General features: G+C 58.4%; 58 protein-coding genes and 1 tRNA gene (1 of these 59 cut by a window edge). 23 read left to right on the plus strand and 36 right to left on the minus strand.

Annotated features, from left to right (window positions below; translation table 11 throughout):
- Nucleotides 1-23 precede the first annotated feature (23 nt).
- From CKK19_RS11325 to mltB, 10 genes are all read right to left on the minus strand, one after another.
- A tRNA-Ser gene (locus CKK19_RS11325) sits at nt 24-116 on the minus strand.
- A gap of 342 nt (nt 117-458) precedes the next feature.
- Complete coding sequence (gene csrA / locus CKK19_RS11330) at nt 459-644, minus strand: carbon storage regulator CsrA (RefSeq protein ID WP_000906486.1); 186 nt, start codon at nt 642-644, stop codon at nt 459-461.
- A gap of 241 nt (nt 645-885) precedes the next feature.
- Nucleotides 886-3,513, minus strand: a complete 2,628-nt coding sequence (alaS, locus tag CKK19_RS11335) for an alanine--tRNA ligase (protein WP_022649139.1) — start codon at nt 3,511-3,513, stop codon at nt 886-888.
- A gap of 131 nt (nt 3,514-3,644) precedes the next feature.
- Entirely contained in the window at nt 3,645-4,145 is a 501-nt protein-coding gene (recX, locus tag CKK19_RS11340; protein ID WP_017382782.1) for a recombination regulator RecX, read from the minus strand.
- A 68-nt stretch (nt 4,146-4,213) separates the two neighbouring features.
- A complete protein-coding gene (recA, locus tag CKK19_RS11345; RefSeq protein ID WP_022649140.1) occupies nt 4,214-5,272 on the minus strand; it encodes a recombinase RecA in 1,059 nt (352 codons plus the stop codon).
- Nucleotides 5,273-5,361: 89 nt separating this feature from the next.
- Nucleotides 5,362-5,859 carry a nicotinamide-nucleotide amidase gene (gene pncC / locus CKK19_RS11350; RefSeq protein ID WP_003862172.1) on the minus strand — a complete coding sequence of 166 codons (498 nt, stop codon included), beginning with the start codon at nt 5,857-5,859 and terminating at the stop codon, nt 5,362-5,364.
- A gap of 130 nt (nt 5,860-5,989) precedes the next feature.
- On the minus strand, nt 5,990-6,868 hold the full coding sequence (locus CKK19_RS11355; protein ID WP_022649141.1) for a metal ABC transporter substrate-binding protein: 879 nt from the start codon (nt 6,866-6,868) through the stop codon (nt 5,990-5,992).
- 14 nt (nt 6,869-6,882) lie between these two features.
- Nucleotides 6,883-7,743, minus strand: a complete 861-nt coding sequence (locus tag CKK19_RS11360; RefSeq protein WP_022649142.1) for a metal ABC transporter permease — start codon at nt 7,741-7,743, stop codon at nt 6,883-6,885.
- Nucleotides 7,740-8,393 (minus strand): metal ABC transporter ATP-binding protein, encoded by a 654-nt coding sequence (locus CKK19_RS11365; RefSeq protein ID WP_063853170.1) that lies wholly within the window; start codon nt 8,391-8,393, stop codon nt 7,740-7,742. The genes CKK19_RS11360 and CKK19_RS11365 overlap by 4 nt, the downstream gene beginning before the upstream one ends.
- A gap of 310 nt (nt 8,394-8,703) precedes the next feature.
- Complete coding sequence (mltB, locus tag CKK19_RS11370) at nt 8,704-9,804, minus strand: lytic murein transglycosylase B (RefSeq protein ID WP_022649145.1); 1,101 nt, start codon at nt 9,802-9,804, stop codon at nt 8,704-8,706.
- A 251-nt stretch (nt 9,805-10,055) separates the two neighbouring features.
- On the opposite strand from mltB, the gene srlA reads away from it, so the two are divergent.
- The 7 genes from srlA to gutQ all read left to right on the plus strand — a co-directional run bounded on the left by srlA (nt 10,056) and on the right by gutQ (nt 14,966).
- Entirely contained in the window at nt 10,056-10,619 is a 564-nt protein-coding gene (srlA, locus tag CKK19_RS11375) for a PTS glucitol/sorbitol transporter subunit IIC (RefSeq protein ID WP_003862164.1), read from the plus strand.
- The gene (locus CKK19_RS11380; RefSeq protein ID WP_225455141.1) at nt 10,616-11,575 is read left to right on the plus strand and encodes a PTS glucitol/sorbitol transporter subunit IIB; all 960 of its coding nucleotides are present in this window, start codon (nt 10,616-10,618) and stop codon (nt 11,573-11,575) included. Before srlA ends, CKK19_RS11380 begins: the two co-directional genes overlap by 4 nt.
- Nucleotides 11,576-11,587: 12 nt before the next feature.
- On the plus strand, nt 11,588-11,950 hold the full coding sequence (srlB, locus tag CKK19_RS11385) for a PTS glucitol/sorbitol transporter subunit IIA (RefSeq protein ID WP_063147464.1): 363 nt from the start codon (nt 11,588-11,590) through the stop codon (nt 11,948-11,950).
- A 14-nt stretch (nt 11,951-11,964) separates the two neighbouring features.
- Nucleotides 11,965-12,744: a sorbitol-6-phosphate dehydrogenase gene (gene srlD / locus CKK19_RS11390; protein ID WP_023298456.1), complete on the plus strand. Its 780-nt coding sequence runs from the start codon at nt 11,965-11,967 to the stop codon at nt 12,742-12,744.
- Nucleotides 12,745-12,811: 67 nt separating this feature from the next.
- On the plus strand, nt 12,812-13,171 hold the full coding sequence (gene gutM / locus CKK19_RS11395; RefSeq protein ID WP_063853171.1) for a transcriptional regulator GutM: 360 nt from the start codon (nt 12,812-12,814) through the stop codon (nt 13,169-13,171).
- 63 nt (nt 13,172-13,234) lie between these two features.
- Entirely contained in the window at nt 13,235-14,008 is a 774-nt protein-coding gene (srlR, locus tag CKK19_RS11400; protein WP_015571676.1) for a glucitol operon DNA-binding transcriptional repressor SrlR, read from the plus strand.
- The gene (gene gutQ / locus CKK19_RS11405) at nt 14,001-14,966 is read left to right on the plus strand and encodes an arabinose-5-phosphate isomerase GutQ (protein WP_023298458.1); all 966 of its coding nucleotides are present in this window, start codon (nt 14,001-14,003) and stop codon (nt 14,964-14,966) included. The genes srlR and gutQ overlap by 8 nt, the downstream gene beginning before the upstream one ends.
- Here gutQ and norR read toward each other — a convergent pair.
- Entirely contained in the window at nt 14,963-16,477 is a 1,515-nt protein-coding gene (gene norR, locus CKK19_RS11410) for a nitric oxide reductase transcriptional regulator NorR (RefSeq protein ID WP_023298459.1), read from the minus strand. The genes gutQ and norR overlap by 4 nt on opposite strands.
- 187 nt (nt 16,478-16,664) lie before the next feature.
- On the opposite strand from norR, the gene norV reads away from it, so the two are divergent.
- Both norV and norW read left to right on the plus strand, forming a co-directional pair.
- Nucleotides 16,665-18,113, plus strand: coding sequence for an anaerobic nitric oxide reductase flavorubredoxin (norV, locus tag CKK19_RS11415; protein ID WP_022649152.1), 1,449 nt, complete (start codon nt 16,665-16,667; stop codon nt 18,111-18,113).
- Nucleotides 18,110-19,243, plus strand: coding sequence for an NADH:flavorubredoxin reductase NorW (gene norW, locus CKK19_RS11420; protein ID WP_063853172.1), 1,134 nt, complete (start codon nt 18,110-18,112; stop codon nt 19,241-19,243). Before norV ends, norW begins: the two co-directional genes overlap by 4 nt.
- A 113-nt stretch (nt 19,244-19,356) precedes the next feature.
- Here norW and CKK19_RS11425 read toward each other — a convergent pair whose 3' ends face one another.
- From CKK19_RS11425 to CKK19_RS11440, 4 genes are all read right to left on the minus strand, one after another.
- Nucleotides 19,357-20,379 (minus strand): HoxN/HupN/NixA family nickel/cobalt transporter, encoded by a 1,023-nt coding sequence (locus CKK19_RS11425; RefSeq protein WP_022649154.1) that lies wholly within the window; start codon nt 20,377-20,379, stop codon nt 19,357-19,359.
- A gap of 1 nt (nt 20,380) precedes the next feature.
- Nucleotides 20,381-22,597 carry a carbamoyltransferase HypF gene (gene hypF, locus CKK19_RS11430; protein WP_063853173.1) on the minus strand — a complete coding sequence of 739 codons (2,217 nt, stop codon included), beginning with the start codon at nt 22,595-22,597 and terminating at the stop codon, nt 20,381-20,383.
- A gap of 6 nt (nt 22,598-22,603) precedes the next feature.
- Nucleotides 22,604-23,149, minus strand: a complete 546-nt coding sequence (hydN, locus tag CKK19_RS11435) for an electron transport protein HydN (RefSeq protein ID WP_017382793.1) — start codon at nt 23,147-23,149, stop codon at nt 22,604-22,606.
- 133 nt (nt 23,150-23,282) lie between these two features.
- Nucleotides 23,283-24,296 (minus strand): LacI family DNA-binding transcriptional regulator, encoded by a 1,014-nt coding sequence (locus CKK19_RS11440; RefSeq protein ID WP_032625950.1) that lies wholly within the window; start codon nt 24,294-24,296, stop codon nt 23,283-23,285.
- Between the two features lie 214 nt (nt 24,297-24,510).
- Between CKK19_RS11440 and ascF the strand changes: the two genes are divergently transcribed.
- Nucleotides 24,511-25,962: a PTS cellobiose/arbutin/salicin transporter subunit IIBC gene (gene ascF / locus CKK19_RS11445; protein ID WP_063841237.1), complete on the plus strand. Its 1,452-nt coding sequence runs from the start codon at nt 24,511-24,513 to the stop codon at nt 25,960-25,962.
- An 18-nt stretch (nt 25,963-25,980) separates the two neighbouring features.
- Complete coding sequence (locus CKK19_RS11450; RefSeq protein WP_023298466.1) at nt 25,981-27,405, plus strand: 6-phospho-beta-glucosidase; 1,425 nt, start codon at nt 25,981-25,983, stop codon at nt 27,403-27,405.
- A 59-nt stretch (nt 27,406-27,464) separates the two neighbouring features.
- On the opposite strand, the gene hycI is transcribed toward CKK19_RS11450, so the two are convergent.
- From hycI to hycA, 9 genes are all read right to left on the minus strand, one after another.
- Nucleotides 27,465-27,950, minus strand: coding sequence for a hydrogenase maturation peptidase HycI (hycI, locus tag CKK19_RS11455; RefSeq protein ID WP_063853174.1), 486 nt, complete (start codon nt 27,948-27,950; stop codon nt 27,465-27,467).
- The gene (locus tag CKK19_RS11460; RefSeq protein WP_063853175.1) at nt 27,943-28,353 is read right to left on the minus strand and encodes a formate hydrogenlyase maturation HycH family protein; all 411 of its coding nucleotides are present in this window, start codon (nt 28,351-28,353) and stop codon (nt 27,943-27,945) included. Before CKK19_RS11460 ends, hycI begins: the two co-directional genes overlap by 8 nt.
- The gene (locus CKK19_RS11465) at nt 28,350-29,117 is read right to left on the minus strand and encodes an NADH-quinone oxidoreductase subunit B family protein (protein WP_022649161.1); all 768 of its coding nucleotides are present in this window, start codon (nt 29,115-29,117) and stop codon (nt 28,350-28,352) included. Before CKK19_RS11465 ends, CKK19_RS11460 begins: the two co-directional genes overlap by 4 nt.
- A complete protein-coding gene (locus CKK19_RS11470) occupies nt 29,117-29,659 on the minus strand; it encodes a formate hydrogenlyase complex iron-sulfur subunit (RefSeq protein ID WP_003862138.1) in 543 nt (180 codons plus the stop codon). The genes CKK19_RS11465 and CKK19_RS11470 overlap by 1 nt, the downstream gene beginning before the upstream one ends.
- Nucleotides 29,660-29,668: 9 nt before the next feature.
- Nucleotides 29,669-31,378 carry a formate hydrogenlyase subunit HycE gene (gene hycE / locus CKK19_RS11475; protein WP_022649163.1) on the minus strand — a complete coding sequence of 570 codons (1,710 nt, stop codon included), beginning with the start codon at nt 31,376-31,378 and terminating at the stop codon, nt 29,669-29,671.
- Nucleotides 31,379-31,393: 15 nt separating this feature from the next.
- On the minus strand, nt 31,394-32,317 hold the full coding sequence (locus CKK19_RS11480; protein WP_032625965.1) for a respiratory chain complex I subunit 1 family protein: 924 nt from the start codon (nt 32,315-32,317) through the stop codon (nt 31,394-31,396).
- 1 nt (nt 32,318) lies between these two features.
- A complete protein-coding gene (gene hycC, locus CKK19_RS11485; protein WP_063853176.1) occupies nt 32,319-34,133 on the minus strand; it encodes a formate hydrogenlyase subunit 3 in 1,815 nt (604 codons plus the stop codon).
- Nucleotides 34,130-34,738, minus strand: coding sequence for a 4Fe-4S dicluster domain-containing protein (locus CKK19_RS11490; protein WP_022649166.1), 609 nt, complete (start codon nt 34,736-34,738; stop codon nt 34,130-34,132). The genes hycC and CKK19_RS11490 overlap by 4 nt, the downstream gene beginning before the upstream one ends.
- A gap of 73 nt (nt 34,739-34,811) precedes the next feature.
- Nucleotides 34,812-35,276 (minus strand): formate hydrogenlyase regulator HycA, encoded by a 465-nt coding sequence (gene hycA, locus CKK19_RS11495; protein ID WP_022649167.1) that lies wholly within the window; start codon nt 35,274-35,276, stop codon nt 34,812-34,814.
- A gap of 210 nt (nt 35,277-35,486) precedes the next feature.
- On the opposite strand from hycA, the gene hypA reads away from it, so the two are divergent.
- The 6 genes from hypA to flhA all read left to right on the plus strand — a co-directional run bounded on the left by hypA (nt 35,487) and on the right by flhA (nt 41,235).
- Entirely contained in the window at nt 35,487-35,837 is a 351-nt protein-coding gene (hypA, locus tag CKK19_RS11500; RefSeq protein WP_022649168.1) for a hydrogenase maturation nickel metallochaperone HypA, read from the plus strand.
- 3 nt (nt 35,838-35,840) lie between these two features.
- On the plus strand, nt 35,841-36,704 hold the full coding sequence (gene hypB / locus CKK19_RS11505) for a hydrogenase nickel incorporation protein HypB (protein ID WP_023298470.1): 864 nt from the start codon (nt 35,841-35,843) through the stop codon (nt 36,702-36,704).
- Nucleotides 36,695-36,967, plus strand: coding sequence for a HypC/HybG/HupF family hydrogenase formation chaperone (locus CKK19_RS11510; protein WP_003862132.1), 273 nt, complete (start codon nt 36,695-36,697; stop codon nt 36,965-36,967). Before hypB ends, CKK19_RS11510 begins: the two co-directional genes overlap by 10 nt.
- 3 nt (nt 36,968-36,970) lie before the next feature.
- On the plus strand, nt 36,971-38,092 hold the full coding sequence (gene hypD, locus CKK19_RS11515) for a hydrogenase formation protein HypD (RefSeq protein WP_045308749.1): 1,122 nt from the start codon (nt 36,971-36,973) through the stop codon (nt 38,090-38,092).
- A complete protein-coding gene (hypE, locus tag CKK19_RS11520) occupies nt 38,089-39,099 on the plus strand; it encodes a hydrogenase expression/formation protein HypE (RefSeq protein ID WP_063853177.1) in 1,011 nt (336 codons plus the stop codon). The genes hypD and hypE overlap by 4 nt, the downstream gene beginning before the upstream one ends.
- A gap of 63 nt (nt 39,100-39,162) precedes the next feature.
- A complete protein-coding gene (gene flhA / locus CKK19_RS11525) occupies nt 39,163-41,235 on the plus strand; it encodes a formate hydrogenlyase transcriptional activator FlhA (protein WP_023330179.1) in 2,073 nt (690 codons plus the stop codon).
- 140 nt (nt 41,236-41,375) lie between these two features.
- Here flhA and CKK19_RS11530 read toward each other — a convergent pair whose 3' ends face one another.
- Nucleotides 41,376-41,720 carry a nitrous oxide-stimulated promoter family protein gene (locus CKK19_RS11530; RefSeq protein ID WP_022649174.1) on the minus strand — a complete coding sequence of 115 codons (345 nt, stop codon included), beginning with the start codon at nt 41,718-41,720 and terminating at the stop codon, nt 41,376-41,378.
- A gap of 165 nt (nt 41,721-41,885) precedes the next feature.
- Here CKK19_RS11530 and CKK19_RS11535 point away from each other — a divergent pair, with 165 nt between their 5' ends.
- Complete coding sequence (locus CKK19_RS11535) at nt 41,886-42,116, plus strand: SymE family type I addiction module toxin (RefSeq protein ID WP_022649175.1); 231 nt, start codon at nt 41,886-41,888, stop codon at nt 42,114-42,116.
- A gap of 113 nt (nt 42,117-42,229) precedes the next feature.
- Nucleotides 42,230-44,791, plus strand: a complete 2,562-nt coding sequence (mutS, locus tag CKK19_RS11540; protein WP_063853179.1) for a DNA mismatch repair protein MutS — start codon at nt 42,230-42,232, stop codon at nt 44,789-44,791.
- 140 nt (nt 44,792-44,931) lie between these two features.
- Here mutS and CKK19_RS11545 read toward each other — a convergent pair whose 3' ends face one another.
- The 3 genes from CKK19_RS11545 to CKK19_RS11555 are packed head-to-tail and all read right to left on the minus strand — an operon-like array spanning nt 44,932 to nt 47,183.
- Nucleotides 44,932-45,153 carry a non-oxidative hydroxyarylic acid decarboxylases subunit D gene (locus CKK19_RS11545; protein ID WP_003862116.1) on the minus strand — a complete coding sequence of 74 codons (222 nt, stop codon included), beginning with the start codon at nt 45,151-45,153 and terminating at the stop codon, nt 44,932-44,934.
- Nucleotides 45,154-45,163: 10 nt separating this feature from the next.
- Nucleotides 45,164-46,591: a non-oxidative hydroxyarylic acid decarboxylases subunit C gene (locus tag CKK19_RS11550; protein ID WP_023298476.1), complete on the minus strand. Its 1,428-nt coding sequence runs from the start codon at nt 46,589-46,591 to the stop codon at nt 45,164-45,166.
- Nucleotides 46,581-47,183, minus strand: a complete 603-nt coding sequence (locus tag CKK19_RS11555) for a non-oxidative hydroxyarylic acid decarboxylases subunit B (RefSeq protein WP_003862111.1) — start codon at nt 47,181-47,183, stop codon at nt 46,581-46,583. Before CKK19_RS11555 ends, CKK19_RS11550 begins: the two co-directional genes overlap by 11 nt.
- Nucleotides 47,184-47,355: 172 nt before the next feature.
- Between CKK19_RS11555 and CKK19_RS11560 the strand changes: the two genes are divergently transcribed.
- Complete coding sequence (locus tag CKK19_RS11560) at nt 47,356-47,763, plus strand: MarR family winged helix-turn-helix transcriptional regulator (RefSeq protein WP_022651767.1); 408 nt, start codon at nt 47,356-47,358, stop codon at nt 47,761-47,763.
- On the opposite strand, the gene CKK19_RS11565 is transcribed toward CKK19_RS11560, so the two are convergent.
- Nucleotides 47,760-48,647, minus strand: a complete 888-nt coding sequence (locus CKK19_RS11565) for a LysR family transcriptional regulator (RefSeq protein ID WP_023298477.1) — start codon at nt 48,645-48,647, stop codon at nt 47,760-47,762. The genes CKK19_RS11560 and CKK19_RS11565 overlap by 4 nt on opposite strands.
- Before the next feature lie 109 nt (nt 48,648-48,756).
- Here CKK19_RS11565 and CKK19_RS11570 point away from each other — a divergent pair, with 109 nt between their 5' ends.
- Both CKK19_RS11570 and CKK19_RS11575 read left to right on the plus strand, forming a co-directional pair.
- Nucleotides 48,757-49,959: an MFS transporter gene (locus CKK19_RS11570; RefSeq protein WP_063853180.1), complete on the plus strand. Its 1,203-nt coding sequence runs from the start codon at nt 48,757-48,759 to the stop codon at nt 49,957-49,959.
- Nucleotides 49,956-50,333, plus strand: a complete 378-nt coding sequence (locus CKK19_RS11575) for a DUF4440 domain-containing protein (protein WP_063853181.1) — start codon at nt 49,956-49,958, stop codon at nt 50,331-50,333. The genes CKK19_RS11570 and CKK19_RS11575 overlap by 4 nt, the downstream gene beginning before the upstream one ends.
- 50 nt (nt 50,334-50,383) lie before the next feature.
- Here the strand turns inward: CKK19_RS11575 and rpoS are convergent, their stop codons facing one another.
- A complete protein-coding gene (gene rpoS, locus CKK19_RS11580; protein ID WP_022649182.1) occupies nt 50,384-51,376 on the minus strand; it encodes an RNA polymerase sigma factor RpoS in 993 nt (330 codons plus the stop codon).
- A 60-nt stretch (nt 51,377-51,436) separates the two neighbouring features.
- Nucleotides 51,437-52,510 carry a murein hydrolase activator NlpD gene (gene nlpD / locus CKK19_RS11585; protein WP_318654001.1) on the minus strand — a complete coding sequence of 358 codons (1,074 nt, stop codon included), beginning with the start codon at nt 52,508-52,510 and terminating at the stop codon, nt 51,437-51,439.
- On the opposite strand from nlpD, the gene CKK19_RS25380 reads away from it, so the two are divergent.
- Nucleotides 52,452-52,583 carry a peptidase gene (locus CKK19_RS25380; RefSeq protein WP_306173474.1) on the plus strand — a complete coding sequence of 44 codons (132 nt, stop codon included), beginning with the start codon at nt 52,452-52,454 and terminating at the stop codon, nt 52,581-52,583. The two genes, nlpD and CKK19_RS25380, sit on opposite strands and share 59 nt — an antisense overlap.
- A 94-nt stretch (nt 52,584-52,677) precedes the next feature.
- On the opposite strand, the gene CKK19_RS11590 is transcribed toward CKK19_RS25380, so the two are convergent.
- The 5 genes in view from CKK19_RS11590 to ispD are tightly spaced (each overlapping or abutting the next) and all read right to left on the minus strand, a layout consistent with a single transcriptional unit that may run on beyond the window.
- The gene (locus CKK19_RS11590) at nt 52,678-53,304 is read right to left on the minus strand and encodes a protein-L-isoaspartate(D-aspartate) O-methyltransferase (RefSeq protein WP_022649184.1); all 627 of its coding nucleotides are present in this window, start codon (nt 53,302-53,304) and stop codon (nt 52,678-52,680) included.
- Nucleotides 53,298-54,059 carry a 5'/3'-nucleotidase SurE gene (gene surE / locus CKK19_RS11595; RefSeq protein ID WP_063853183.1) on the minus strand — a complete coding sequence of 254 codons (762 nt, stop codon included), beginning with the start codon at nt 54,057-54,059 and terminating at the stop codon, nt 53,298-53,300. Before surE ends, CKK19_RS11590 begins: the two co-directional genes overlap by 7 nt.
- Complete coding sequence (gene truD / locus CKK19_RS11600) at nt 54,040-55,089, minus strand: tRNA pseudouridine(13) synthase TruD (RefSeq protein WP_023298481.1); 1,050 nt, start codon at nt 55,087-55,089, stop codon at nt 54,040-54,042. The genes surE and truD overlap by 20 nt, the downstream gene beginning before the upstream one ends.
- Nucleotides 55,086-55,565, minus strand: a complete 480-nt coding sequence (gene ispF / locus CKK19_RS11605) for a 2-C-methyl-D-erythritol 2,4-cyclodiphosphate synthase (RefSeq protein WP_003862097.1) — start codon at nt 55,563-55,565, stop codon at nt 55,086-55,088. Before ispF ends, truD begins: the two co-directional genes overlap by 4 nt.
- Nucleotides 55,565-55,879: the final stretch of a 2-C-methyl-D-erythritol 4-phosphate cytidylyltransferase gene (gene ispD, locus CKK19_RS11610; protein WP_000741569.1), read on the minus strand. The gene runs 396 nt beyond the window's last position; only the last 315 of its 711 coding nucleotides appear in the window; its start codon lies beyond the right edge, outside the window — the gene reads right to left on this strand; it ends in the stop codon at nt 55,565-55,567. Before ispD ends, ispF begins: the two co-directional genes overlap by 1 nt.

Genomic DNA, 55,879 nt, shown 5'->3' on the forward strand with positions numbered 1-55,879 from the left:
CCAGCTGAGCTACGGATGCAAAATGGCGGTGAGGCGGGGATTCGAACCCCGGATGCAGCTTTTGACCGCATACTCCCTTAGCAGGGGAGCGCCTTCAGCCTCTCGGCCACCTCACCACACAACGCCTCTTTCGAGTGCTTCGAGCAACTCGTTAAGAGCTTCTCGTCGCTGCGTGGCGCATATATTACTTTCTGGGACTTATAAGTCAAACAATTTTCCACATGCTTTTTTCGTTTGCACAATTCGCACGCAATTCGCATGTAAAAGCCGCAAAGAGAGTGTTTTATAAGCGGATTTTGCAGGCATCTTCACAGAATTGTGTTGAGAGAAGCGCGTCATTTGGATGAGATAAGATTATGAGAGTGGTCAAAAACGAAGCGTTTGAAATAGAACGGTAACTTTATGCAGTAAAAATAGCGGGAGGGTTGCGTCTCGCCCGACAGCGAGACGCGACAATATCAGTAACTGGACTGCTGGGATTTTTCAGCCTGGATACGCTGGTAGATCTCTTCACGGTGGACAGATACTTCTTTAGGAGCGTTAACACCAATACGTACCTGGTTACCCTTTACCCCTAAAACTGTCACGGTGACCTCATCCCCAATCATGAGGGTCTCACCAACTCGACGAGTCAGAATCAGCATTCTTTGCTCCTTGAAAGATTAAAAGAGTCGGGTCTCTTGTATCCCGGCATTATCCATCATATAACGCCAAAAAGTAAGCGATGACAAACACGTAAAGTGTAAGCAGTCACGGCATCACATTCTGTTAAACGTAAGTTTAGCCGATATACACAAACTCAACCTGACTTTATCGTTATCGATAGCGCAGTGAGCAAGACGCCATAACGTTACCGCTATGGCGTCTGCTTGTGCTTTGTAGTTATTACAGTTTCGCGCTTACCCAGCTTTCAACGCTGGCTAATGCCGCGGGAAGTGCCGCCGCATCCGTACCACCGGCTTGCGCCATGTCCGGACGACCGCCACCTTTGCCACCCACCTGCTGGGCGACCATGCCAATCAGTTCCCCTGCTTTGACACGATCCGTCACATCCTTAGAGACGCCCGCAATCAGAGAAACCTTACCCTCTGCGACCGTTGCCAGCACGATAACCGTCGAACCAAGCTGGTTCTTCAGATCGTCGACCATGGTACGCAGCATCTTAGGCTCAACGCCCGCCAGGTCGCTGACCAGCAGTTTGACGCCCTTAATGTCTACCGCTTTGCTGGAGAGGTTTGCGCTCTCCTGCGCCGCAGCCTGTTCTTTCAGCTGCTGGAGTTCTTTTTCCAGCTGACGGGTACGATCCAGCGCGACACGCACTTTCTCGCCCAGGTTCTGGCTATCGCCTTTCAGCAGCTGCGCGATCTCGTGCAGCTGGTCGCTCTGCGCATGCAGGCTGGCAATTGCACCTTCCCCGGTCACCGCCTCAATACGACGCACGCCTGCCGCCGTACCCGACTCGGAAACGATGCGGAACAAGCCGATGTCACCGGTGCGGGATGCGTGAGTACCGCCACACAGTTCGGTAGAGAAGTCGCCCATGCTCAGCACGCGAACGCGGTCGTCATATTTCTCGCCAAACAGCGCCATCGCACCTTTCTTCTTCGCTGCCTCAAGATCCATGATGTGGGTTTCGATTGGCAGGTTACGGCGGATCTGGGCATTCACCAGGTCTTCCACCGCACGAATTTCAGACGGCTTCATCGCTTCAAAATGCGAGAAGTCGAAACGCAGCACTTTGTCGTTAACCAGAGAACCTTTCTGTGCAACGTGCGTACCCAGCACTTCGCGCAGGGCTGCGTGCATCAGGTGGGTTGCCGAGTGGTTCAGACGAATGCGCGCGCGGCGAGCTTCGTCAACGTTGGCCTGAACGCCCTCGCCCACTTTCAGAGAACCGGAAACCAGTTTGCCCTGGTGACCAATTGCCTGACCGTATTTCTGGGTATCGCTTACGCTGAAGCTGAAGCCATTGCCTTTCAGTTCGCCTTTATCGCCAACCTGGCCGCCGGATTCCGCATAGAACGGTGTTTTATCCAGGATAACAACCGCGTCCTGACCTGCGCTAATGCTGTCTACGGCTTTACCGTCAACAAACAGCGCGGTCACGTTGCTGGTCAGAGCCAGCTCTTCGTAGCCTTTAAATTCAGACGCGCTATCAACGCGGATCATCGCGTTGTAGTCCGCGCCAAAACCGCTGGATTCACGCGCACGACGACGCTGCTCTTCCATTGCGGCTTCAAAGCCTGCTTCGTCAACTTTGATGTTGCGCTCGCGGCAAACGTCCGCCGTCAGGTCAACCGGGAAGCCGTAGGTGTCGTACAGGCGGAAAGCGGTTTCGCCATCCAGCGTGTCGCCCTTGAGTTTCGCCAGCTCGTCGTCCAGCAGCGCCAGTCCGCGCTCCAGCGTACGGGCAAACTGCTCTTCTTCGGTTTTCAGAACCTGTTCAACCTGCGCCTGCTGGCGTTTCAGCTCGTCACCGGCAGAGCCCATCACGCCAATCAGTGGCCCAACGAGTTTATAGAAGAAGGTGTCCTTCGCGCCCAGCATGTTGCCATGACGGATCGCACGACGAATGATACGACGCAGCACATAGCCACGGTTTTCATTCGACGGGATAACGCCGTCAGCAATCAGGAACGCACAGGAACGAATATGGTCTGCGATAACGCGCAGTGATTTGTTGTTCAGATCGGTTGCGCCCGTCACTTCGGCAACGGCTTTGATCAGGGTGCTGAACAGGTCAATCTCATAGTTGGAGTTAACGTGTTGCAGAACGGCCGCGATACGCTCAAGACCCATACCGGTATCTACGGACGGTTTTGGCAGCGGCTCCATGGTGCCGTCGGCCTGACGGTTGAACTGCATGAAGACGATGTTCCAGATCTCAATGTAGCGATCGCCATCTTCTTCCGCGCTTCCCGGAGGGCCGCCCCAGATGTGGTCACCATGATCGTAGAAGATCTCGGTGCACGGACCGCAAGGGCCGGTGTCACCCATCTGCCAGAAGTTATCAGACGCGTAAGGCGCGCCTTTGTTGTCACCGATACGGATGATACGTTCACGAGGGATACCCACTTCTTTTTCCCAGATGTCGAACGCTTCGTCATCGGTCTCATACACGGTCACCCACAGACGCTCTTTCGGCAGATTAAACCAGTTTTCACCGGTCAGCAGTTCCCACGCATATTGAATGGCGTCGTGTTTGAAGTAGTCGCCGAAGCTGAAGTTACCCAGCATTTCGAAGAAAGTGTGGTGGCGCGCGGTGTAACCGACGTTTTCCAGATCGTTGTGTTTACCGCCCGCACGCACGCAACGCTGTGAGGTTGTGGCGCGGGAATAATTACGCTTGTCGAGACCAAGGAACACATCCTTGAACTGGTTCATCCCGGCGTTGGTAAACAGCAGAGTCGGGTCATTGTTCGGTACCAGGGAGCTGCTGGCAACAACCTGGTGTCCCTTACTATGGAAAAAATCGAGAAACGCCTGACGGATCTCAGCGGTGCTCTTGCTCATAATTATCCTGAAATCAAGCTAACGAAATGTCGCAGCAGATCTGTATCTGTAAACAGTTGGACGGACCAGCTACTGGAAAAAGTGGGAATAAGATAAGTTTTCTTTAGTGGGAAGTAAAATCCCGCATGCGTTCAATCGGTAAAATTACGCCAGATATCCTGAATATCTTCCATCAGGAAGCCGCGGTAGAGCAAAAAGCGCTGGATTTTAACTTTTTCTGAAAATTCACGCGGCAGCGGCTCACCGTACTTTCGTACCGCCTGCTCACGCGCCAGTTCGCACCAGTCGATTTCACTTTCGCGCATGGCTTTTTCAATCGATTCACGGGCTACACCTTTCTGGTTCAGCTCCTGGCGGATACGCGCTGGCCCATAGCCTTTACGACCACGGCTGGCAAGAAAGCGAGCGGCAAAACGGCCGTCATCCAGATAGTGATGCTCGTAGCACCAGGCAACCACGCGGTCATAATCTTCCGCGGTGGCATCAATGTCTTCCGGACCGTTTTTGCTCATGACGGGCGCTGACAGTTTCCGCCGCAGCTCCTGTTCGCTATGGTCACGCACGGCAAGAATACGCACGGCCCGATCCAGCAAGCGTGAGTAGGCTGGTCGGCGTGATGTCGGTTCACTCATAAAAAACCTGTCGATTCAGAAATGCAAAAAGGGCCGCATCAGCAGCCCTTCATTTTTATCCGAGAGGATTAAAAGTCTTCGTTGGTTTCTTCAGCATCCGCGCCGTCGACCACGAAATCAGGTTTAGAGTCCTGGTTGCTCAGCAGGAGTTCACGCACCTTCTTCTCAATCTCTTTCGCCGCCGCCGGGTTCTCTTTCAGCCAGGAGATAGCATTCGCTTTACCCTGACCAATCTTGTCACCGTTGTAGCTGTACCATGCGCCCGCTTTTTCAATCAGCTTCTCTTTCACGCCCAGGTCAACCAGCTCGCCGAGGAAGTTGATACCTTCGCCGTAGAGGATCTGGAATTCAGCCTGTTTGAACGGTGCTGCGATTTTGTTCTTCACAACCTTCACGCGGGTTTCGCTACCGACGACGTTATCCCCCTCTTTCACCGCGCCGATACGGCGGATATCCAGACGGACAGAAGCGTAGAATTTCAGAGCGTTACCGCCGGTGGTGGTTTCCGGGTTACCGAACATTACACCAATTTTCATACGGATCTGGTTGATGAAGATCAGCAGCGTATTGGACTGCTTCAGGTTACCCGCCAGCTTACGCATCGCCTGGCTCATCATACGTGCCGCGAGGCCCATGTGAGAGTCACCGATTTCACCTTCAATTTCCGCTTTTGGCGTCAGCGCCGCAACGGAGTCGACGATGATCACGTCAACCGCACCTGAGCGCGCCAGCGCGTCACAAATTTCCAGGGCCTGCTCGCCGGTGTCCGGCTGTGAGCACAGCAGGTTGTCGATATCAACGCCCAGTTTACGGGCATAGACCGGGTCCAGCGCGTGCTCGGCATCGATAAACGCACAGGTTTTACCTTCGCGCTGTGCCGCCGCAACAACCTGCAACGTCAGGGTGGTTTTACCCGAGGATTCCGGACCGTAGATTTCTACGATACGGCCCATCGGTAAACCGCCAGCGCCCAGTGCGATATCAAGAGAAAGCGAACCAGTGGAGATAGTTTCCACGTCCATGGAACGGTCTTCACCCAGGCGCATGATGGAGCCTTTACCGAATTGCTTTTCGATCTGGCCCAGTGCTGCCGCCAACGCTTTCTGTTTGTTTTCGTCGATAGCCATTATTACTCCTGTCATGCCGGGAGAAGCAACTGCGCTTCACCATGGACTTCTGTTCTGTTGAGGCAATTATACTGTATAGTCATACAGTATCAAGTATTTTGTAGAAATTGTTGCCAGAGCGTTTTTAACGCATATTCCGTTGCCTGACGACGCACGCTTTCGCGATCGCCGCTGAAGCATTCCCGGCGGGTGATCCCTTCACCTTTTGAGGTGGCAAAGCCAAACCAGACGGTGCCGACAGGCTTCACGTCGCTGCCGCCGTCCGGCCCCGCGATACCGCTGATGGAGATAGCGTAATCTGCGCGCGCCTCTTTCAGCGCGCCAATCGCCATTTCGATCACCACCGGCTCGCTGACCGCGCCATGCTGCTCAAGCGTGGCTTCACGCACGCCAATCATCTGCGCTTTAGCCTCGTTACTGTAGGTCACAAAGCCGCGTTCAAACCAGGCGGAACTGCCAGCAATATCGGTAATTGCTTTCGCCACCCAGCCGCCGGTGCAGGATTCTGCGGTCGTAAGAGTCGCGCCGCGCTGTTTCAGCGCCAGCCCCACCACTTCGCTTAGCTGCATCAATTCATGGTCAGTCATTCTCGCTCCAGGCCTTAGAAAAACATGCAGCACAAGATAGCACTTTCTCATCAAATATGGGGATGCGCGTCGGGTTTTACGAGGGGGCTTCAGAAAAAAGCCGATGCGGGCGCACCGGCCAGAGAGACGCTTATTTCATGCTGTTAGCGAGGGTGTCTACATTGTGGCGAAACGCCTTGACGTAGGTGTCCGCCACGCCGCCCTTCGCGGACAGCGCTTCCGGGTAAAGTTCACCGCCCGGCTGGGCGCCCGTGGCGGTCGCAATCTGCTTCACCAGGCGCGGGTCAAGCTGGTTTTCCATAAACCAGGTTTTCACGCCGTCAGCTTTAATCTGATTGATGATCTCCGCCACCTGCGCCGCGCTGGCTTCACTCTCAGACGACAGCCCCTGCGGCGCCATAAACGTCACGCCGTAGGCGCGGCTGAAATAGCCGAAAGCGTCGTGGCTGGTCAGCACTTTGCGCTTCGCCTGTGGGATGTCGCTGAAACGCTTTTTAGCCCAACCGTCCAGCTGAGAGAGCTGCGCAATATAGGGTTTACCGGTAGCTTCAAGCGCCGCCGTATCTTCAGGATCGGCCTTCACCAGCCCTGAGAGAATATTTTGCGCATACAGCGCGCCGTTCGCCGCGCTGTTCCACGCGTGCGGATCGGTCACGGTTTTACCGTCCTCTTCCAGCGTGTGCGTTTTCACGCCGTCCGAAGCAACCACCAGCTGGCCTTTGAATCCGGAGGCTTTCACCAGACGATCGAGCCAGCCCTCCAGCCCCAGCCCATTGACCACCACCACGTCAGCTTTACTCAACGCCGCGCTGTCTTTGGGCGAGGGTTCGAAAGTATGGGGATCACCGTCCGGCCCCACCAGCGTCGTCACCTTCACACGATCGCCGCCAACCTGCTGCGTGATGTCTCCCAGGATGGAAAAGCTGGTCACCACATTAAGCGTTTTCGCCATTACGCCGTGCGTCATCATGCCGAGCGCGAGCGCCACGGCTAACCCTGTACGTTTCATCGTTTCCCCTTGCGTTAAAAAAGCGCCCGCAGGCTATCCGCCAGCCTGCTGCGCGTGCCAAATAAAACGGAAATAAAGAACAATGCGCTGGCGGTCAGCACAATGGAGGGCCCGGCGGGCAGACTCACTGCCCAGGAAAGGCTTAAGCCCAGCCACGCGCAAAAAATACCGCTGATACCCGCCATCAGAAGTAACCCTGGCAGGGTGCGCACCCAGCAGCGTGCCGCCACGGCGGGCAACATCATCAGCCCGACGGCCATCAACGTGCCGAGCACCTGAAAACCGGCCACCAGGTTGAGCACCAGCAGCGCCAGAAACAGACCGTGTAACATCCCGGGCAGCCAGCGCGCGTTCACCTGCAACCACGCGGTATCGAACGCTTCGCTGACCAGCCCACGATAAAACATCGCCAGCGTGAGGAGCGTGAACATGCAAACGCCCGTCACGAACAGGGCTGACGCGCTATCCACGGCGAGAATGGAGCCAAACAAAAGATGAAGCAGATCGACATTTGAACCGCGCAGCGACACCAGCGTGACGCCCAGCGCCAGGGAACCCAGGTAAAACCCCGCGAAGCTGGCATCCTCTTTAAGGGGCGTGCGGCGGCTGACCAGCCCGGCCACCAGCGCAACGGCGATCCCGGCAATAAACCCGCCGACAGTCATTGCCAGCAGCGACATACCGCTGAGCAGATAGCCCACCGCGACACCCGGCAAAATGGCATGAGAAAGGGCGTCCCCCATCAGGCTCATCCGACGCAGCTGAAGGAATACCCCCAGCGCCGTGGTGCTGACGGAGAGCGCCAGGCAAACCACAAGTGCACGGCGCATAAAGCCGTACTCAATAAACGGCTGGAAGAATGTATGCCAGATCATGCCACCCTCACCCGCTCGGTTTTCCATTGGGGAATATCAGCGTCCAGACGTAACGTCTGCGGGAAGTGACGTGCTACGCGCTCGCTGTCATGCAGAACCGCCAGTAGGGTCTGCCCCTGCATATACATCTCCAGCATCAGATCCATCAGCACGTTGCAGGTCGCTTCATCAACGCCGGTGAAGGGTTCGTCCAGCATCACCAGCGGTACCTGCTGCACTAAAACGCGGGCAAACAGCATGCGCTGAAATTGCCCGCCGGAGAGTTCATCGATGGTGGATAACGCCATGGACGCCAGCCCCACGCGCTCAAGCGCGCCGGCAATGCGCATGCGGGTATCCCGACGAAAACCGGCAAATAGCGAGATTTCTGGCCAGCAGCCCATGCTCACCACGTCCTGCACGGTCAGAGGAAATTGCGCCTCCAGCGCGTGACGCTGCGCCAGCCAGCCCACCACCGGACGTCTCCCCTGCCAGCGAAACGTACCGCTGACGGGCGGAAGAAAGCCAGCGAGCGTTTTCAGCAGCGTGGATTTGCCGCAGCCGTTGGCCCCGACGATGGCGGTCATGCTCCCGCGTTCAATCACGCCGGACAGTGCGCGCGTAACGGGCTGGCGATCGTAACCCGCCACCAGGTCGTTCATCACGATCATGGCAACGCCACCGCCCAGCGCACGGCCAGGCCGAGAAACAGAATGAGCACCAGCGCCAGCAGCAGCCGAACCGGGGATGAGAGAGAAAACAGGGACATGGGCATTTCAATTCAAAATTATGTTATAACATAACAATAATGAAAGACGATTAAGATGTAAACGGCGGGAGTGAAATGGGAATGTGGCGAAATGTTTCTGCAAACTTCCCTCTCCCGTGGGAGAGGGTCAGGGTGAGGGCATCAGGCCGCACCGTGCGGGCAGCCATGCCGGGTGGCGGCGTTGCCTTACCCGGCCTACCCGTCGGGGTAACTTACTGGCTAAACGGTGACGCTGCCGGCACACGCGCCTGAGACACCGCCAGCCCCAGCTGCCACACCGCCATCGCATAGTGCGTGCTGTGGTTGTAGCGGGTAATTGTGTAGAAGTTCGGCAGTCCGAACCAGTACTGATAACCGGTTCCGACATCCAGGCGCAGCAGGCTCACCTGGTCAACATTGCCCAGCGGCTGCGACGGCGTTAAGCCTGCCGCTGCAAGCTGCGCAACGCTGTATTTGGTTTTAAATCCGTTTTCCAGACCAAACGCCTCGCCGTTTGCCTGCACCGCCACCTGGCCGCCCGGCGTCCAGCCGTGCGCTTTGAAGTAGTTGGCCACGCTGCCAATGGCGTCTTCGGGATCCCACAGGTTGATGTGACCATCCCCGTTAAAATCTACCGCGTACTGCTTATAGGAGGACGGCATAAACTGGCCGTAGCCCATCGCACCGGCGAACGACCCTTTCAGATCTAACGGATCGTCCTGTTCGTCTCGCGCCATCAGCAGGAAGGTTTCCAGTTCAGAGGAGAAATACTCGGCGCGGCGCGGGTAGTTGAAGGAGAGCGTCGCCAGCGCATCGAGGATGCGGGTTTTACCCATAATGCGTCCCCAGCGAGTCTCGACCCCAATAATACCGACGATGATCTCCGGCGGCACGCCATAGACCTGCCACGCGCGGTTCAGGGCGTCTTCATACTGATTCCAGAACACCACGCCATTTTGCACGTTGTCCGGGGTAATAAACTGTTTGCGATAGCGCAGCCACGCCCCGTTTGGCCCGGTCGGCACCTGGGCCGTCGGCGCCTGCCTGTCCATCAGGCGCAGCACGTAGTCCAGACGCTTCGCCTGAGACAAAATAGCATGCAGCTGCTGGCGATCAAAACCGTGCTTGCTCACCATTTTATCGATGAACTGTTCGGCCGCAGGGTTATTCGCGAAGTCGCCGCCCATCTGCATCATATTGTGCTGCGGCTCAAGCAGAAACCCGCCGGAAGGCGCGCCCGCCGTTTGTTGAACAGCTTCAGTCCTGGGTTTGCTACTACAGGCGGACAGGAGAATAAGCGCAGGTAACAGCGCTGCATAACGACGCTTGAACATGTGGCATCCATTTAACGAGTTCGGTAAGAACCCAGTATGGTAAAGCATCCGCAACACCTCAAGGAAGCGGTACACACCTCCCCAACGCAAATCCGCGCTTTTTTCCATCGAAAATCATTCGCCCCACCAATTATCTTTCAAATTAATCCATTTTTCTTTCATTGTGAGATCTAATTAACACTTTAAAAGCTTTCAATTTGATTATTATTAGCCCCGAACAGACAAAAACAAACGCCCTACAGGAGAGAAGAATGATAGAAACCATCACCCACGGCGCCGAGTGGTTCATCGGGCTTTTTCAGAAAGGCGGCGAGGTATTCACCGGCATGGTGACCGGGATCCTGCCCCTGCTGATCAGCCTGCTGGTAATCATGAACGCGCTGATTAACTTTATCGGCCAGCAGCGTATTGAACGCTTCGCCCAGCGCTGCGCCGGAAACCCGCTGTCCCGCTACCTGATCCTGCCCTTCATCGGCACCTTTGTGTTCTGCAACCCGATGACCTTAAGCCTCGGCCGCTTTATGCCAGAGAAGTACAAGCCGAGCTATTACGCCGCCGCCTCCTACAGTTGCCATTCCATGAACGGCCTGTTCCCGCACATCAACCCCGGCGAGCTGTTCGTTTATCTCGGGATCGCCAGCGGCCTTACCACGCTTGGCCTGCCGCTCGGCCCGCTGGCGGTGAGCTACCTGCTGGTCGGTCTGGTCACCAACTTCTTCCGCGGCTGGGTGACGGATCTCACCACCGCCATTTTTGAGAAAAAAATGGGCATCCAGCTTGAACAGAAAGTCCATCTTTCAGGAGCTACAGCATGAACCGGATCCGCATTGAGAAAGGCACGGGCGGCTGGGGCGGCCCGCTGGAGTTCGACGCCACCGAAGGCAAAAAGATTGTGTACATCACCGCGGGCACGCGCCCGGCGATCGTCGACAGGCTGCACGAGCTGACCGGCTGGGAAGCGGTCGACGGCTTCAAGGAAGGCGAACCGCCGGAAGCGGAAATCGGCGTGGCGGTGATCGACTGCGGCGGCACGCTGCGCTGCGGCATCTATCCGAAGCGCCGCATTCCGACGGTAAATATTCACTCCACCGGGAAATCCGGCCCGCTGGCGCAGTACATCCTTGAGGATATTTATGTCTCTGGGGTGAAGGAGGACAACATCACGCTGGTGAATGGCACATCCGCGCCGCAAAAAGCGGCCCCGCGCGAGTACGACACCAGCAAAAAAATCACCGAGCAGAGCGATGGCCTGCTGGCGAAGGTCGGGATGGGGATGGGGTCCGCCGTGGCGGTGCTGTTCCAGTCCGGGCGCGACACCATCGACACGGTGCTGAAAACCATTCTGCCGTTTATGGCGTTCGTCTCGGCGTTGATCGGTATCATCATGGCCTCCGGCCTCGGCGACTGGATTGCCCGCGGCCTCGCCCCGCTCGCCAGCCACCCGCTCGGCCTGGTGACGCTGGCGCTGATCTGCTCCTTCCCGCTGCTGTCGCCGTTTCTCGGCCCGGGCGCGGTGATTGCCCAGGTCATCGGCGTGCTGATTGGCGTACAGATTGGTCTGGGCAACATTCCCCCGCACCTCGCTCTGCCAGCCCTTTTTGCCATTAACGCTCAGGCGGCGTGCGACTTCATCCCCGTCGGGCTGTCGCTGGCGGAAGCACGTCAGGACACCGTGCGCGTGGGCGTCCCCTCCGTGCTGGTGAGCCGCTTCCTGACGGGCGCGCCCACGGTGCTGATTGCCTGGTTTGTCTCCGGCTTTATTTATCAATAAGAGGTTCCTGCCATGACCGTGATTTACCAGACCACCATTACCCGCATCGGCCAGAGCGCGGCCGATGCGCTGAGCGACCAGATGCTGATCACCTTCCGCGAAGGGGCGCCTGCGGATATCGAAGAGTTTTGCTTTATCCACTGCCACGGCGAGCTAAACGGCGAGCTGAAGGCCGGGAGCCAGCTTGAGCTGGGCGAGGTGCGCTATGCCGTGACCGCCGTCGGCGACGTCGCTGAACAAAACCTGCGCGAGCTGGGGCACATCACCCTGCGTTTTGACGGGCAGCCGCAGGCGGAGTATCCCGGCACGGTTCACGTTGAGGGGCCGGTTCCGCAGGCTGTCACACCAGGCTGTACGTTAAAATTTGTTGCGTAATTAAGGAGAAACACATGAGTCAGGTTGCCGTTGTCATTGGTGGGGGACAAACCTTAGGCGAGTTCCTCTGCCGTGGGCTTGCCGCAGAGGGTTACCGCGTGGCGGTTGTGGACATTCAGAGTGAAAAAGCCGCCCGCGTGGCGGACGCCATCAACACCGAGTTTGGCGAAGGGATGGCGTACGGATTTGGTGCCGACGCCACCAGCGAGCAGAGCGTGATGGCGCTGGCCCGCGGCGTAGATGAGATATTTGGGCGTATCGACCTGCTGGTCTACAGCGCGGGGATCGCGAAAGCGGCCTTTATCAGCGATTTCGAACTGGGGGATTTTGACCGCTCGTTGCAGGTGAATCTGGTGGGCTATTTCCTCTGCGCCCGTGAGTTTTCCAGGCTGATGATCCGCGATGGTATTCAGGGGCGCATCATTCAGATCAACTCGAAATCCGGGAAAGTGGGCAGCAAGCACAACTCCGGCTACAGCGCGGCGAAGTTTGGCGGCGTGGGGCTGACGCAGTCTCTGGCGCTGGATCTGGCCGAATACGGCATCACCGTTCACTCGCTGATGCTGGGTAACCTGTTGAAATCGCCGATGTTCCAGTCCCTGCTGCCGCAGTACGCCTCCAAGCTCGGCATCAAAGCTGAAGAAGTGGAGCAGTACTACATCGACAAAGTGCCGCTCAAGCGCGGGTGTGATTATCAGGACGTGCTGAACATGCTGCTGTTTTACGCCAGCCCGAAAGCCTCGTACTGCACCGGGCAGTCGATTAACGTCACCGGTGGGCAGGTGATGTTCTGATCGAGCGGCCTGATGCCCTCACCCTAACCCTCTCCCACCGGGAGAGGGAACAAAACAAGGAGCCGATATGGTAACCGCATTAATCACCGTCGCCGCCCTCGCCTGGATCTGCCAGATGGCGTTTGGCGGCTGGCAAATCCATCAGTTTAACCGCGCCTTTGACGCCCTGTGCCAAAAAGGCCGTGTGGGCGTCGGGCGTTCCGGCGGACGCTTCAAACCGCGGGTTGTCGTCGCTGTTGCGCTGGATGAAAACAATAAGGTCTGCGATTCCCTCATCATGCGCGGCATGACCGTCTTTGCCCGCCCGGTGAAAATCCAGGCGATCAACGGCATGTTGCTGCATGAATTACAACCTGATGTGATCTTCCCCCATGATTCACTCTGTCAGAATGCACTATCATTAGCGCTTAATCTGAAACATGGATAATTTCGTTGTGAAAGTTATAAACTTGCGGAATTATCATTTCGCAACGTAAGGAACGAAGCGCCTATGAAACCACGTCAGCGGCAGGCGGCCATACTTGAGCATCTGCAAAAGCAGGGAAAGTGCTCGGTAGAGGATCTGGCCCACTACTTTGACACCACCGGCACGACAATACGCAAGGACCTGGTGTTGCTCGAAAACTCCGGCGCCGTCATTCGTACCTACGGCGGCGTGGTGCTCAATAAAGACGAAGCCGACCCGCCTATCGATCACAAGACGCTGATTAATACGCACCAGAAAGCGCTGATTGCCGAAGCTGCGGTCAAATTTATCCAGGACGGCGATTCCATCATCCTCGACGCTGGCAGTACCGTCCTACAGATGATCCCGCTGCTCAGCCGCTTTAATAACATCACCGTGATGACCAACAGCCTGCACATCGTCAATGCGCTGTCAGAGTTCGACAGCGAGCAGACCATCCTGATGCCCGGTGGCACCTTCCGTAAAAAATCCGCGTCGTTTCACGGGCAGCTGGCGGAGAATGCCTTCGACCACTTCAGCTTCGATAAGCTGTTTATGGGCACGGACGGCATCGACCTCAACGCGGGCGTGACCACCTTCAACGAGGTGTTCAGCGTCAGCAAAGCGATGTGCAACGCCGCGCGGGAAGTGATTTTGATGGCGGACTCGTCGAAGTTTGGCCGTAAAAGCCCCAACATTGTCTGTAGCCTTGAAAGCGTCGATAAGCTGATTACCGACGCAGGTATCGATCCGGCATTTAAAAAAGCGCTGGAAGCGAAGGGCATCGACGTGATCGTAACCGGAGAGAAAAATGAGTGATTTTCTGTTAAACGCAGGCCGCCAGACTCTGCTGCTGGAGCTACAGGAAGCCAGCCGCCTGCCGGAGCGTCTGGGTGAGGATTTTGTTCGTGCAGCCAACACCATTATCCACTGCGAGGGCAAAGTGATCGTGGCGGGTATCGGTAAATCCGGTCATATCGGCAAGAAGATTGCCGCGACGCTTGCCAGCACCGGCACACCGGCGTTCTTCGTGCATCCTGCCGAAGCGCTGCACGGCGATCTGGGGATGATCGAAAGCCGCGACGTGATGCTGTTTATCTCCTACTCCGGTTCAGCCAAAGAGCTGGATCTCATCATCCCTCGCCTGCAAGAAAAATCGGTGGCCCTGTTAGCGATGACCGGCAAATCCCGTTCGCCGCTGGCGCTGGCCGCGAAAGCAACGCTGGATATTTCCGTTGAGCGCGAAGCCTGCCCGATGCACCTGGCACCGACCTCCAGCACCGTCAACACGCTGATGATGGGCGACGCGCTGGCGATGGCGGTGATGCAGGCGCGCGGTTTTAATGAGGAAGATTTCGCCCGTTCCCATCCTGCTGGCGCGCTTGGGGCACGTCTGCTCAACAAGGTTCACCACCTGATGCGCACGGACGATGCCATTCCTCAGGTCAAACTCGACACCAGCGTGATGGACGCCATGCTGGAGCTGAGCCGCACCGGGCTGGGGCTGGTTGCGGTATGCGACAACGACCGTCAGGTGAAGGGCGTCTTCACCGACGGCGACCTGCGCCGCTGGCTGGTGGGCGGCGGCAAGCTGGAGGCGCGGGTATCCGAAGCAATGACCCGGGGCGGGCTGACGCTGAATGCCGACAGCCGCGCCATTGAAGCCAAAGAGGTGCTGATGAAGCGCAAAATCACCGCTGCGCCGGTGGTGGACGAGCACGGCAGGCTGTGCGGCGCGATCAACCTGCAAGACTTCTACCAGGCGGGGATTATTTAACCCTTAAGCCCCAGACGTTTCGCCAGCCTGTGAAGGTTGGCGACGTCCATCTCCAGCGCCCGCGCGCATGCCGCCCAGCTGCGGTTATTCTGCTCCAGGGCGCGGGTGATCATCTGGCGCTGGAACGCATCCGTCGCCTCGCGCAGGTTTTCGTTCACGCTCTCAGGTATCACTGGCTTCACGGACGGCGTCGTTTCCTCATGCAGCGCGAAATGGCGCGCATGAATAACCACTTCATCCCCCGAACGCGTAGCCCGCGCCAGCACCACCGCGCGGTGAATCGCATGTTCCAGTTCACGCACGTTACCCGGCCAGCCGTAGCTCAGCAGGTGCGTCCTCGCGCCGGGGCTTAGCACCACGCGGGAAAGCCCCATTTTGAGCCGACACTGTTCGCAGAAAAAGCCCGCCAGCAGCACCACATCATCGCCCCGCTCGCGCAGCGGCGGCACCGTGAGCGGGAACACGCTCAGACGGTGGAACAGATCGGCGCGGAAATTGCCCGCCAGCACCTCTTCGCGCAGATCGCGGTTCGTCGCCGCCAGCACGCGCACATCCACGCGTAAGCTGCGATCGTCACCCACGCGTTGAATATCGCCATACTGCAACACCCGCAGCAGTTTGGCCTGGAGCGAAAGGGAGAGTTCGCCAATTTCATCGAGGAACAGCGTGCCGTTATCAGCCATTTCGAACTTGCCGCTGCGGTTGCTGATCGCCCCGGTAAAGGCCCCTTTGACGTGTCCGAACAGCTCGCTTTCCGCCACGCTTTCCGGCAGCGCCGCGCAGTTGAGATACACCAGCGGGTTCACCGCACGGGGCGAGGCTTCGTGGATCGCTTTCGCCACCAGCTCTTTACCGGTGCCGGTCTCCCCGAAGATCAGCACGTTCAAATCAGACGCGGCGACAATCTCAATCTCTTTTTTAAGCTGCGCCATGCCCGGCGAAAGGCCAATCATTTCGGTGTGCGCCACCTGCTCAAACGCCGTCGGGCTACCCGGAAGAATATTCTGGCTCTCCAGCTGTTCTATCAGCAGGGCGTTGTTCAGCGCCCCGGCCGCCAGCGCGGCAATCAGCCGTAGCTCTTCGTCGCTGAAGGTATCGAACTGATCCGGCGACATGCCATCGAGGGTTAACGCGCCAATCAGGTTCTGCCCGGCAAACAGCGGCAGGCCGATACAGGCGTGAACCTTCAGGCTCTCCTGGCCGGGGATCAGGCCGTCGTACGGATCGGGCAGATCGCTGTCTGCCGGGAAACGCACCACGTCACCCGCACGGGCGATGGTTTCCAGACGCGGGTGGCCCTCCAGGGTAAAGCGCCGCCCGAGTACGTCCTTCGCCAGACCGTCGATAGCCAGCGGAATAAACTGCCGCCCTTCGTAACGCAGCAGCGCCGAGGCATCGCAATCCAGCACGTGGCGCAACGTGGAGATCAGCCGTTGAAAGCGGTCCTGATGACCAATACCGGTTTGCAGTTCTATGGCGATCTTCGCCAGCACATCTACGGAAAAGCTCATCTCTGCCTCACTGTCATTTTGACAACACATAGTGTCATATTGACAATTTTCAAGATAGTCAAAATGACTACCCATTAGGGAGAATCAAAACACAAATATATTATTTTCAATAAGTTAAAAAACTGGCACGCAACTTGATATATGACAGTCATCTTATTTGAAAACGCCGTATTAAGTTGAGGTTGCTATGTCTATTCTGGTTAAAAATAACATTCATTGGGTGGGTCAACGTGACTGGGAAGTACGTGATTTTCACGGGACGGAATACAAAACGCTGCGCGGCAGCAGCTACAACAGCTACCTCATTCGCGAAGGTAAAAACGTCCTGATCGATACCGTCGATCACAAATTCAGCCGCGAGTTCGTGCAGAACCTGCGCAGCGAAATCGATTTGAATGACATCGACTACATCATCATCAACCACGCGGAAGAGGATCACGCCGGGGCGCTGACCGAGCTGATGTCCCACATTCCGGATACCCCGATCTACTGCACCACCAATGCCATTGACTCCATCAACGGCCACCACCACCATCCAGAGTGGAACTTCCACACCGTAAAAACCGGCGACACGCTGGATATCGGCAACGGCAAACAGCTGATCTTCGTGGAAACCCCAATGCTGCACTGGCCGGACAGCATGATGACCTACATGACCGGTGACGCGGTGCTGTTCAGCAACGACGCCTTCGGCCAGCACTACTGCGACGAACGTCTGTTCAACGACGAAGTGGATCAGACCGAGCTGTTCGAACAGTGCCAGCGCTACTACGCCAACATCCTGACGCCGTTCAGCCGTCTGGTCACGCCAAAAATCACCGAGATCCTCGGCTTCAACCTGCCGGTGGATATGATTGCCACCTCCCACGGCGTGGTATGGCGTGAAAATCCAACCCAGATCGTCGAACTGTACCTGAAGTGGGCGGCGGACTATCAGGAAGATCGCATTACCATCTTCTACGACACCATGTCCAACAACACCCGCATGATGGCGGACGCCATTGCCCAGGGCATCAACGAAGTGGACCCGAACGTGGCAGTGAAAATCTTCAACGTGGCGCGCAGCGATAAGAATGAGGTATTGACCAACGTCTTCCGCTCCAAAGGCGTGCTGGTGGGTACCTCCACCATGAATAACGTGATGATGCCGAAAATTGCCGGACTGGTGGAAGAGATGACCGGCCTGCGCTTCCGTAACAAACGCGCCAGCGCCTTTGGTTCACACGGCTGGAGCGGCGGCGCGGTAGACCGTCTCTCCACCCGTTTACAGGATGCCGGTTTTGAGATGTCCCTGAGCCTGAAGGCGAAATGGCGTCCGGATCTCGACGCGCTGGAAATCTGTCGCCAGCACGGTCGCGACATTGCCCGCCAGTGGGCGCTTGCGCCGCTGCCGGAAACCGCACCCGCCGCGGCTGCTGCGCCGGAAGCCGTTGCAGAAGCCGCTCCTGCCGCTGCCGACCTCGGCCCCTGCATGCAGTGCAGCGTCTGCCAGTGGATTTACGATCCTGAGCTGGGCGAGCCGTTGCAGGATGTCGCGCCGGGTACACCGTGGAGCGAGGTGCCGGACAACTTCCTCTGCCCGGAATGTTCCCTCGGAAAAGACGTCTTTGATGAACTGGCAACGGAGGCAAAATGAGCCACGGCATCGTCATTATCGGCTCGGGCTTTGCCGCCCGCCAGCTGGTGAAAAATATCCGCAAACAGGATGCTAACGTGCCGTTGACGGTGATCGCCGCCGACAGCATGGATGAGTACAACAAGCCTGATTTAAGCCACGTCATTAGCCAAAATCAGCGCGCCGACGATCTCACCCGCCAGACGGCGGGGGAGTTTGCAGAACAATTTAATCTGCGTCTGTTTCCGTACACCTGGGTCACCGATATCGACGCCGACGCCCACGTGGTGAACGCGAAAGATAAAACCTGGCAGTACGACAAGCTGGTGCTGGCGACGGGGGCATCTGCGTTTGTGCCGCCGGTTGAGGGCCGCGAGTTGATGGTCACGCTCAACAGTCAGCAGGAGTATCAGGCCAGCGAGACCCTGTTACGCGACGCCATGCGGGTGATGATTGTCGGCGGCGGGCTGATTGGCACCGAGCTGGCGATGGACTTCTGCCGGGCGGGAAAATCCGTCACCCTGGTTGACCACGCGGCCAGCATTCTGTCAGCGCTGATGCCGGCAGAAGTAAGCAGTCGCTTACAGCATCGTTTGACCGACATGGGCGTGCATCTGCTGCTGAAATCGCAGTTGCAGAGCCTGAGCAAAACCGAAACCGGCATCTGTGCGACGCTCGACCGCACCCGCAGGGTGGAAGTGGATGTGGTTATTGCGGCGACGGGGCTGCGCCCGGAAACCGCGCTGGCGCACCGCGCAGGCGCAGAGATCAATCGCGGCGTGAAGGTAGACAGCTACCTGCAAACCACCCAGCCGGACATTTATGCCCTGGGCGACTGCGCGGAAATTAACGGCCAGGTGCTGCCGTTCCTGCAACCGATTCAGTTAAGCGCCATGTTCCTGGCGAAAAACCTGCTCGGCGGCAACGCCCCGGTGAAATTACCCGCCATGCTGGTGAAGGTAAAAACGCCGGAACTACCGCTGCATCTCGCAGGTGAAACGCAGCGTCAGGATCTGGACTGGGAGATTGTCCTTTCGCCTCAGGGCATGGTGGCGCGCGGCACCGATACTGTCGGTCAGATGCGCGCCTTTGTGGTCAGCGAAGACAGAATGAAGGAGGCCTTCGCGCTGCTGAAATCGTTACCTGCTTAACCCTCGTCATGCCGGGTGGCGCTCCGCTTACCCGGCCTACTTAACACCATAACGGTAAACCTTGTAGGCCCGCGCAAGCGTAGCGCCGCCGGGCAAAAACAGGGCTGCGTGGTTCAGGACCGCACCACCAGCGCGTCATAACCGCGCCAGCGGTAGTTCGCCATTGAGATCAGCCAGCAGGCGACAAACAGCCCGACCACCACAAACCCGGCGTCGCCCAGGTTATCGTTCACCGCACCAATCAGATCCCACACGCCGCCGCTGAGGGAGAACTTGTCCATCAGCAGACCCAGCGCTTCCAGCCCGCCGATAAACAGCGCCACCACCACCGAAGTGCCGGTGATGGTCATGTTGTAGTACAGCTTGCGCTGCGGCTTGTTGAATGCCCAGCCGTAGGCACCCACCATCAGCAGGTTATCGAGCGTATCCACCAGCGCCATGCCGCTGGCGAAGAGCGCCGGGAAGATCATGATCGACCACACCGACATCCCGCTGGAGGCGCTGGCGGCGGAGATCCCCAGCACGCCGATTTCGGTGGCCGTGTCAAAGCCGAGGCCAAACAGGAAGCCCACCAGATACATCTGCCAGCTTTTATTGACGAGGCGGAAGGTTTTGCCGAACAGCCAGTTCATGACGCCACCCTGGGCAGGCAGCGTGATGTCGCCCTGCACGGGCCTGCCGTGTTTCAGTGCCTGAAAACTGCGCCAGACGCCGCGCAGGATCACCATATTCACCAGCGCCATCGCCAGCAGGAAGGTGGCGGAGACGGCGGTGCCAATCAGGCTGCCGGTTTCGTGGAACCATTCCATATTTTTCTGAAACGCCGTGGCGGTGGCGGCGATGGCAATGGAGGCCAGCACCACGATGGTGGAGTGTCCGAGGGAAAACCATGCGCCCACGCCGGACGGGCGCTTGCCCTGCTGCATCATCTTACGCGTCACGGTATCAATCGCGGCGATATGGTCGGCATCCACCGCATGACGCAGTCCGTAACACCAGGCCAGCAGGCTGGCCGCCATCAGCGCCGTACTGCCGCTAAAGGTGTGCCACGCCAGCCCCCAGGCCAGCAGGTTAGCCATCACCAGAGCCAGCAGCAGGCACGCTGCACGAGGTTCATTGCGTAAAAGTCGTAACATTTTAAATCCTTTGTGAACATGATCGGGCGGCAGCAACCACCGCCTGCCCGAAGGAGATCGCTCCGTCGCCTGCGGGCAGGCGCGAAGGAAAAAGAAGCGTGAAATCAGAAAGGTAATGACGAAGGCGCGCGCGTAGCAGGCGGTTGTGAAGGACACCTCCGCTGAAGCACACCGTAGAGAGCGACCGTCGGCGCGCATGCGTTGCCGCCAGTTCGCTCAGCCCTTTTGCCAGCGCATCGTGAAAGGCCCAGGCGCGCTCGCCGGGCTCCGCCCGCCAGGCCAGCCACTGCTGCCAGAACAGCGCAAGGTTATCCGTCTTGAGCGTCACCGGATGATCAACCCCTGCACAGCGTTCGGCCAGCGCCTCCAGCCGGCACGCGGCTTCGCCCTCATAGCGTTGCGTTTCAATGCCCAGCGCACAGGCCACGGCGTCAAACAGACGACCACAGGAGGAGGCCCGCGGCGCATTGATACCGCGCGACACTGCCGTTGCCAGCAGCGGCCAGTTTTGACGCTGTACCGCCTCTGTTTCCGGGTACTGCTGCCAGTCAGGTACGAACGCCAGACAGTGGGCGAGCAAATTGCGCCACAGCTGTTTTGCCGCCAGATCGCCCCCCGGCAGCGCAACGGCTGGCAGACCGCCCAGCCGTTCGCAGTCGCGATAGTTCACCCGCAGGCACTCGCCGCCCCACAGCGCGCCGTTCTCACCCATACCGATCCCATCCAGCGTCAGGGCAATAACATCCCCGCCGTCGAGCGGCCAGCCATTCTCCGCCAGACACGCTGCTGCATGCGCATGATGATGCAGCACGGTCTCAACGGGCAGCGCCTGCGCCCGGGCCCACTGTCGGGCGTGATATCCCGGATGGGCATCGCACACCACGCGCTCAGGCTGGAAGGCGTAGATGTCCTGCATCGTCGAGAGCGCACTGCGCCACTGCGCCTCTACGCCCTCGTCGCTCAGATCGCCAAAATGCTGGCTCAGCACCGCCTGGTTGCCACGTACCAGGCAGAAGGTATTTTTCATCTCCGCGCCGGTGCATAACATGGGCGAGATGTCGCGGAATCCGGCGGGCAATGTGATGGCATCCGGCACAAAACCGCGTGCGCGACGCAGCATCGCACCGTCCCGATCCATTACGGAATCATCCATCCGTTGAAGAATATCGCGGTTGTGCAGCAGGAAGCCGTCAGCGACGTCACTGAGTTCTTCCAGCGCCTGCTGGTTGCTTATGGCGGGTGGATGACCGCTGAGGTTGCCGGAGGTCATCACCAGCGGGCGCTGGCAGTCCAACATCAGCAAATGCTGGAGCGGGTTCGCAGGTAGCATCACGCCAATTGTATTCAGCCCCGGCGCAATCTCCTCAGGAAACGCAGGAAGGCAGGCTTTTGGCGTCAGCACAATCGGCGCAGCGGGTGAACGTAACAGCGTCTGGATGGCCTCCGGCAGATCGTTCGCATGCGGGATCATCACCGCCAGCGGCTTGGTCGGGCGCTGCTTGCGTGCCCGCAATTTCCGAATCGCCTGTGGGTTAAGCGCGTCGCAGACCAGGTGAAATCCGCCCAGCCCTTTGACCGCCACAATCCCGCCGTTTTTCAATCTCTCCACCGCCGCGCTTAACGCCGATTCGCGGGTGGTGGCAGCATCCCCGGCTTGCCACTCCAGCTGCGGCCCGCAGTCCGGGCAGGCCACCGGCTGAGCGTGAAAACGCCGGTCAGCCGGGTTGCGGTACTCCGTTTCACAGGGCACACAGAGCGGGAAAGGCGCCATTGACGTGGCCGGGCGGTCATAGGGCATGGCGCGGATAATGGTAAACCGCGGTCCGCAGTGGGTGCAGTTGATAAACGGGTAGCGATAACGGCGCTCGCGCGGATCGCGCATCTCCGCCAGGCACGCGGGACAGGTGGCGGCATCCGGGACGATTTGCGTGTCCATCGCCCCGCTCTCGCTGTGGCGGATGACAAACTCGTCCGGCAGCGTATTCCAGCTGTACGGCTGCGTTTCAACGCGATCGATGCGCGCCAGCGGTGGGCAGTCCTGGCGCAGTCTCGCGGTAAAGTCACCCCCACTACCCGCGAGACGCACCAGGACACCCTCTCCGTCGTTGCACACGTCGCCCGCCAGCCCCAGCTGGTGTGCAAGCTGCCAGACGAAGGGACGAAATCCTACCCCCTGCACCTTGCCGCGCACCCGAAGCTGTACGCCGTTAACGCGCATTGCAGCTTAAAACAGCAGCGATGACGAGGTGTCGAACGCCGCACGGCGGCGTTTTTCGGCACTCATCTGTTCGAGCTTGTCGCGATCGACGCAGACCAGCGCATGCGTCGGACAGGCTTCCATACACGCCGGACCGGCGTCGCGGTGGTAGCAGAGGTCACATTTATTGGCTTCGGCTTTCTCCGCGCGCACACTCAGCCCGATACCGCTGTTGCGCACCACCGGGCGAACGACCACCTCCATCGCGCCATACGGACACGCCACCACACAGGTTTTGCACCCGATGCAGCGCTCCTGCATCACATGCACGAAGCCTTTCTCGCGCTTAATCGCCCCGTTCGGACAGACGTTGGCGCACGGCGCGTCTTCGCACTGGCGACAGATAGCGGCGGTGGAAATATTCACGCCTTTAATGACGTGGATGCGCGGCAGGAAGGTATCGGGGGTCAGGGAGGCGCAATCCTGCTCCGCCTGATGGGAAACCACGCACGCCACTTCACAGGTACGGCAACCAATGCATTTGCTGGCATCGGCCATAATAAAACGGTTCATCTGCTTCTCCGGCATAACTGTTATGCGCGAAGCTATTCATAAACCGTGCCAATATTTAATGCATTGATTTTGAAGATAAATAAAAAAGAAGAGGATCTGTCATCGTCATTTGTGACGATGACAGATGTCGACGTCAGCGATGCGGGCCGTCAATGACGGAGCCGCGCAGGATAAGCTCGCCGGAAAAAGTTTGCTGAGGCTTAAACTCACCGCCGTCGAGCATGAAGATCAGGCGGCTGATGGTCTCCTGGATCATCTCCGTTACCGGAATACGCACGCTGGAGAGGGACGGCACGATATAGGGCGCGATTGCCACGTCGTCAAAGCCGATGACGGACACCGCGCCCGGCGTGGCGACGCCGCTCTCGTGCAACTGCCTGATGGCGCCAATCGCCATATCGTCGTTACTCGCCACCAGGGCGGTAAACGTCTCGCCGCGGGTGAGCAGCTGAGAGACCGCCGCCGCGCCGCTGGCCGGGCTCCACTTCCCTTCGGCGATCAGCGCGTCACGCAGGGAAATGCCGTTCTGCGCCAGCGCGTCCTTGTAGCCGGAAAGACGCTCCACCCCGGTGGGGGAATCCAGCGAACCGGTGATAAACGCAATCTCCCGGTGGCCTTTCGCGATCAACTGCGATACTGCGTCCTGACACGACGCTTTATGATCGGACCAGACGCTGTGGCTGCTGTTTTTCCGCAAACGGCGGTTGAGCACCATAATCGGCTGCTCGCATTTCTCAATAATTTCGTCCAGCGCTTCCACGCTCAGAAAACGCGGGTAGATGATCACCGCGTCGCAGCGCATGTCGAGCAGGTACTGGATCGCCTCGCGCTCCTCTTCGGCGCTGTGCTTGCCGTCCGCCAGGATCAGCTGACGCCCCTTCTCTTCCGTCATCCGCGCGGCGTTAAACAGCAGCTCGCTAAAGTAGACCCCATGGTACAGGGTGTTTGTCACCACCAGCCCCAGGGTCTGGGTGCGTTTGGTCGCCAGGTTTCGCGCCAGCAGATTGGGGCGATACCCGCTCTCTTCGATGGCCTGAAACACGCGGTCTTTCGTCTCCTGGCTGACGTAACCGTTCCCCGACAGCACCCGGGAGACCGTCGCTTTCGACACGCCTGCCCGCTTCGCCACTTCCAGCATCGTGGTCATAGTGTTATTCCATTCAAAACCGATGAGCCGCAGTGTACTTCACCGCAGAAAAATTGTCGCAGCGGCGTTATCACGCTTTATACGGCCACGAGTGATCGTCATCACGAAACGAAAAAATGCATAAAAAGCGGTCTTGTTTCATTAAAAGAAACTCATGATGATTATGTGAAACCGGTTTCCTACACTTCTCACAACGATAACAGGATCACATCCGATGGCAAAAAATTACGCTGCGCTGGCAAATGACGTGGTTAGCGCGCTGGGCGGTAAAGAGAACATCGTCGCCGTCACCCACTGCATGACGCGCCTGCGCTTCGTTCTGAAAGACGAAAGCCTTACCGACGCCGCGCGTCTGAAAAGCATCAGCGGCGTGCTCGGCGTGGTGCGCAACGACAATCAGTGCCAGGTGATCATCGGCAACACCGTGTCCCAGGCATACCGTGAAGTGGTGAGCCTGCTGCCCGCCAACCTGCAACCTGCCGTAGAGGAAGGTCCACAGAAGCTTACGCTGCGCCGGATTGGCGCCGGGATCCTCGACGCGCTGATCGGCACCATGTCTCCGCTGATCCCGGCGATCATCGGCGGGTCGATGGTCAAGCTGCTGGCGATGATCCTTGAGATGACCGGCGTGCTGGGCAAAGGTGACCCGACGCTGACGATCCTGACCGTTATCGGCGACGGCGCGTTCTTCTTCCTGCCGCTGATGGTGGCGGCTTCCGCAGCGGTGAAGTTCAAAACCAACATGTCCCTGGCGATAGCCATTGCGGGCGTACTGGTTCACCCGAGCTTTATCGAGCTGATGGCGAAAGCGGCGCAGGGCGAGCATGTAGAATTTGCCTTAATTCCGGTGACGGCGGTGAAATACACCTATACCGTTATCCCGGCCCTGGTGATGACCTGGTGCCTGTCGTATATCGAACGCTGGGTGGATCGCATCACCCCGGCGGTGACCAAAAACTTCCTCAAGCCGATGCTGATCGTGCTGATTGCCGCCCCGCTCGCCATCGTACTGATTGGCCCGCTCGGGATCTGGATCGGTAGCGCCATCTCCGCGCTGGTCTACACCATTCACGGCTATCTGGGCTGGCTCTCCGTTGCCATTATGGGCGCGCTGTGGCCGCTACTGGTGATGACCGGGATGCACCGCGTGTTTACGCCGACCATCATCCAGACCATTGCCGAAACGGGCAAAGAAGGGATGGTGATGCCGTCGGAAATCGGCGCCAACCTGTCGCTCGGCGGTTCATCGCTGGCGGTGGCGTGGAAAACCAAAAACCCGGAGCTGCGCCAGACGGCGCTGGCGGCTGCGGCCTCCGCCATCATGGCGGGGATCTCTGAACCGGCCCTGTACGGCGTGGCGGTACGTCTGAAACGTCCGCTGATTGCGAGCCTGATCAGCGGCTTTATCTGCGGCGCGGTGGCCGGCATGGCCGGTCTTGCCAGCCACTCCATGGCGGCGCCGGGGCTGTTCACCAGCGTGCAGTTCTTCGACCCGGCCAACCCGATGACCATCGTCTGGGTGTTTGGCGTGATGGGTCTGGCGGTGGTGCTGTCGTTCGTGCTGACCCTGCTGTTAGGGTTTGAAGATATCCCGGTAGAAGACGAAGCCGAAAAAGCACGCGCCCTGCAAACCGCACCGGTACAGAACAAAGCAGCAGAAGCATAAACTGAAAGCGAGGTAAGAATGTCTGTTTTTCCACAAGGATTTTTATGGGGCGGCGCGCTTGCCGCTAACCAGAGTGAAGGGGCTTACCGTGAAGGCGGCAAAGGACTGACAACGGTCGATATGATCCCCCACGGCGCAAACCGTCTGGCGGTAAAAGTCGGCAAGGAAAAACGGTTTTCGTTGCGTGACGACGAATTTTACCCGAGCCACGAGGCGATTGATTTTTACCATCGTTACAAAGAAGACATTGCCCTGATGGCGGAGATGGGCTTTACGGTGTTCCGCACCTCGATTGCCTGGAGCCGCCTCTACCCGAACGGCGACGAACCGTTGCCAAATCAGGAGGGCATTGCCTTCTACCGCGCGGTGTTCGAGGAGTGCAAAAAGTACAACATCGAGCCGCTGGTGACCCTCTGCCATTTCGACGTGCCGATGCACCTGGTGACGGAGTACGGCTCCTGGCGCAACCGTAAGATGGTGGATTTCTTCGCCCGCTACGCCCGCACCTGCTTCGAGGCGTTTAACGGGCTGGTGAAATACTGGCTGACCTTCAACGAAATCAACATCATGCTGCACAGCCCGTTCTCCGGCGCGGGGCTGGTGTTTGAGGAAGGGGAAAACGAAGACCAGGTGAAATACCAGGCCGCGCACCACGAGCTGGTGGCGAGCGCGCTGGCGACCAAAATCGCCCACGAGGTGAACCCGGAAAACCAGGTCGGCTGCATGCTGGCGGGCGGTAACTTCTACCCCTACTCCTGCAAGCCGGAAGACGTGTGGATGGCACTGGAGAAAGACCGCGAGAACCTGTTCTTTATCGACGTGCAGGCGCGCGGCAGCTATCCGGCCTACTCCGCCCGCGTGTTCCGCGAGAAAGGGGTGGTGATTGTGAAAGACCCCGGCGACGACGACCTGCTGAAAAACACCGTCGACTTTGTCTCGTTCAGTTATTACGCCTCGCGCTGCGCGTCGGCGGATATGAACGCGGGCAACACCAGCGCGGCGAACATCGTGAAGTCCCTGCGCAACCCGCATATTCAGGTGAGCGAGTGGGGCTGGGGCATCGACCCGCTCGGGCTGCGCATAACCATGAACATGATGTATGACCGCTACCAGAAGCCGCTGTTCCTGGTGGAAAACGGCCTCGGGGCGAAGGACGTCATTGATGAAAACGGCGAGATCAACGACGACTACCGCATCAGCTACCTGCGCGAGCATATCCGTGCGATGGGTGACGCGATTGAGGACGGCGTCCCGCTGATGGGCTACACCACCTGGGGCTGCATTGACCTGGTCTCGGCCTCAACCGGGGAGATGAGCAAGCGCTACGGGTTTGTCTACGTCGACCGCGACGACGCCGGGAACGGCACGCTGGATCGAAAGCGCAAGAAATCGTTCTGGTGGTATAAGAAGGTGATTGCGAGTAACGGGGCGGATCTGGCGTAGCCTGTTTTGCCGGGTGGCGGCGTTGCCTTACCCGGCCTACAAACTGCTCGATGCGGTTTTCACCCTCTCCCCTCTGGGGTGAGGGCCGGGGTGAGGGGCTGAAAACCCCCGTTCCCAACCCACCCGGCAAGCCGTGAATACACCACGTCCACCGCCTCTTTCACCGGCGGCGTCATCGGATAATAAAACCCGACGATGTCCGGCTGAATGCCCAGAAACAGCACCTCACCCACGTCGTCTTTAATCTGATCCACCAGGTAGTTCAGCGGCATGTTGTGGGTGGTCATCATAAACATCTCGGCGATGTCGTCCGGGTCAATCAGGCGGATCTCGCCGGGGTTGAGCCCCATATCGGTGGCATCGACGATTAACAACCTGTCCGGGCGCAGCTCGCGAATGGCCACCACGTCGTTTTCCGGCGCGCTGCCGCCGTCAATCACCACCCAGTTGCCCGGCGGGTTCGCGGCGCACATCTCCGCCAGCAGCGGGCCCGCGCCGTCGTCGCCCATCATGCTGTTGCCGACACACAGTAAAACTTCAGTCACGTAATCTCCTCACCATCAGGTAGATGGCGCTCTCCTGATGAATATCGTGCAGCATGCCGAGCAGCGTTTTGCTCCACGCCTGCTGCTCTGGGGTTTGCCTGCCGAGCGCCGCGTCAAAGGCGTTGGCGAGCATCGCAATGTGGTTGGCGTCGATAAGGATCTCGCCGTACTTCGGCACGCCCTCCATTTTGCGCCGCGCCGTGCTGCCCTCCTCCAGCGTGGCGATCCACGCCAGGTACTCGGGCCACGGGCAGCTTAGCGCCGTTTCAAGGCAGTCGATCACCCCGAGGTGGTGCCCAATCGCCAGGCTGTAATAGACCACCTGCTGCGCCGCATCCGGCGTGGCATCGTTCTCATCAATAAACTTACGGCTCAGCTGGCTGAACACCACCGTTTCACTCATCGGATACGCGCCTCATCCACAATACTGTTCAGGTTTGCCACGATCTCATTGAGACGCGGATCGTTTTCCGCCTCCAGCCAGCGCGCCACCTGATGGTCGCCCTGGCTCAGCAGACGCAGATAATCGTCGGCAATCTGACGGCCATAGCGGTAACCCGCCAGCCTGCGCGCCGTGCGGTCGATCTTCACCCGCAGCGGCTGCACCATATCCGGGTGCAGGAGAGTGGCTGGCTGGTTGTCCAGCTCGCCCGGCTCGCGGGCGTGGATCTTCTGCTCCAGCAGGCCGAGCGCCATGGCAAAACCGTACAGCGTGGCGGCGGGCGTCGGCGGGCAGCCCGGAATGTAAACGTCCACCGGCACGATTTTGTCGGTGCCGCCCCAGACGCAGTAAAGATCGTGGAAGATGCCGCCGCTGTTGCCGCAGGCGCCGTAGGAGATGCAGATTTTCGGATCCGGCGCAGACTGCCAGGCGCGCAGCGCAGGCGAGCGCATCGCGCGGGTGACCGCGCCGGTGAACAGCAGGATATCCGCGTGGCGCGGGGACGGCACCACTTTGATGCCGAAGCGTTCGGCGTCAAACAGCGGCGACAGGGTGGCGAAGATTTCGATCTCACAGCCGTTGCAGCCGCCGCAGTCCACGCGATAGACGTAGGCCGAGCGTTTGATTTTTTTCAGCAGCGACGCCTTCATGCTGGCGATGGACTCCTCCACCGTCAGCGGCACCGGAATGCCGTTAGCGTCGCGCGGGCCGAGTAAGTTTTCCATCAGCTGGCCTCTCTCATATGACGGGTTAAATCGATGCGGTCAGACGGCAGCAGGCATTTCTGACGTTTGCACTCCGGGCAGGTTTCGAAGCTTTCACGGTGATGCTCCGCACGCACGTCGCCGTTGTGCTTCAGCAGCGCGATGGCGTAGTCGATCTCTTTTTGCACGGCGAACGGACGCTTGCAGACGCGGCAGTTGCACAGCGCAAAGCGCGACTGCTGGAGGAAATCCTCTTTTTTCCACACCGCCAGCTCGTACTCCTGAGACAGGCGAATGGCTACCGTCGGGCAGACCTCCTCGCAGCGGCCGCAGAAGATGCAGCGCCCGAGGTTAAACTGCCAGGCCAGCTCGCCGGTTTTCAGGTCCGTTTCCACCGTTAAGGCATTCGACGGGCAGGCGTTGACGCAGGCCGCGCAGCCGATGCACTGCTGCGGGTTGTGCTCCGGCTTGCCGCGAAAGTTTTTATCCACCGGGATCGGCTCCAGCGGATAACTGCTGGTCTGCGCGCCGGTTTTGATCACTTTTTTGATAAAGGTAAACATGACGAGTCCTTATTTCAGCGGCGAGTTCTTACGCTCGATGCTGTAGCGCTCAAGCTCTTTGTACGGCACCACCTGGCTTTTCTTCTTGCGCACGTCCACGACGGTCATGCGGTCGGTGCAGGAGTAGCACGGGTCGAGGCTGCCGATGATCAGCGGCGCGTCAGAGACGGTGTTACCGCGCAGCATGTAGCGCAGGGTTGGCCAGTTGGCGTAGGTCGCCGCACGGCAGCGCCAGCGGTAGAGCTTCTGGTTGTCGCCGGTCATGCTCCAGTGAATGTCATCCCCGCGCGGCGCTTCGGCGAATCCGAGGGCAAAGCGGTTTGGAATGTAGGTGAAGCCTTCCACCATCAGCGGGCCGCCCGGCAGGTTATCAAGGCCGTAGTCGATCATGTTCAGCGCGGTAAACACCTCGTTGATGCGCACCTTCAGGCGGGAGATGACGTCGCAGCCCTGCTCGCTGTGCACGGTCATCGGCAGCAGGCCGTAGCCGACGAACGGGTGATCGGCGCGGGTGTCGCGGGCGTGGCCGCTGGCGCGCACCATTGGACCGACGTTGCTGAAGTCGCGGGCGATTTCAGGGTCAAGACGACCAATCCCGACGGTGCGCTGCTCGATGTTTGGCGTGCTGAGCAGCATGTCCACCAGCTCCTGCACGTCCCGGCGCATCTGCTGCGCCAGCTGGCGGGTCTGGATCATGTCGTCTTTCAGCAGGTCGCGGCGGATCCCGCCGATCAGGTTAAGGCCGTAGGTTTTACGCGCCCCGGTGAGGATCTCCGCCATCTTCATTGATGCCTCACGCACGCGGAAGAACTGCATAAACCCGGAGTCAAAGCCGACGAAGTGGCAGGCCAGGCCGAGGTTCAGCAGGTGTGAGTGCAGGCGTTCCACCTCCAGCAGAATGGCGCGGATCATCTGCGCGCGTTCCGGCACCACGATCCCCATGCCGTTCTCCACCGAGGTGGTGTAGGCGGTGCTGTGGGCAAAGCCGCAGATGCCGCACACGCGGTCAGAAAGAAACGTGACTTCGTTGTAGCCCATGCGGGTCTCCGCCAGCTTCTCCATGCCGCGGTGGACGTAGAACAGGCGGTAGTCGGCGTCGATAATGTTTTCGCCGTCGACGAACAGGCGGAAGTGGCCCGGTTCGTCAGAGGTGACGTGCAGCGGGCCGATCGGCACCACATTATTCTTCTTGCTGCCCAGCTCGTTGATGAACTCGTAGGTTTCGCTGTCGGTTGTCGGGGCCGGACGCTGGCGGTAGTCCATGCTGTCCTTGCGCAGCGGATAGAGTTCATCCGGCCAGTCGTCCGGCAGCACCAGGCGACGCTCGTCAGGCAGACCAACCGGCACCAGGCCGTACATGTCGCGCACTTCGCGCTCGCCCCAGACGGCGGCGGGTACGCGCGGCGTGACGGACGGGTACTCCGGCTTGTTCGGGTCAACTTCGACGCGCACGGTGAGCCAGCACTTCTCGCCCTGCTCCATCGACATCACGTAGTACACCGCATAGTTGCCGCACAGCTGACGCTCGTCGTTGCCGAACAGCACCGACAGCCAGCCGCCCTGCTGGTAGTAAAGAAACTCCACCACTTCCGGCAGGTAGTTCACCTTAATGGTGACGGTTACCTGGTCTTTGGTTTGCCATGACTCCTCCAGCACCACGCCCGGGAAAGCCTGATGCAACGCGGCGAGATACTGCTGACCTTTCTTTTCTTCAGACATAAACACTCTCTTTAATCACGCCACCAGCAAGGAGACGAACGCTAAAAATGCAAAACCAAAACCAGCCCAGGTAATGCGTGACGTTTCGACAAAACGCAGGCGCGCCATGCTGTTTTCAAACAGGGCAATCACCAGCACGCCGATAAGCAGCTTGAGCGCAGCCACCACAACGGCCAGCAGCAGGCCGCCCGCAGAGAAGTGCGTCATCTGCCCCCACGGGAAGAAAACGCCGACGAACATCTGCAACACCACCAGCTGCTTGAGGCTGATGCCCCACTTCAGCACCGCAAAGCCGTAGCCGCTGTACTCGGTGAGTGGCCCCTCCTGCAATTCCTGCTCCGCTTCCGCGAGATCGAACGGCAGCTTGCCCATCTCGATAAAGGTGGCGAACGCGCAGGCGCAGAGCGCCAGCACCAGCGGGAGCGAACGTGAAACCGGCCAGTGGTAAACGGTGTCGGTGATGAAACTGATGTGGGTCGAGCCAGCAACCTGCGCGGCGACCCACAGCCCCAGCAGCAGAATTGGCTCAACCAGCACGCCGAGCATCGCCTCACGACTGGCGCCGATACCCGTAAACGGGCTGCCGGTGTCCAGGCCCGCAATCGCAAAGAAGAAACGCGCGATGGCGAAGAGGTAGATCAGCGTAATCAGATCGCCAAGCACGGGCAGCGGCGAGCCCACTGTCACTACCGGCAGCGCGGTGGCGATGGTCAGCATCACGCCGACCATCACGAACGGCGTCAGGCGGAACACCCAACCTGCGGCATCCGGAGCGACGCTCTGACGGGAGAGCAGCTTGAAGAGATCGCGGTACTCCTGGAGCACGCCAGGCCCGCGACGGTTGTGTAGCCGGGCGCGCGCCACGCGCGTGATGCCCGACAGCAGCGGCGCGGCGGCAAACAGCACCAGCGCCTGAAGAATTGCCAGTAACAAACTCATGTCAGGCTCCTCGTGAAATGACAATCACCACCAGCACCGCCAGCTCGATCAGCGCCAGGCGACGGAACAGCACGGGCACGGCGGCACTCTGCCAGCCCGGCATCCAGCCCACCGGGTTCAGCCAGTGGCGCAGCTTCAGCACGGCGGCGAAGTTCTCCTTCACCGGCATGGCGAAACCGTGGGCGGTGATGACCATCGACTGCTCGTGTTCGTAGCCGCAGGCCCACGCCGCGCCGCGCGAGCGGGAGGCGAGACGGTCGCGTCTGAAGAACAGCATCAGCACGAACGGCAGGAGCGGCGCGGCAATCAGCAGCAGCGCCATCATCGGCTGGGACACGACGGTATGCGCCGTAGCCAGCGGCAGCGGAATGGCATGGCCCAGAAGCGGCAGCAGCCACGGCGCGGCAACCCCACCTGCGATACAGCACAGCGCCAGCGCGACCACGCTGGTGGCCATCAGCACCGGGGCGCAACAGGCGTTTTCCGCTTCGCGGGTGCGCGGCGCGCCCAGGAAGGTGACGCCGTAAACCTTCGCCATACACATCACCGCCAGCGCCCCGGTAATCGCCAGCCCAACCGCCAGCAGCGGGCCGAGCAGCCGCGCGATAAACGCGTCGCTCTGGCCGAGCGCGAAGAAGGATTGATAGATTACCCACTCCCCGGCAAAGCCGTTCAGCGGCGGAAGCGCGGCCATCGCCATCAGCCCGACCAGCATCGCCAGCGAAATGACGGGCATTTTTTTGCCAATCCCGCCGAGCTTTTCAATATCGCGGTGCCCGGTGCGAAACCAGACGCTGCCCGCCCCGAGGAACAGGGTGCTTTTAAACAGGCTGTGGTTGATAAGGTGATACAGACCGCCAATAAACCCGGCGGCAATCAGCGCCGGCTGGTTGAGCGCCAGCCCGCTGACACCCGCGCCCATGCCGAGCAGGATGATGCCGATATTCTCCAGAGTGTGGTACGCCAGCAGGCGCTGGATGTTATGCTCCATCAGGGCGTACAGCCCGCCGACAAATGCGGTGATCATCCCCGCAATCAGCAGCGCCACGCCCCACCACAGCGGCGGCTGGCCGCCCGTCAGGGTTATCGTCAGGATGCCGAACAGACCGACCTTCATCACCACGGTGGAGAACAGCGCGGCAGCCGGGGCCGAGGCATTGGCATGCGCCTGCGGCACCCAGCCGTGCAGCGGGATAATCCCGGCCAGCAGGCCAAAACCGACTACGCCCAACAGCCAGACGTCATTCCCCAGCGGCTGGCCGTTAAGCACGGCAAAGTCCAGCGTGCCGAAACGCTGCCACACCAGCCAGCAGGCCAGCGCCAGCAGCAGCGTGCCGAGTCGTCCGAGCGCAAACCACAGCTTGCCGGAGGCGCTGCATCCGGTCAGGAACACGCCGCACAGGGCCATGATTTCAGCCATCACCACCAGCGCGCCGAGGTTGCTGGCGACAACAGTGCAGACCGCGGCGGCCATCAACAGGTTGACCAGCAGGCCGTTGGCGTTGGTATGCTGATGGCGGTGCCAGTCGATATTAAACAGGCTGATAAACAGCCCACACAGACCAAAGGTGACCAGCCAGATGGCATTTAGCGGCGTAAGCTCAACGGCGTGGTGAATCAGCGGGATGAGGATGTCGACGGATTGGCCGTCGATCAGGACAGCGCCGCCCGCCGCCAGCGTCATCAGGCTGCCGACCGCCCCGCCGATACCGGCGATCCAGCCGCTCAGCGTTTTATGGAAGGAGAGGAGCAGTGCCAGGACAGCGGCGGTGGCAAACCAGGCCACGCCGCTGGTCATCATAACTATCGCGTTCATTTCGCCCCCTCGTTAAGCGCCCGCAGCAGCGAAAGATCGCCGACGTCAGTATTGATGGTCAGCTCGCGCTTGCGTTTGCTGGTGCGGGCGATGTCGCGAATATTAACCAGAATTAACGCTTTGGTCGGACAGGTGCGCACGCAGGCCGGACCTTGTTCATCGAAGCTGCACAGGTCGCACTTCACCGCAACGGCACGAATGCCCGGCACCCAGTCGAGCAGCGTGCTCACGCGTGCCGGAGCCGGTGGCGCAGGCGGCGCTTTCGGGGTGTTGGCATTCGCCGGAATATGCAGCGGACGGCTGCCGGAAAACTCAATGGCACCGAACGGACAGGCGATGCCGCACAGCTTGCAGCTCACGCACAGGCTTTCGTTCAGCTGTACCGCGCCGTCAACGCGGGTGATGGCATTGACGGGACAGACGCCTGCGCATGGCGCGTCTTCACAGTGGTGACAGAGCTGCGGGGCAGACTCTTTCTCATTACGCATGACGCGCAGGCGCGGCATGGACTGTAGCCCGTGCAGGCGGTGCGTTTCCGAGCACGCCGCCTCACAGGTTCGACAGCCAATACAGACCGTCGAGTCAGCAATTACAAAACGGTTCACCGGGTCATCCTCTGGTGATGGTCATTTTTGACGAAAAAAAACTGTCTTATCGACACTTCTCGACACTCGCTCTTCAGGCCACGTTCGCGGAGGATTTTCCGTCGATCAGCTGTTTCAGGTTGATCGGCTGATCGTGCTCAACGGCAGCGTAGAGGCCGTTATAAACCGGCGCGATTTTCTCCAGATAGTGCTCCAGCACCTGCTGGCGATCGCGGGTGCTGACGTGACCGTCCACCATGCCGTCGGCCATCAGTTGGGCTTTCGCAATACACTGTTTTTCACCCTCTTTTGTCTCAACGTAATACTCAATGGTGTGGCTGTTGAAGCTCTCCGCCAGGGTGACAAAAATCGTGAAGTGACCAAACAACACAAAGCGCATATCCCCCTGCGCCGCGCAGCTCATGGCATGGTGCAGACGGGCTTTCGAGAGGGTGATCCCCTGAATCAGAGAGTTGCAGTAGAGGTGCCACTGGTCCTGAAGCTGCTGATGACGTTGCGCGATGTAATCCGCTTTTTCGCTAATTTCCCAAATAGTCATAAAAGGTATCCGGTTAATGGAGTTAGCGGCTGTTAAGCAGATTTCGTGCCAGTTTTTAATTTATTGATTTAAATGGCTTTTAAAGAGATGCGCACTGTCACCGCCGCGGTGTCGACGTGTCATTTCGACAGCGTTGACATCGTCACGCCGTAACGCAAATCAAGCTGGCACTGTTATTGCATTGAAGGGGCAATTCATTAAGGAGGCGTCATGCACGAAATCACCCTCTGCCAGCGGGCACTGGAACTTATCGAACAGCAGGCTGTGCAGAACCATGCGAAGCGCGTGACCGGCGTCTGGCTGAAGGTCGGGGCGTTTTCCTGCGTCGAGACCAGCGCCCTCACCTTCTGTTTTGAGCTGGTGTGCCGCGGCACGCTGGCGGAGGGTTGCGCACTGCATATCGAGGAGCAGCAGGCGGAGTGCTGGTGCGAGCAGTGTCAGCAGTACGTCACGCTGCTGTCATCGAAGGTACAGCGCTGTCCGCAGTGCCAGAGCAGCGGGCTGCGCATCGTGGCGGATGACGGTATGCAGATCCAACGCCTCGAAATCGAGAAGGAGTAATGTATGTGTAGTACCTGCGGTTGCGCTGAAGGCAACCTGTATATAGAAGGGGATGAACACCGTCCCCACTCCGCGTTTCGCTCCGCACCCTTTTCTCCTGCCCCGCGTCCCGCGGCGGCACTGACCGGCATCACCTTTGCGCCGCAGCGTTCAGACGCGGGCGACCTGCATTACGGCCACGGCGAAGCAGGCACCCACGCGCCGGGCATCAGCCAGCGCGAGATGCTGGAGGTGGAGATCAATGTGCTGGACAAAAATAACCAGCTCGCCGCTCGCAATCGCGCCCGCTTTGCCGCCCGTCAACAGCTGGTACTGAACCTGGTCTCCAGCCCCGGCTCCGGTAAAACCACCCTGCTGACCGAAACCCTCAAACGACTGAATAAACGAGTCTCCTGCGCCGTTATCGAAGGCGATCAGCAAACGGTAAACGACGCGGCGCGCATCCGCGAAACCGGTACGCCCGCGATTCAGGTCAACACCGGCAAGGGCTGCCACCTGGATGCGCAGATGATTGCCGACGCCGCCCCGCGCCTGCCGCTGGCGAACAACGGCATCCTGTTCATTGAAAACGTCGGCAACCTGGTCTGCCCGGCAAGCTTCGACCTCGGCGAGCGGCATAAAGTGGCGGTGCTCTCCGTGACCGAAGGGGAAGACAAGCCGCTGAAGTATCCACATATGTTTGCCGCCGCCTCCCTCATGCTGCTGAACAAAGTCGACCTGCTGCCGTACCTGAATTTCGACGTGGATAAGTGCCTGGCTTACGCCCGGGAAGTGAACCCGGACATTGAGATCCTGCTGGTTTCCGCCACGCGCGGCGACGGGATGGACGCCTGGCTGAACTGGCTGGAGAGCGAACGATGTGCATAGGCGTCCCCGGACAAATTCATTCGATCGACGGCAATCAGGCCAAAGTGGAGGTCTGCGGCATCCTGCGCGATGTCGATCTGACGCTGGTGGGCAGCCACGATGAGACCGGCGCATCGCGTCTCGGCCAGTGGGTGCTGGTCCACGTGGGGTTTGCCATGAGCGTGATTAATGAGGAAGAAGCCCGTGACACGCTGGACGCGCTACAGAATATGTTCGACGTTGAGCCGGACGTGGGTGCCCTGCTGTATGGTGAGGAACGATAACACATGCGTTACGTTGATGAATATCGCGCGCCTGAGCAGGTGTTGCAGCTTATCGATCGCCTGAAAACCCGCGCGTCCCTGCTGGACTACACGAAAGAAAAACCGCTGCGGATCATGGAGGTGTGCGGCGGACACACCCACGCCATCTTTAAATTTGGCCTCGACCAGCTGCTGCCGGAGAACATCGAATTTATCCACGGCCCCGGCTGCCCGGTGTGCGTGCTGCCGATGGGGCGCATCGACAGCTGTCTCGACATCGCCAGCCGCCCCGGTGTGATTTTTTGCACCTTTGGCGACGCCATGCGCGTACCGGGAAAAAATGGCTCGCTGCTCCAGGCGAAGGCGCGCGGCGCGGACGTGCGAATCGTCTACTCACCGATGGATGCCCTTACGCTGGCAGAGGCTAATCCTGAGCGTAAGGTGGTCTTTTTCGGGCTGGGTTTTGAAACCACCATGCCCGCCACCGCTATCACTCTCCAGCAGGCGAAAGCCCGCAACGTCACTAACTTTTACTTTTTCTGCCAGCACATCACGCTTATTCCCACGCTGCGTAGCCTGCTTGAAGCGCCGGACAACGGCATCGACGCCTTCCTGGCACCAGGACACGTCAGCATGGTGATCGGCACAGAAGCCTACGGTTTTATCGCTGAACAGTACAATCGTCCGTTAGTGGTGGCTGGTTTCGAGCCACTTGATCTACTGCAAGGCGTGACCATGCTGGTTGAGCAGAAAATAGCGGCCCTGAGTGTGGTGGAAAATCAGTATCGCCGCGTGGTGCCCGATGCAGGTAACAGACGGGCACAGCAGGCGATAGCCGACGTGTTTAGCGTCGAAGGCGACAGCGAGTGGCGCGGACTGGGGCTGATTGCCGAATCCGGCGTACACCTGACGCCCGCGTATCGCGCCTTCGACGCCGAAGCGCATTTCCGCCCGCAGCCGCAGAAGGTGTGCGACGATCCCCGCGCCCGCTGTGGCGACGTACTCACCGGCAAATGCAAACCTCATCACTGCCCGTTATTTGGCAACGCCTGTAACCCGCAAACCGCGTTTGGCGCGCTGATGGTCTCTTCCGAAGGGGCATGCGCCGCGTGGTATCACTATCGCAACCAGGAGTGTGAAGCATGAACACGGTGGAAATGGCGCACGGAAGCGGTGGACAGGCGATGCAGCAGTTGATTAACAGGCTGTTCATGGAAGCCTTTAACAACCCCTGGCTCGCCGAGCAGGAAGATCAGGCGCGTATTGACCTCGCGGCCCTGACCGCCCACGGCGACAGGCTGGCGTTCTCTACCGACAGCTACGTGATTGACCCGCTGTTCTTCCCGGGCGGCGATATCGGCAAGCTCGCCGTCTGCGGCACGGCAAACGACGTGGCCGTCAGCGGCGCGATCCCCCGCTACCTCTCCTGCGGGTTTATCCTCGAAGAAGGGTTACCCATGGAGACGCTCACGGCGGTGGTCAACAGCATGGCGCACACCGCCCGCGAGGCGGGGATCGCCATCGTGACCGGGGATACCAAGGTGGTGCAGCGCGGCGCGGCAGATAAGCTCTTCATTAACACCGCCGGAATGGGGGCGATCCCCGCCAACATTCACTGGGGCGCGCAGCAGCTTTGTGCAGGCGACGTGCTGATTGTCAGCGGCACGCTGGGCTGCCACGGGGCAACCATCCTGAACCTGCGCGAAGGCTTAGGGCTGGATGGCGAGCTGCACAGTGACTGCGCGGTACTCACGCCGCTGATCCAGACGCTGCGCGACATGCCGGGTGTAAAAGCCCTGCGCGACGCCACGCGAGGCGGCGTGAATGCCGTCGTACACGAATTTGCCGCAAGCAGCGGCTGTGGAATTGAACTGACCGAGCGCGGCCTGCCCGTTAAGCCTGCTGTACGCGGGCTGTGCGAGCTATTAGGGCTAGACCCGCTTAACTTTGCCAACGAAGGTAAGCTGGTGATCGGCGTGGAACGCACGGCGGCGGAAGCCGTACTTGAACAACTGCGCGCACATCCCTTAGGGAAAGACGCGGCCATCATCGGCGACGTGGTTGAGCGCAAAGGGGTGCGCCTGACCGGGCTTTACGGCGTGAAGCGCACGCTGGATCTGCCGCACGCTGAACCGTTACCCCGAATTTGCTAGACCGCGCCAAAAGCGGTCAGCGCTGAATGTCTCTTTTTTGCCAGTTTCTATTGGAAAGCAATAATGCCGTATACACCGATGAGCGATCTTGGACAGCAGGGCCTGTTTGACATCACGCGCACACTTTTACAACAGCCCGACCTCGGTGCGCTGAGCGATGCCCTGACGCGGCTGGTCAGGCAATCAGCGCTGGCGGACAGCGCCGCCATTGTGCTCTGGCATAGCGCAACCCACCGCGCGAGCTATTTCTCAACGCGTGATAACGGCAAAATCTTCGAATATGAAGATGAAACGTTTCTGGCCCACGGTCCGGTGCGACGTATTCTCTCCCGCCCGGAAGCGCTGCACTGCAATTTTGACCAATTTCGCCAGGCCTGGCCGAAGCTGGCAGAGAGCAACCTTTACCACCCGTTCGGCCACTACAGCATGCTGCCGCTGGCGGTGGAAGGGCAAATTTTTGGCGGCTGCGAGTTTATCCGTAATAACGACCAGCCCTGGACCGAGGCGGAGTACGAGCGGTTGCATACCTTCACGCAAATTGTGGCCGTCGTGGCAGAGCAGATCCAAAGCCGCGTCACCAATAACGTGGATTACGACCTGTTGAGCCGCGAGCGCGATAATTTCCGCATACTGGTCGCCATCACCAATGCCGTGCTGTCGCGTCTCGATATGGACGAACTGGTGAGCGAAGTCGCCAAAGAGATCCATCACTATTTCAGGATCGATGCCATCAGCATTGCGCTGCGCGGCAACCGTAAGGGCAAGCTGAACATCTACTCCACCCACTACCTCGACGAAGCTAACCCGGCGCACGAGCAAAGCGAAGTGGACGAAGCGGGAACCCTGTCTGAACGGGTATTTAAAAGCAAAGAGATCCTGCTGTTAAACCTCAGCGAGCAGGATCCGGTAGCGCCCTACGAGCGGATGCTGTTTAACACCTGGGGCAACAAGATCCAGACCCTGTGCCTGCTGCCGCTGATGTCCGGCAACACCATGCTCGGCGTGCTTAAACTGGCGCAGTGCGATGAAGCCGTATTTACCACCGCCAACCTGAAGCTGCTGCGCCAGATCGCCGAACGTATCTCCATTGCGCTGGATAACGCCCTCGCCTATCAGGAGATCCACCGTCTGAAAGAACGGCTGGTGGACGAAAACCTGGCGCTGACCGAGCAGCTCAACAATGTGGACAGCGAGTTTGGCGAAATCATTGGACGCAGCGATGCCATGTACAACATCCTCAAGCAGGTGGAGATGGTGGCGCAGAGCGACAGCACGGTGCTGATCCTCGGTGAAACCGGCACAGGGAAAGAGCTGATTGCCCGGGCGATCCACAACCTGAGCAACCGCAACAGCCGCCGGATGGTGAAGATGAACTGCGCGGCGATGCCTGCGGGCTTACTGGAAAGCGACCTGTTCGGCCACGAGCGCGGCGCGTTTACCGGCGCCAGCAGCCAGCGGCTGGGCCGTTTTGAACTGGCGGATAAAAGCTCATTGTTCCTCGACGAAGTGGGCGATATGCCGCTGGAGCTTCAGCCTAAGCTGCTGCGCGTTTTGCAGGAGCAGGAGTTCGAGCGCCTCGGTAGCAACAAGCTGATCCAGACCGACGTGCGTCTGATTGCCGCCACCAACCGCGATCTGAAAAAAATGGTCGCCGACCGCGAGTTTCGCAGCGATCTTTACTATCGTCTGAACGTCTTCCCGATCTGCCTGCCGCCGCTGCGCGAACGCCCGGAAGATATTCCGCTGCTGGTGAAAGCCTTTACCGCGAAGATTGCCCGCCGGATGGGGCGAAATATCGACAGTATTCCTGCCGAAACGCTACGCACCCTTTCGGCGATGGAGTGGCCGGGGAACGTGCGCGAGCTGGAAAACGTCATTGAGCGCGCGGTCCTGCTGACGCGCGGGAACGTGCTCCAGCTCTCCCTGCCAGAGGTTACTCTCTCTGAAACGACCGTGGCCGCAAGCGAGCTTGCGAAAGAGGGAGAAGATGAATATCAGCTCATTATGCGAGTGCTGAAGGAGACCAACGGCGTGGTAGCCGGACCGAAAGGTGCGGCGCAACGGCTGGGGCTGAAGCGTACCACCCTGCTCTCGCGTATGAAGCGTCTGGGAATCGATAAAGAGAGCCTGAAATAACCCGTCATTCCGGCGGCGAGCGTCAGCGGGTACATATCGCTCCCGCGCTGGCGCAGGGATATTTGGTGCTCTTTTTCTGTCTGCCTGCGCCGCGCCGTCGCCCTGAGCGTGATTTGTCGTCCACTGCGGCGCTGAGCCGGTTATTTTTTGGGCCGATACTTTTCCGGTAATTCAGGAACCGGACGACGATCGTCGATCAGATGTCGGATGGTCAGAATCGGATGACGCCATAACATACGTGGCCCTGCCCAGCGCATCACCTGCTTCATCTCTTCCCGTCGGGCGGGCTGATAACAGTGCACCGGGCACTGTTTGCAGGCAGGTTTTTCCTCACCAAATACGCATTTATCCAGCCGCTTATCGGCATAAGCCTTAAGCGCCGAATAGTGCCCCTCTTCCTTTATGGCGTGTGGACACCTGTTTTCGTACAGGGCGATCATTCTGGCGATCGTCTTTTTTTCTCGTGAAATACGTTTACCGGACATAACGTCGTCCTCAACAATAAAGTGTATTCATAATACCTTTTTATCCGCACATTTTCAGTTATTGCATTCCGTTTTCTGAAGCGTCCTTCCAGAATTACCCCTCCCCTCGCTGCGTTTTACTGGTATTTTATACAGGTGTAAATAACCGTATTCACCGGAGAGCTTATGCAACAGATCGCGATCGCCAAACCCTATCGGCACTTAAAAGTGGGTTACTTCAGAAAACGCCATGAAGACCGTAAAACGAAAATTCCAAAACGCTACAGCGTACACGCAGCGCTGAGCCTGAAAGGCGACTGGCTTGAACAAGCGGGATTTACCACCAACTCGCAGGTTCGGGTGGGCGTCGAGCACGGAAAAATCATCATTGAATTAATAGCGGAAGATGCCTCGTAAAGTCGTGACTTTTTTCTGCGCCGCACCTTTTTTTCATGCGACAATAGAAGGAACAATCGGCCATTGAGCCGCTCAAAGCGTAATATTTTCAAAGAAATGGATATCATAACTCCATGAGCACAATCGACAATTTCGACGCGCATACGCCAATGATGCAGCAGTACCTGAAGCTGAAGGCACAGCATCCGGAAATTCTGCTGTTTTACCGTATGGGCGATTTTTACGAGCTTTTTTATGACGATGCGAAACGTGCGTCTCAGCTGCTCGACATTTCTCTGACGAAACGTGGCGCGTCGGCAGGCGAGCCCATCCCGATGGCGGGTATCCCGCATCACGCGGTTGAAAACTATCTGGCGAAGCTGGTGAACCAGGGCGAGTCTGTCGCTATCTGCGAACAAATTGGCGACCCGGCCACGTCGAAAGGCCCCGTTGAGCGCAAGGTAGTACGCATCGTGACGCCGGGAACCATCAGCGATGAAGCCCTGCTTCAGGAGCGCCAGGATAACCTGCTGGCGGCGATCTGGCAGGACGGTAAAGGGTTTGGCTACGCCACGCTGGATATCAGCTCCGGTCGTTTTCGCCTGAGTGAACCGGCTGACCGTGAAACCATGGCGGCTGAACTACAGCGCACCAATCCGGCAGAACTGCTTTATGCAGAGGATTTCGCCGAGATGGCGCTGATTGAAGGTCGCCGCGGACTGCGTCGTCGTCCACTGTGGGAGTTCGAAATTGATACCGCGCGCCAGCAGTTGAACCTGCAATTTGGCACGCGCGATTTGATTGGCTTTGGTGTGGAAAATGCCCCGCGCGGGCTATGTGCCGCAGGCTGTCTGTTGCAGTACGTGAAGGATACGCAGCGTACCGCCCTGCCCCATATCCGTTCAATTACCATGGAGCGTCAGCAGGACAGCATCATCATGGATGCCGCCACGCGCCGCAACCTGGAGATCACGCAGAACCTCGCTGGCGGCATGGAAAATACGCTGGCGTCGGTTCTTGACAGCACGGTTACCCCCATGGGCAGCCGTATGCTCAAACGCTGGCTGCATATGCCGATCCGCAAAACCGAAACGCTGATTGGCCGTCAGCAAACCATTGCCGCATTGCAGGATCGTTACACCGAATTGCAGCCGGTGCTGCGTCAGGTGGGTGATCTTGAGCGTATCCTGGCGCGCCTGGCATTGCGTACCGCGCGTCCACGCGATCTCGCCCGTATGCGTCACGCTTTCCAGCAGTTGCCGGAACTGCGCGCTCAGCTGGGAGAGATCGACAGCGCGCCAGTGCAAAAGCTGCGCGAAACCATGGGCGAATTTACCGAGCTTCGCGAACTGCTGGAACGCGCCATCATTGATGCGCCGCCTGTTCTGGTGCGGGATGGCGGGGTTATTGCTCCGGGTTATAACGAAGAGCTGGACGAATGGCGTGCGCTGGCCGATGGCGCGACGGATTATCTGGATAAGCTGGAAATCCGCGAGCGTGAACGTCTGGGGCTCGACACCCTGAAAGTCGGCTACAACGCCGTACACGGTTACTATATCCAGATCAGTCGTGGGCAGAGCCACCTGGCACCGATTCACTACGTTCGCCGCCAGACGCTGAAAAATGCCGAGCGCTACATTATTCCCGAGCTGAAAGAGTACGAAGACAAAGTGCTCACGTCGAAAGGTAAAGCGCTGGCGCTGGAGAAACAGCTGTATGACGAGCTGTTCGACATCCTGATGCCGCATCTGGCTGACCTTCAAATGAGCGCCGCTGCGCTGGCCGAGCTGGATGTGCTGGTAAACCTGGCCGAGCGCGCCGAAACGCTGAACTACACCTGTCCAACCTTTACTGACAAACCCGGTATTCGCATTACCGAAGGTCGCCATCCGGTGGTTGAGCAGGTGCTGAACGAGCCGTTTATTGCCAACCCGTTGAACCTGTCACCGCAGCGAAGAATGCTGATCATTACCGGCCCCAATATGGGCGGTAAAAGTACCTATATGCGCCAGACAGCCCTTATCGCGCTGCTCGCCTACATCGGCAGCTACGTTCCGGCGCAGAAGGTTGAGATTGGCCCTGTCGACCGTATCTTCACCCGTGTGGGTGCGGCGGACGATCTGGCGAGCGGTCGCTCTACCTTTATGGTCGAGATGACCGAAACCGCCAACATTCTGCATAACGCGACAGAGAACAGTCTGGTGTTGATGGACGAAGTAGGACGCGGTACCTCCACCTATGACGGCCTGTCCCTGGCCTGGGCGTGCGCGGAAAGTCTGGCGAATAAAATCAAGGCGCTGACGCTGTTCGCGACGCACTATTTCGAACTGACACAGCTGCCAGAGAAAATGGAAGGTGTGGCTAACGTCCACCTTGATGCGCTTGAGCACGGCGACACCATCGCCTTTATGCACACGGTGCAGGACGGCGCGGCAAGCAAGAGCTATGGCCTGGCCGTCGCCGCGCTGGCGGGTGTGCCGAAAGAGGTGATTAAGCGCGCGCGTCAGAAATTGCGTGAGCTGGAAAGTTTGTCACCGAATGCGGCAGCTACGCAGATAGATGGTACGCAGATGTCACTGCTGGCGGTGCCGGAAGAGACCTCTCCGGCTGTGGAAGCGCTGGAAAATCTCGATCCGGATTCGCTGACGCCGCGTCAGGCGCTGGAGTGGATTTATCGGTTGAAGAGTCTGGTTTAGTTCTCTGCGGTCTTTTTTGCCGGGTGGCGGCTTCGCCTTACCCGGCCTACAAAACCCGTAGGCTCGGTAAGCGTAGCGCCACCGGGCAAAGGACCGCACGATATTATCGCCCGGTAAGCGCAGCACCTCCGGGCTTTTTATTACAGCAGCGGCGGGATCGTCGGCACCTGCGGTGCCTCATCAATATCCTTCTGCGTCATGCGGAACGCTTCCGGGTAATGCTCGCGGCTGGTACGGCGCAGCGGTTCGGTATCGCGCCAGGTATACAGACAGTGCTGACACTGGTATACCGTCCAGACACCTTTCACCGGTGATGTTGCCATCACCTCAATATGTTCATCGGCACAACGTGGACAAATCATTTTTTCCTCCTTATTGACGTGCCGCCAGCATCGCGGTCAGTTTTTCGGCCCAGGCTTTGGTTTCAGGGAGATCCTGTACCGGCTGGCTGTAGTGACCACGGTTGTCCGGAGCGACAGGGGTGGTGGCATCAATGATCAGCTTGTCAGTGATCCCCGCCGGGCTGGAGCCGGGGTCAAGCTCCAGCACAGACATATTCGGTAGCTGCACCAGATCGCCTGCCGGATTGACCTTAGATGACAGCGCCCACATCACCTGCGGCAGGTTAAACGGATCGACGTCCTCATCCACCATAATCACCATTTTCACGTAACCCAGACCGTGTGGCGTGGTCATGGCGCGGAGCCCGACTGCACGGGCAAAACCGCCGTATCGTTTTTTGGTGGAGATAATCGCCAGCAGGCCGTGGGTGTACATGGCGTTTACCGCCTGCACTTCCGGGAATTCCGCCTTCAGCTGCTGATAGAGCGGCACGCAGGTAGCGGGCCCCATCAGATAATCAATCTCGGTCCACGGCATCCCCAGGTAGAGAGATTCGAAAATGGGTTTTGTGCGGTAAGAGACTTTATCAATGCGCACGACCGTCATGTTGCGCCCGCCGGAGTAGTGTCCGGTAAACTCACCGAATGGCCCTTCAATTTCACGTTTTCGGCCTTCAATCACCCCTTCCAGGATCACTTCCGACCCCCACGGCACATCGAAACCGGTCAGCGGAGCCGTCGCAATCGGATACGGACTTTCGCGTAGCGCACCGGCCATCTCATACTCGGATTGATCGTATTTCAGCGGCGTGGCGCCCATCAGGGTGATGATCGGATCGTTACCCAGCGTAATGGCAATAGGCAGGTCTTCGCCGCGCTCTTCTGCCTTATGCAGATGCAGCGCGATATCATGCATCGGCACCGGTTGCAGGCCGAGCTTACGCTTGCCCTTCACTTCCATACGGTAAATCCCGACGTTCTGCTTGCCGAAGTGATCGGGGTCGAGCGGATCGCGGGAGACAACGCACGCTTTATCGAGATAAAAGCCCCCGTCACCGTCGTTCAGGCGGAACAGCGGCAGAATGTCGAACAGGTTGATGTCTTCCCCGTCCACCGTGTTCTGCGCCCAGGCCGGATTTGCACGACGCTCTGGCGAGACGGGGAATTTGTCCCAGCGACGAATAAACTCGTCGATCTGTTTTTTCACCGGGGTATTTGCTGGCAGCCCCATCGAAATAGCGTGGTTTTGCCACGAGCCGATAGTGTTCATCACCACACGGGCATCGGTGAAGCCGCGAATATTATCGAACCACAGCGCAGGCGCACCATCGCCAATGCGTCCGGTAGCGTTGGCGGCGGCCGCTAAATCCGGCTCAGCGTTTACCTCTTCCTCAATTTTCAGCAGTTGCCCTTGCTCATCGAGCGCCTGCAAGAAGCTTCTCAAATCATCAAATGCCATCTTTATTCTCCTGTGAAAAATGTTTCGCTGCCTGCAAACCTTCCCAGCGTCGGGCTTTTTTATGCTCCAGACCAAACTGGTCGAGAACGCGGGTCACGATATGCTGGGTTATGTCATCGGCGGTTTGCGGGTGGTTGTAGTACGCAGGCATAGGCGGCACCATCGCCACGCCCATGCGGGAAAGGGCAAGCATGTTCTCAAGATGGATGGTGCTGAGCGGCGTCTCACGCGGAACCAGCACCAGCTTGCGTCCCTCTTTCAGCACCACGTCTGCCGCACGCCCTACCAGCCCTTCGGCGTAGCCCGCGCGGATACCCGCCAGCGTTTTCATGCTGCACGGAATGACGATCATGCCGTCGGTGCGAAACGAGCCGGAGGAGATGGTGGCAGCCTGATCGGCCGGGCTATGGACGACATCCGCCAGTGCAGCAACGTCATGCGCAGTGAAGGGCGTTTCCAGCTCAATCGTGGTTTTTGCCCACTTCGACATCACCAGATGCGTTTCCACCTCCGGCATTTCCCGCAGCGCCTGCAACAACGCCACGCCTAATGGCGCACCCGTCGCGCCCGTCATTCCCACAATCAATCTCATTCAGCACCTCAATTATTTTGTTCGTATACGAACATATTAACTAAACTACGCCTGGATCCTGCTGCTGACAAGATCGTTCGCATACGATCACACTATTCGCTAAAAACTCTCGCGTTAAAATTCAGCCCGAGAGCGGCTATCATAGAGGGAGTATTTTTCCGTCGGAGTGTCCATGGAGTTAAGACAAGAAGCTTTTCACCTGCTACGTCAGCTTTTTCAACAGCATACCGCCCAGTGGCAACACGCATTGCCCGAACTGACCAAACCACAATATGCGGTGATGCGGTCAATTGCTGAAAATCCTGGCATTGAGCAGGTTGCCCTGACTGAAGTCGCGGTGAGCACCAAAGCGACGCTGGCAGAAATGCTGAGCCGCATGGAAGCACGCGGCCTGGTCAGGCGCGAGCACGATCCGGCGGACAAACGCCGTCGGTTTGTCTTTCTGACGGCCGAAGGTGAGGCCCTGCTTGAGAGCAGTAAACCGATTGGAAATGAGGTGGATGAGGCGTTTTTAGGGCGCCTTAACGGCGCGGAACGAGAGCAATTTTCAGCGCTCATTAAAAAGATGATGCAGGGTTAAGTAACCCTGACGCGCATAAAATCAATAAATGTTCGCACTTTCGCGGGCACATGCCGGGCATCGGGATAAACAGCATAGATGCCCTGCTGAGCAAACGTGTACTCCGGTAACAGCGAGACCAGCTTCCCTGCATCCAGTGCGTTACGCACCAGCCACTCCGGCAACAGCGCCACGCCACATCCCGCGAGGGCAAAAGCCATCAACGCCTGGGCACTGTCTGCATACAGGCGCGGCGCTTTTCTGATCTCAAAGGAAACAGGATGCCGATCAACGCCTCTCACCTGCCAGCGCAGCGGCGACGTTAAACGCTCGTGAATGATCCAGTCCGCTTCCGCCAGCTGCTCCAGCGAGTCAACCGGATGGTTTGCCAGCCAGCATGGCGTCGCCACGGGCAGGATGGTGAAGGAGGTCATCAACGCGGCGTGGTAGCGCGAATCTGCAAGCGTGCCGAGCCGGATAGCGACATCGAAGCGCTCGGCGATAAGATCGGCATGCAAAGAGGACGAGACATGCCGCACGCGGAGATCAGGGTGCAGCTGGCTAAACTCAGCCAGCAAAGGCACCACCACCTGCGAGCCATACTCGGGCGTGGTGGTGATCCGCAGTTCTCCCGTCAGCCCGGCGTGGTTGGCGCGAACATCATCCTGCAATCGCTCTGCATCCCGTAACAGCATCACGCTTCGTTGATGAAAGAGCTTCCCCGCTTCGGTCAGCGTCAGGCGTCGGGTGGTTCGCAGCAACAGGGTGACGCCCAGCTCCTCTTCAAGCTGACGAATATGAAAGCTGACCACCGCTTTTGTCAGCCCCATCGCCTCCGCCGCGGCGGTGAAACTGCCGGTGTCCGCTACGGCGATAAACATCGCCGTACGCTGTAAATTAAGCATCGCTTGCCTGGTTAACTGTCAAAATAATGTTGACAGTATATCGTCCTTTGTCGCGTTTATCCGTAACGCGCGGGCCGATACGATACGCCACCTCACCGGAGGAACTTCCATGACGTATCGCAGCAAAATCGCCGTCGTCTTTCTGCTCGGTTTTTTCCTTGATTTGATAAACATGTTTATTGCCAGCGTCGCCTTTCCGGCGATGGCTCACGCATTCAATACCACACCTTCCGCGCTTGCCTGGGTAAGTAACGGATACATTGCCGGGCTGACGTTAGTCATCCCATTCAGCAGTATTCTGACGCGCCGCGTCGGGCCGAAGCGCGTTATTCTGCTCTCACTGCTTCTCTTTAGCGCGGCCTCCGTAGCGGCGGGTCTCTCATCTTCGCTGGAAAGTTTGATTGCCTGGCGCGTCGTGCAGGGCGCCGGAGGGGGTTTACTGATCCCGGTTGGTCAGGCGCTGACCTGGCAACAGTTTAAGCCTCATGAGCGGGCCAGACTCACCTCGGCGGTGATGCTGGTCGCGCTGCTTGCCCCCGCCTGCTCACCGGCTGTGGGCGGCATGCTGGTTCAGACATTCAGCTGGCGCTGGATATTTTTTGCCACCCTGCCCGTCGCCATTGTCACCTTTGTTTTGGCCTGCGCGTGGCTTAAAACAGAACCGTCACCGATAAACACCACCAGAATAGTAAACCTGTCTTTGCTGACGGATCCGCTGTTGCGCTTATCCATGCTTATCTATGTATGCGTACCCGGCATCTTTATTGGCGTGAACGTAACGGGCATGTATTACCTTCAGAGCGAGGCCAATATGACGCCCACCGCAACGGGCATGCTTATGCTGCCGTGGTCTGTGGCATCGTTTTTGGCTATCACCGCGACAGGACGCTATTTCAACCGTATCGACCCGCGGCCGCTGGTGGTCATCGGTTGCCTTTTGCAGGCAACGGGCATTCTGCTTTTAATTAACGTCGGCCCGGCTATGCTGTTACCTGCCGTTGCGTTTGCGTTAATGGGTGCGGGGGGAAGCCTTTGCAGCAGTACGGCTCAGAGCAGCGCGTTTTTGACAACGCGGCGGGAAGATATGCCTGATGCCAGTGCGCTATGGAATCTGAATCGTCAGTTGAGCTTTTTTGCGGGTACCCTGCTGCTGGCGCAGGCGCTGAGCTTCATGCAAGCTTATTTTACGCCGCTGGCCGCCTGGCACGGGATGTTTATTTTTGCCGCAGTTATCACTCTGCTGCCCGTACTGTACGTCTACCGTCTTAATAACACGCAGTTACTTGCGCAACTGCAACAGGAGCAACCATGACCCATTTCGAACAAGAGATCCTCGACATCCACGTCGCCCTTGAAAACTGGTTAGGTGCAGGCGAAGGCGAACAGGACGCCCTGCTCGCCCGTTTCCGTCCGGATTTTCTGATGGTTCCACCGAGTGGCGCCCATTTAGATCATCACGCTCTGGCCAAATTTTTATATGCGCAGCGGGGAACCCGACCCGGGCTCAGGATCGGCATTGATGCGTTAACAACGCTTCAGACATGGGACAACGGCGCGGTGCTCCATTACCGGGAGACGCAAAACCGGCCAGGCCAGCCCGTCAACGTGCGCTGGTCAACCGCGGTGCTTAATCAGGAAGGGGATAACATCACCTGGCGTTTGCTGCACGAAACGGCGCAATCGTAAGGCATAAAAAAGGCCCGTCTCACGACGGGCCTTTTCTGACGAATGGTTGCTTACTCGCGGAACAGCGCTTCGATATTCAGACCTTGCCCTTGCAGGATTTCACGCAGGCGGCGTAGCCCTTCAACCTGAATCTGACGAACACGTTCACGGGTCAGGCCAATCTCACGGCCGACATCTTCCAGTGTCGCAGCTTCATACCCCAGTAAACCGAAACGACGTGCCAGCACTTCACGCTGTTTGGCGTTCAGTTCGAACAGCCATTTGACGATGCTCTGTTTCATGTCATCGTCCTGCGTGGTGTCTTCCGGGCCGTTGTCTTTTTCATCGGCCAGGATGTCCAGCAGCGCTTTTTCGGAGTCACCACCCAGCGGGGTGTCAACCGAGGTAATGCGCTCGTTGAGACGCAGCATACGGCTTACGTCATCAACCGGTTTGTCGAGTTGCTCTGCAATCTCTTCCGCACTTGGCTCGTGGTCCAGTTTATGGGACAACTCGCGCGCGGTACGCAGATAAACATTCAACTCTTTGACGATGTGGATCGGCAGTCGAATCGTACGGGTCTGGTTCATAATAGCCCGTTCGATGGTCTGACGAATCCACCAGGTCGCGTAGGTTGAGAAACGGAACCCGCGTTCCGGGTCAAACTTCTCAACTGCGCGGATGAGACCTAAGTTGCCCTCTTCAATCAGATCCAGCAGAGCCAGACCACGATTGCCGTAACGGCGGGCAATTTTCACGACCAGTCGCAGGTTACTTTCGATCATGCGACGACGCGAGGCAACATCACCACGCAAAGCACGACGTGCGAAATAGACTTCTTCTTCGGCCGTTAGCAGTGGGGAGTAACCAATCTCCCCAAGGTAAAGCTGAGTCGCGTCCAGCACACGCTGTGTGGCACCCTGCGATAACAGCTCTTCTTCAGCCAAATCGTTATCACTGGGTTCCTCTTCTACTAAGGCTTTTTCGTCAAAAGCCTCTGATCCGTTCTCATCAAATTCCGCGTCTTCATTTAAATCATGAACTTTCAGCGTATTCTGACTCATAAAGGTGGCTCCTACCCGTGATCCCTGGACGAGACACCCTGGCTGGCATGCCCCGTCAATTTATCGCTGCGGTAAATATTGCAGCGGGTTTACGGATTTCCCCTTGTAACGAATTTCAAAATGCAAGCGTGTAGAACTGGTTCCGGTGCTACCCATGGTAGCGATTTTTTGCCCCGCCTTAACTTCTTGTTGTTCCCGGACCAGCATAGTGTCGTTATGGGCGTAGGCACTCAGGTAATCATCGTTATGTTTGATGATAATAAGATTACCGTAACCGCGCAGTGCGTTACCGGCATAGACAACGCGTCCGTCTGCGGTCGCGATGATTGCCTGTCCTTTACTGCCTGCGATATCGATCCCTTTGTTGCCCCCCTCAGAGGTAGCGAAGTTCTCGATAATCTTGCCGTCAGTTGGCCAGCGCCAGGTGGTGATTGACGAGCTGGCATTCTGACTGCTTGCAGTCGGTACAGTAGAGCTAACCACAGGTGCCGTAGTCGGTGCTGTGACAACAGTCGCAGTACCTTTATTATTCGGCAACATTTTGTTAGCACTCTGATCACCTGAATCCTCAGAATACGTAATTACAGGTTGTGAAGCAACCACCGTGGTGGTTTTTTGTGCAGGAGTAACGCTGTTATTTTGCGCAGTTACGTCGGCCGCTGAAACGGTGTTGCCTGGCGTAAGCGGTGTCCCCGTCGCGTTGCCAACCTGAAGCGTTTGCCCGACTTCCAGAGCATACGGGGCCTGGACGTTGTTTCGCTGTGCCAGATCGCGGAAATCGTTCCCGGTGATCCAGGCAATATAGAACAGCGTATCGCCGCGCTTCACGGTATAGGTGCTGCCGCCGGTATAGCTACCTTTCGGAATGTTCCCATACTTACGGTTATACACTATGCGGCCATTTTCAGTCTGAACAGGCTGTTCCACTGCCTGAATCTGCGTAGGCTGCGTAACTGGACGCCGAACCGGCTGAATCTGCGGAGTTTGCTGCGCCGTTGAGGTGCCCATTTTAGGCGGAGGGGTGATCAACATTCCGCTGGACGTGTTACCCGAGCCGCTGGTTCCATTAACGGAACTGACGGGCGCAGGCGCGTTATTTGAACTTGTACAGCCTGCCAGCCAGAGCGAAACCAGTGATAATGCCGCAACACGGCTGATGGTGAATTTTGGGCTTCCCGCGCTCATTTATCCCCCAGGAATGTGTTAACTACCAGTGACTTAAAAATAACCGTGATGGCACGAATCTATCGCGCCACACCATACGCTGAATTTGCCTTAATAACCCTGGAAAAATCCGAGTCTCAGGCCAGTTCGCCCTTAACCAGGGGCACAAAGCGCACGGCTTCCACGGTATCGATAATAAACTCGCCGCCGCGTCGACGAACGCGCTTCAAAAGCTGCTGCTCATCGCCGACGGGCAATACAAGAATGCCACCCTCGTCCAGCTGCGAAAGAAGCGCAGTGGGGATTTCAGGTGGCGCTGCCGTGACAATGATGGCGTCAAACGGGGCGCGAGCCTGCCAACCCTGCCATCCATCGCCGTGGCGTGTCGATACATTATGTAAATCAAGCTGTTTCAGGCGACGGCGCGCCTGCCACTGCAACCCTTTAATCCGTTCCACCGAACAGACATGGTGCACAAGGTGAGCCAGGATCGCGGTCTGATACCCTGAACCGGTGCCAATTTCCAGCACCCGGGACTCTGGCGTTAACTCCAGAAGCTCCGTCATACGCGCCACCATGTAGGGCTGCGAAATCGTCTGGCCTTGCCCAATGGGCAGCGCCACGTTTTCCCACGCTTTGTGTTCAAACGCCTCATCTACAAACTTCTCACGGGGAACCTGGGCAAGCGCGTTCAGCACCTGCTCGTTGGCGATCCCCTGTGCGCGTAATTGTTCCAGAAGAGTTTGTACACGTTTACTTACCATTGCGCGTTCACTCCGACCCGATCTAACCAGTCCGACACCACATCATGCGCGCTATAAGCGGTTAAATCTACGTGCAACGGCGTAACGGAAACGTAACCCTCATCCACCGCAGCGAAGTCGGTGTCTGGTCCGGCATCGCATTTAGCTCCCGGCGGGCCGATCCAGTACAGGGTATTGCCGCGCGGATCCTGCTGGGGAATAACCTGATCGGCAGGATGGCGACTGCCGCAGCGCGTCACGCGGATCCCTTTGATCTCGTCCAGCGGGAGGTCCGGCACGTTAATATTGAGGATACGTCCGGTACGCAGCGGCTCGCGGCCAAGCGCACGGAGAATGGAGCAGGTCACCGCGGCGGCTGTGTCATAGTGGGTGTGACCGTTTAACGAGACCGCCAGCGCCGGAAACCCCAGGTGACGCCCTTCCATCGCCGCAGCCACGGTGCCGGAGTAAATCACATCATCGCCAAGATTTGGCCCGGCATTGATGCCGGAGACCACAACGTCCGGCCGCGGGCGCATCAGCGCGTTCACGCCCAGAAACACGCAGTCGGTCGGCGTCCCCATCTGGACGGCAATATCGCCATTCTCAAAGGTAAAGGTGCGGAGTGAAGACTCCAGCGTCAATGAGTTAGACGCGCCACTGCGGTTACGATCGGGAGCCACGACCTGCACATCCGCAAATTCGCGGAGGTGTTGCGCCAGCGTCTGAATACCTGGCGCTTGGATCCCGTCATCGTTACTCAGCAATATTCGCATAATCACCCGACGTGTTGATAAGTTCCCTGACAACACTGGTGGCAAAGCTACCTGCCGGCAGCCAGAAGCGTAACTCGACGGTTACGTCATCCCACCAGTTCCAGCTCAGCTGTTGCGGGTAGAGGAGCATCGCACGACGTGCCGCCTCGACCTTTTCCCGCACCAGCAACGATTGTAATTCTGGCGCATCCGCCACCGCTGACTGCTCAGCGGCCAGCGCCTCGCCCTGGGTTCCCCAGTCGCCTGAACCCGGCAAGGCGGCGGTAATCATCAGCGTTTTAGCGTCCACGCGCGACTGGACATCGGCCATCTCTTCGGCCGTTGCCACAAACCAGCTTCCGCGTCCCGCTAATTGTAGCGCATCGCCGACAACAACTTGATTCGCGTCCGGTTTTTTCAGCCGCTCGCTCACAATCTGATTAAACAACGCACTGCGGGCCGCCGACAACCAAAAACTGCGTTTATTACGATCGCGCACCGGTGCACCGCTTTGCGCCCAGCGCAGCGCGCCCAGCAGGTTGCTACCACCGATACCAAAGCGCTGAGCGCCGAAATAGTTTGGTACGCCGCGTTCGTTAATGGCCTTCAGGCGTTTTTCAACGTCCTCGCGTTCGGTCACTTCGCGCAACACCAGGGTAAAGGCATTGCCTTTCAGTGCGCCCAGACGCAATTTGCGTTTATGGCGGGCGTACTCCAGTACCTTACAGCCCTCAAGCTCAAATTTGCTTAAATCGGGCATGGCATTGCCGGGCACGCGGGCGCAAAGCCACTGTTCGGTCACGGCATGTTTATCTTTTTGACCGGCAAAGCTCACTTCGCGGGCGTGAATATTGAGGAATTTTGCCAGCGCGTCCGCCACGAAACGGGTGTTGCAGCCGTTTTTCAGAATGCGCACCAGGATGTGCTCGCCTTCGCCGTCCGGCTCAAAACCCAGATCTTCCACTACCACGAAATCTTCAGGGTTGGCTTTCAGCAGACCCTTGCCCTGCGGTTTACCGTGCAGATACGTCAGATTGTCGAAATCCGTCATTTGGCCGCCTTCACCAGCAGCGCCACGGCTTCACAGGCAATGCCTTCGCCACGACCGGTAAAGCCCAGCTTCTCCGTGGTGGTCGCTTTGACGTTGACGTCGTCCATATGGCAGCCCAGATCTTCAGCGATAAACACGCGCATCTGAGGGATATGTGGCAGCATCTTCGGTGCCTGGGCAATGATCGTCACATCAACGTTGCCGAGGGTGTAGCCTTTGGCCTGAATACGACGCCAGGCTTCGCGCAGCAGTTCGCGACTGTCTGCGCCTTTGAAAGCAGGATCGGTGTCCGGGAACAGTTTGCCAATGTCGCCCAGCGCAGCGGCACCCAGCAGCGCGTCGGTCAGCGCATGCAGCGCCACGTCTCCATCAGAATGCGCCAGCAGACCTTTTTCGTAAGGAATGCGCACGCCGCCAATGATAATTGGGCCAACGCCGCCAAAGGCGTGTACATCAAAACCGTGTCCAATACGCATTATGCCTTCTCCTGAGGGGTCGTACGGGTAAGATAAAATTCCGCGAGTTGTAAGTCTTCCGGGCGCGTCACTTTTATATTATCAGCGCGCCCTTCAACAAGCGTGGGGTGGAAACCGCAATACTCCAGCGCCGAGGCTTCGTCCGTAATGGTCGCACCTTCTTTAAGCGCACGCGTTAAGCAGTCGTGGAGTAATTCGCGGGGAAAAAATTGTGGCGTCAGCGCGTGCCATAGATCGACGCGCTCGACGGTGTGGGCAATCGCTGGTTTACCCGGTTCGGCACGCTTCATGGTGTCACGCACCGGGGCGGCCAG

The organism is Enterobacter sp. CCUG 70166 (assembly GCF_020224095.1).
GTDB classification, from domain to species: domain Bacteria; phylum Pseudomonadota; class Gammaproteobacteria; order Enterobacterales; family Enterobacteriaceae; genus Enterobacter; species Enterobacter intestinihominis.

Coding starts and splice junctions, on each gene's coding strand:
- csrA (WP_000906486.1), bottom strand. CDS start 644: ATGCTGATTCTGACTCGTCGAGTTGGTGAGACCCTCATGATTGGGGAT.
- alaS (WP_022649139.1), bottom strand. CDS start 3,513: ATGAGCAAGAGCACCGCTGAGATCCGTCAGGCGTTTCTCGATTTTTTC.
- recX (WP_017382782.1), bottom strand. CDS start 4,145: ATGAGTGAACCGACATCACGCCGACCAGCCTACTCACGCTTGCTGGAT.
- recA (WP_022649140.1), bottom strand. CDS start 5,272: ATGGCTATCGACGAAAACAAACAGAAAGCGTTGGCGGCAGCACTGGGC.
- pncC (WP_003862172.1), bottom strand. CDS start 5,859: ATGACTGACCATGAATTGATGCAGCTAAGCGAAGTGGTGGGGCTGGCG.
- CKK19_RS11355 (WP_022649141.1), bottom strand. CDS start 6,868: ATGAAACGTACAGGGTTAGCCGTGGCGCTCGCGCTCGGCATGATGACG.
- CKK19_RS11360 (WP_022649142.1), bottom strand. CDS start 7,743: ATGATCTGGCATACATTCTTCCAGCCGTTTATTGAGTACGGCTTTATG.
- CKK19_RS11365 (WP_063853170.1), bottom strand. CDS start 8,393: ATGATCGTGATGAACGACCTGGTGGCGGGTTACGATCGCCAGCCCGTT.
- mltB (WP_022649145.1), bottom strand. CDS start 9,804: ATGTTCAAGCGTCGTTATGCAGCGCTGTTACCTGCGCTTATTCTCCTG.
- srlA (WP_003862164.1), top strand. CDS start 10,056: ATGATAGAAACCATCACCCACGGCGCCGAGTGGTTCATCGGGCTTTTT.
- CKK19_RS11380 (WP_225455141.1), top strand. CDS start 10,616: ATGAACCGGATCCGCATTGAGAAAGGCACGGGCGGCTGGGGCGGCCCG.
- srlB (WP_063147464.1), top strand. CDS start 11,588: ATGACCGTGATTTACCAGACCACCATTACCCGCATCGGCCAGAGCGCG.
- srlD (WP_023298456.1), top strand. CDS start 11,965: ATGAGTCAGGTTGCCGTTGTCATTGGTGGGGGACAAACCTTAGGCGAG.
- gutM (WP_063853171.1), top strand. CDS start 12,812: ATGGTAACCGCATTAATCACCGTCGCCGCCCTCGCCTGGATCTGCCAG.
- srlR (WP_015571676.1), top strand. CDS start 13,235: ATGAAACCACGTCAGCGGCAGGCGGCCATACTTGAGCATCTGCAAAAG.
- gutQ (WP_023298458.1), top strand. CDS start 14,001: ATGAGTGATTTTCTGTTAAACGCAGGCCGCCAGACTCTGCTGCTGGAG.
- norR (WP_023298459.1), bottom strand. CDS start 16,477: ATGAGCTTTTCCGTAGATGTGCTGGCGAAGATCGCCATAGAACTGCAA.
- norV (WP_022649152.1), top strand. CDS start 16,665: ATGTCTATTCTGGTTAAAAATAACATTCATTGGGTGGGTCAACGTGAC.
- norW (WP_063853172.1), top strand. CDS start 18,110: ATGAGCCACGGCATCGTCATTATCGGCTCGGGCTTTGCCGCCCGCCAG.
- CKK19_RS11425 (WP_022649154.1), bottom strand. CDS start 20,379: ATGTTACGACTTTTACGCAATGAACCTCGTGCAGCGTGCCTGCTGCTG.
- hypF (WP_063853173.1), bottom strand. CDS start 22,597: ATGCGCGTTAACGGCGTACAGCTTCGGGTGCGCGGCAAGGTGCAGGGG.
- hydN (WP_017382793.1), bottom strand. CDS start 23,149: ATGAACCGTTTTATTATGGCCGATGCCAGCAAATGCATTGGTTGCCGT.
- CKK19_RS11440 (WP_032625950.1), bottom strand. CDS start 24,296: ATGACCACGATGCTGGAAGTGGCGAAGCGGGCAGGCGTGTCGAAAGCG.
- ascF (WP_063841237.1), top strand. CDS start 24,511: ATGGCAAAAAATTACGCTGCGCTGGCAAATGACGTGGTTAGCGCGCTG.
- CKK19_RS11450 (WP_023298466.1), top strand. CDS start 25,981: ATGTCTGTTTTTCCACAAGGATTTTTATGGGGCGGCGCGCTTGCCGCT.
- CKK19_RS11460 (WP_063853175.1), bottom strand. CDS start 28,353: ATGAGTGAAACGGTGGTGTTCAGCCAGCTGAGCCGTAAGTTTATTGAT.
- CKK19_RS11465 (WP_022649161.1), bottom strand. CDS start 29,117: ATGGAAAACTTACTCGGCCCGCGCGACGCTAACGGCATTCCGGTGCCG.
- CKK19_RS11470 (WP_003862138.1), bottom strand. CDS start 29,659: ATGTTTACCTTTATCAAAAAAGTGATCAAAACCGGCGCGCAGACCAGC.
- hycE (WP_022649163.1), bottom strand. CDS start 31,378: ATGTCTGAAGAAAAGAAAGGTCAGCAGTATCTCGCCGCGTTGCATCAG.
- CKK19_RS11480 (WP_032625965.1), bottom strand. CDS start 32,317: ATGAGTTTGTTACTGGCAATTCTTCAGGCGCTGGTGCTGTTTGCCGCC.
- hycC (WP_063853176.1), bottom strand. CDS start 34,133: ATGAACGCGATAGTTATGATGACCAGCGGCGTGGCCTGGTTTGCCACC.
- hycA (WP_022649167.1), bottom strand. CDS start 35,276: ATGACTATTTGGGAAATTAGCGAAAAAGCGGATTACATCGCGCAACGT.
- hypA (WP_022649168.1), top strand. CDS start 35,487: ATGCACGAAATCACCCTCTGCCAGCGGGCACTGGAACTTATCGAACAG.
- hypB (WP_023298470.1), top strand. CDS start 35,841: ATGTGTAGTACCTGCGGTTGCGCTGAAGGCAACCTGTATATAGAAGGG.
- CKK19_RS11510 (WP_003862132.1), top strand. CDS start 36,695: ATGTGCATAGGCGTCCCCGGACAAATTCATTCGATCGACGGCAATCAG.
- hypD (WP_045308749.1), top strand. CDS start 36,971: ATGCGTTACGTTGATGAATATCGCGCGCCTGAGCAGGTGTTGCAGCTT.
- hypE (WP_063853177.1), top strand. CDS start 38,089: ATGAACACGGTGGAAATGGCGCACGGAAGCGGTGGACAGGCGATGCAG.
- flhA (WP_023330179.1), top strand. CDS start 39,163: ATGCCGTATACACCGATGAGCGATCTTGGACAGCAGGGCCTGTTTGAC.
- CKK19_RS11530 (WP_022649174.1), bottom strand. CDS start 41,720: ATGTCCGGTAAACGTATTTCACGAGAAAAAAAGACGATCGCCAGAATG.
- CKK19_RS11535 (WP_022649175.1), top strand. CDS start 41,886: ATGCAACAGATCGCGATCGCCAAACCCTATCGGCACTTAAAAGTGGGT.
- mutS (WP_063853179.1), top strand. CDS start 42,230: ATGAGCACAATCGACAATTTCGACGCGCATACGCCAATGATGCAGCAG.
- CKK19_RS11545 (WP_003862116.1), bottom strand. CDS start 45,153: ATGATTTGTCCACGTTGTGCCGATGAACATATTGAGGTGATGGCAACA.
- CKK19_RS11550 (WP_023298476.1), bottom strand. CDS start 46,591: ATGGCATTTGATGATTTGAGAAGCTTCTTGCAGGCGCTCGATGAGCAA.
- CKK19_RS11555 (WP_003862111.1), bottom strand. CDS start 47,183: ATGAGATTGATTGTGGGAATGACGGGCGCGACGGGTGCGCCATTAGGC.
- CKK19_RS11560 (WP_022651767.1), top strand. CDS start 47,356: ATGGAGTTAAGACAAGAAGCTTTTCACCTGCTACGTCAGCTTTTTCAA.
- CKK19_RS11565 (WP_023298477.1), bottom strand. CDS start 48,647: ATGCTTAATTTACAGCGTACGGCGATGTTTATCGCCGTAGCGGACACC.
- CKK19_RS11570 (WP_063853180.1), top strand. CDS start 48,757: ATGACGTATCGCAGCAAAATCGCCGTCGTCTTTCTGCTCGGTTTTTTC.
- CKK19_RS11575 (WP_063853181.1), top strand. CDS start 49,956: ATGACCCATTTCGAACAAGAGATCCTCGACATCCACGTCGCCCTTGAA.
- rpoS (WP_022649182.1), bottom strand. CDS start 51,376: ATGAGTCAGAATACGCTGAAAGTTCATGATTTAAATGAAGACGCGGAA.
- CKK19_RS11590 (WP_022649184.1), bottom strand. CDS start 53,304: ATGGTAAGTAAACGTGTACAAACTCTTCTGGAACAATTACGCGCACAG.
- surE (WP_063853183.1), bottom strand. CDS start 54,059: ATGCGAATATTGCTGAGTAACGATGACGGGATCCAAGCGCCAGGTATT.
- truD (WP_023298481.1), bottom strand. CDS start 55,089: ATGACGGATTTCGACAATCTGACGTATCTGCACGGTAAACCGCAGGGC.
- ispF (WP_003862097.1), bottom strand. CDS start 55,565: ATGCGTATTGGACACGGTTTTGATGTACACGCCTTTGGCGGCGTTGGC.